This is a genomic window from Limosilactobacillus mucosae DSM 13345, from assembly GCF_001436025.1.
GTDB lineage: Bacteria > Bacillota > Bacilli > Lactobacillales > Lactobacillaceae > Limosilactobacillus > Limosilactobacillus mucosae.
Genome location: NZ_AZEQ01000002.1, coordinates 115343 through 172121, shown reverse-complemented (window position 1 = coordinate 172121; position 56779 = coordinate 115343). Strand labels below are relative to the sequence as shown.

64 protein-coding genes, 11 tRNA genes and 1 riboswitch (2 of these 76 cut by a window edge) are annotated in these 56779 nt (G+C 47.0%); of the genes, 5 read left to right on the top strand and 70 right to left on the bottom strand.

All coding sequences use genetic code 11. From position 1 onward, the window contains the following. The 39 genes from pcrA to rpsJ all read right to left on the bottom strand — a co-directional run. On the bottom strand, window positions 1-1358 hold the 5' portion of the coding sequence (gene pcrA / locus FC47_RS01780; protein ID WP_056967663.1) for a DNA helicase PcrA. 883 nt of this gene lie to the left of the window's left edge; only the first 1358 of its 2241 coding nucleotides appear in the window; its start codon is at window positions 1356-1358; its stop codon lies beyond the left edge, outside the window. 130 nt (window positions 1359-1488) lie between these two features. After that, a complete protein-coding gene (locus FC47_RS01775) occupies window positions 1489-2658 on the bottom strand; it encodes an ATP-grasp domain-containing protein (protein ID WP_048345796.1) in 1170 nt (389 codons plus the stop codon). 20 nt (window positions 2659-2678) lie between these two features. After that, window positions 2679-3251 (bottom strand): xanthine phosphoribosyltransferase, encoded by a 573-nt coding sequence (locus FC47_RS01770; protein WP_033934636.1) that lies wholly within the window; start codon window positions 3249-3251, stop codon window positions 2679-2681. An 18-nt stretch (window positions 3252-3269) separates the two neighbouring features. Next, a complete protein-coding gene (locus FC47_RS01765) occupies window positions 3270-3893 on the bottom strand; it encodes a glycoside hydrolase family 73 protein (protein ID WP_006500589.1) in 624 nt (207 codons plus the stop codon). 223 nt (window positions 3894-4116) lie between these two features. After that, entirely contained in the window at window positions 4117-4512 is a 396-nt protein-coding gene (gene rpsI / locus FC47_RS01760; protein WP_006500590.1) for a 30S ribosomal protein S9, read from the bottom strand. 13 nt (window positions 4513-4525) lie between these two features. After that, a complete protein-coding gene (rplM, locus tag FC47_RS01755) occupies window positions 4526-4969 on the bottom strand; it encodes a 50S ribosomal protein L13 (protein WP_039946059.1) in 444 nt (147 codons plus the stop codon). A gap of 84 nt (window positions 4970-5053) precedes the next feature. Further along, on the bottom strand, window positions 5054-5848 hold the full coding sequence (gene truA, locus FC47_RS01750) for a tRNA pseudouridine(38-40) synthase TruA (protein WP_006500592.1): 795 nt from the start codon (window positions 5846-5848) through the stop codon (window positions 5054-5056). A gap of 18 nt (window positions 5849-5866) precedes the next feature. Next, a complete protein-coding gene (locus tag FC47_RS01745; RefSeq protein WP_056967640.1) occupies window positions 5867-6688 on the bottom strand; it encodes an energy-coupling factor transporter transmembrane component T family protein in 822 nt (273 codons plus the stop codon). Then, window positions 6681-7556 (bottom strand): energy-coupling factor transporter ATPase, encoded by an 876-nt coding sequence (locus tag FC47_RS01740; RefSeq protein ID WP_081036715.1) that lies wholly within the window; start codon window positions 7554-7556, stop codon window positions 6681-6683. Before FC47_RS01740 ends, FC47_RS01745 begins: the two co-directional genes overlap by 8 nt. Next, window positions 7535-8359 (bottom strand): energy-coupling factor transporter ATPase, encoded by an 825-nt coding sequence (locus tag FC47_RS01735; protein WP_056967638.1) that lies wholly within the window; start codon window positions 8357-8359, stop codon window positions 7535-7537. Before FC47_RS01735 ends, FC47_RS01740 begins: the two co-directional genes overlap by 22 nt. A 213-nt stretch (window positions 8360-8572) precedes the next feature. Continuing rightward, a complete protein-coding gene (gene rplQ, locus FC47_RS01730) occupies window positions 8573-8956 on the bottom strand; it encodes a 50S ribosomal protein L17 (protein WP_033934643.1) in 384 nt (127 codons plus the stop codon). Between the two features lie 30 nt (window positions 8957-8986). Then, window positions 8987-9931, bottom strand: a complete 945-nt coding sequence (locus FC47_RS01725; protein ID WP_006500597.1) for a DNA-directed RNA polymerase subunit alpha — start codon at window positions 9929-9931, stop codon at window positions 8987-8989. 82 nt (window positions 9932-10013) lie between these two features. Beyond that, entirely contained in the window at window positions 10014-10403 is a 390-nt protein-coding gene (gene rpsK / locus FC47_RS01720; RefSeq protein WP_006500598.1) for a 30S ribosomal protein S11, read from the bottom strand. A 30-nt stretch (window positions 10404-10433) separates the two neighbouring features. Next, window positions 10434-10799, bottom strand: coding sequence for a 30S ribosomal protein S13 (gene rpsM / locus FC47_RS01715; protein ID WP_006500599.1), 366 nt, complete (start codon window positions 10797-10799; stop codon window positions 10434-10436). A 29-nt stretch (window positions 10800-10828) separates the two neighbouring features. After that, complete coding sequence (gene rpmJ, locus FC47_RS01710; RefSeq protein ID WP_006500600.1) at window positions 10829-10945, bottom strand: 50S ribosomal protein L36; 117 nt, start codon at window positions 10943-10945, stop codon at window positions 10829-10831. 39 nt (window positions 10946-10984) lie between these two features. Further along, window positions 10985-11203 carry a translation initiation factor IF-1 gene (gene infA, locus FC47_RS01705; protein WP_006500601.1) on the bottom strand — a complete coding sequence of 73 codons (219 nt, stop codon included), beginning with the start codon at window positions 11201-11203 and terminating at the stop codon, window positions 10985-10987. A 137-nt stretch (window positions 11204-11340) separates the two neighbouring features. Next, window positions 11341-11991, bottom strand: coding sequence for an adenylate kinase (locus tag FC47_RS01700; protein ID WP_278499236.1), 651 nt, complete (start codon window positions 11989-11991; stop codon window positions 11341-11343). Window positions 11992-12018: 27 nt separating this feature from the next. Further along, on the bottom strand, window positions 12019-13317 hold the full coding sequence (secY, locus tag FC47_RS01695) for a preprotein translocase subunit SecY (protein ID WP_033934645.1): 1299 nt from the start codon (window positions 13315-13317) through the stop codon (window positions 12019-12021). Next, complete coding sequence (gene rplO, locus FC47_RS01690) at window positions 13318-13752, bottom strand: 50S ribosomal protein L15 (protein ID WP_006500604.1); 435 nt, start codon at window positions 13750-13752, stop codon at window positions 13318-13320. It lies immediately after the preceding gene. A gap of 32 nt (window positions 13753-13784) precedes the next feature. Continuing rightward, entirely contained in the window at window positions 13785-13967 is a 183-nt protein-coding gene (gene rpmD / locus FC47_RS01685; protein WP_006500605.1) for a 50S ribosomal protein L30, read from the bottom strand. A gap of 14 nt (window positions 13968-13981) precedes the next feature. Next, window positions 13982-14491: a 30S ribosomal protein S5 gene (rpsE, locus tag FC47_RS01680; protein WP_033934646.1), complete on the bottom strand. Its 510-nt coding sequence runs from the start codon at window positions 14489-14491 to the stop codon at window positions 13982-13984. A 21-nt stretch (window positions 14492-14512) separates the two neighbouring features. Next, window positions 14513-14878 (bottom strand): 50S ribosomal protein L18, encoded by a 366-nt coding sequence (gene rplR / locus FC47_RS01675; RefSeq protein WP_033934647.1) that lies wholly within the window; start codon window positions 14876-14878, stop codon window positions 14513-14515. Between the two features lie 57 nt (window positions 14879-14935). Then, window positions 14936-15472, bottom strand: a complete 537-nt coding sequence (rplF, locus tag FC47_RS01670) for a 50S ribosomal protein L6 (protein ID WP_033934648.1) — start codon at window positions 15470-15472, stop codon at window positions 14936-14938. Window positions 15473-15500: 28 nt separating this feature from the next. Continuing rightward, complete coding sequence (gene rpsH, locus FC47_RS01665) at window positions 15501-15899, bottom strand: 30S ribosomal protein S8 (RefSeq protein WP_033934649.1); 399 nt, start codon at window positions 15897-15899, stop codon at window positions 15501-15503. Between the two features lie 30 nt (window positions 15900-15929). Further along, complete coding sequence (locus FC47_RS10370) at window positions 15930-16115, bottom strand: type Z 30S ribosomal protein S14 (protein WP_074504970.1); 186 nt, start codon at window positions 16113-16115, stop codon at window positions 15930-15932. Between the two features lie 17 nt (window positions 16116-16132). Beyond that, window positions 16133-16675 carry a 50S ribosomal protein L5 gene (rplE, locus tag FC47_RS01660; protein WP_006500610.1) on the bottom strand — a complete coding sequence of 181 codons (543 nt, stop codon included), beginning with the start codon at window positions 16673-16675 and terminating at the stop codon, window positions 16133-16135. A gap of 28 nt (window positions 16676-16703) precedes the next feature. Further along, window positions 16704-17012 carry a 50S ribosomal protein L24 gene (gene rplX, locus FC47_RS01655; protein WP_006500611.1) on the bottom strand — a complete coding sequence of 103 codons (309 nt, stop codon included), beginning with the start codon at window positions 17010-17012 and terminating at the stop codon, window positions 16704-16706. A gap of 31 nt (window positions 17013-17043) precedes the next feature. After that, the gene (rplN, locus tag FC47_RS01650; RefSeq protein ID WP_006500612.1) at window positions 17044-17412 is read right to left on the bottom strand and encodes a 50S ribosomal protein L14; all 369 of its coding nucleotides are present in this window, start codon (window positions 17410-17412) and stop codon (window positions 17044-17046) included. A 66-nt stretch (window positions 17413-17478) separates the two neighbouring features. Next, window positions 17479-17739, bottom strand: coding sequence for a 30S ribosomal protein S17 (gene rpsQ / locus FC47_RS01645; RefSeq protein ID WP_006500613.1), 261 nt, complete (start codon window positions 17737-17739; stop codon window positions 17479-17481). A gap of 24 nt (window positions 17740-17763) precedes the next feature. After that, a complete protein-coding gene (gene rpmC, locus FC47_RS01640; RefSeq protein ID WP_006500614.1) occupies window positions 17764-17970 on the bottom strand; it encodes a 50S ribosomal protein L29 in 207 nt (68 codons plus the stop codon). Continuing rightward, window positions 17960-18391: a 50S ribosomal protein L16 gene (rplP, locus tag FC47_RS01635; RefSeq protein WP_033934650.1), complete on the bottom strand. Its 432-nt coding sequence runs from the start codon at window positions 18389-18391 to the stop codon at window positions 17960-17962. Before rplP ends, rpmC begins: the two co-directional genes overlap by 11 nt. A 16-nt stretch (window positions 18392-18407) precedes the next feature. Further along, window positions 18408-19061 (bottom strand): 30S ribosomal protein S3, encoded by a 654-nt coding sequence (gene rpsC, locus FC47_RS01630; protein WP_006500616.1) that lies wholly within the window; start codon window positions 19059-19061, stop codon window positions 18408-18410. 11 nt (window positions 19062-19072) lie between these two features. Further along, window positions 19073-19420 carry a 50S ribosomal protein L22 gene (gene rplV / locus FC47_RS01625; RefSeq protein ID WP_006500617.1) on the bottom strand — a complete coding sequence of 116 codons (348 nt, stop codon included), beginning with the start codon at window positions 19418-19420 and terminating at the stop codon, window positions 19073-19075. Window positions 19421-19436: 16 nt separating this feature from the next. Continuing rightward, window positions 19437-19718, bottom strand: a complete 282-nt coding sequence (gene rpsS, locus FC47_RS01620) for a 30S ribosomal protein S19 (protein WP_033934651.1) — start codon at window positions 19716-19718, stop codon at window positions 19437-19439. 40 nt (window positions 19719-19758) lie between these two features. Continuing rightward, window positions 19759-20607 (bottom strand): 50S ribosomal protein L2, encoded by an 849-nt coding sequence (gene rplB / locus FC47_RS01615; protein ID WP_033934652.1) that lies wholly within the window; start codon window positions 20605-20607, stop codon window positions 19759-19761. Window positions 20608-20630: 23 nt separating this feature from the next. Beyond that, the gene (gene rplW / locus FC47_RS01610; RefSeq protein ID WP_006500620.1) at window positions 20631-20924 is read right to left on the bottom strand and encodes a 50S ribosomal protein L23; all 294 of its coding nucleotides are present in this window, start codon (window positions 20922-20924) and stop codon (window positions 20631-20633) included. Continuing rightward, window positions 20924-21547, bottom strand: a complete 624-nt coding sequence (gene rplD, locus FC47_RS01605; protein WP_033934653.1) for a 50S ribosomal protein L4 — start codon at window positions 21545-21547, stop codon at window positions 20924-20926. Before rplD ends, rplW begins: the two co-directional genes overlap by 1 nt. 22 nt (window positions 21548-21569) lie before the next feature. Further along, on the bottom strand, window positions 21570-22229 hold the full coding sequence (gene rplC / locus FC47_RS01600) for a 50S ribosomal protein L3 (protein WP_006500623.1): 660 nt from the start codon (window positions 22227-22229) through the stop codon (window positions 21570-21572). Window positions 22230-22265: 36 nt separating this feature from the next. Further along, a complete protein-coding gene (gene rpsJ / locus FC47_RS01595; RefSeq protein ID WP_033934655.1) occupies window positions 22266-22574 on the bottom strand; it encodes a 30S ribosomal protein S10 in 309 nt (102 codons plus the stop codon). Between the two features lie 41 nt (window positions 22575-22615). On the opposite strand from rpsJ, the gene FC47_RS10545 reads away from it, so the two are divergent. Then, the gene (locus FC47_RS10545; protein WP_147648979.1) at window positions 22616-22969 is read left to right on the top strand and encodes a hypothetical protein; all 354 of its coding nucleotides are present in this window, start codon (window positions 22616-22618) and stop codon (window positions 22967-22969) included. A 129-nt stretch (window positions 22970-23098) separates the two neighbouring features. On the opposite strand, the gene fusA is transcribed toward FC47_RS10545, so the two are convergent. From fusA to rpsL, 3 genes are all read right to left on the bottom strand, one after another. Next, on the bottom strand, window positions 23099-25183 hold the full coding sequence (fusA, locus tag FC47_RS01590) for an elongation factor G (protein WP_033934656.1): 2085 nt from the start codon (window positions 25181-25183) through the stop codon (window positions 23099-23101). 136 nt (window positions 25184-25319) lie between these two features. Next, a complete protein-coding gene (gene rpsG, locus FC47_RS01585) occupies window positions 25320-25790 on the bottom strand; it encodes a 30S ribosomal protein S7 (protein ID WP_006500626.1) in 471 nt (156 codons plus the stop codon). 19 nt (window positions 25791-25809) lie between these two features. Then, window positions 25810-26223 carry a 30S ribosomal protein S12 gene (rpsL, locus tag FC47_RS01580; protein WP_006500627.1) on the bottom strand — a complete coding sequence of 138 codons (414 nt, stop codon included), beginning with the start codon at window positions 26221-26223 and terminating at the stop codon, window positions 25810-25812. A gap of 263 nt (window positions 26224-26486) precedes the next feature. On the opposite strand from rpsL, the gene FC47_RS01575 reads away from it, so the two are divergent. Further along, window positions 26487-27170: a prepilin peptidase gene (locus FC47_RS01575; protein ID WP_056967636.1), complete on the top strand. Its 684-nt coding sequence runs from the start codon at window positions 26487-26489 to the stop codon at window positions 27168-27170. A gap of 26 nt (window positions 27171-27196) precedes the next feature. Here FC47_RS01575 and FC47_RS01570 read toward each other — a convergent pair whose 3' ends face one another. The 7 genes from FC47_RS01570 to adhP form a co-directional block, all read right to left on the bottom strand. Further along, entirely contained in the window at window positions 27197-28363 is a 1167-nt protein-coding gene (locus FC47_RS01570) for a hypothetical protein (protein WP_006500629.1), read from the bottom strand. A 96-nt stretch (window positions 28364-28459) separates the two neighbouring features. Continuing rightward, window positions 28460-32098, bottom strand: coding sequence for a DNA-directed RNA polymerase subunit beta' (gene rpoC / locus FC47_RS01565; RefSeq protein ID WP_056967634.1), 3639 nt, complete (start codon window positions 32096-32098; stop codon window positions 28460-28462). Window positions 32099-32130: 32 nt separating this feature from the next. Continuing rightward, a complete protein-coding gene (gene rpoB / locus FC47_RS01560) occupies window positions 32131-35691 on the bottom strand; it encodes a DNA-directed RNA polymerase subunit beta (protein WP_034539412.1) in 3561 nt (1186 codons plus the stop codon). Between the two features lie 226 nt (window positions 35692-35917). After that, window positions 35918-36526, bottom strand: a complete 609-nt coding sequence (locus tag FC47_RS01555; protein ID WP_056967633.1) for a TetR/AcrR family transcriptional regulator — start codon at window positions 36524-36526, stop codon at window positions 35918-35920. 189 nt (window positions 36527-36715) lie between these two features. Beyond that, on the bottom strand, window positions 36716-39214 hold the full coding sequence (locus FC47_RS01550) for an ATP-dependent Clp protease ATP-binding subunit (protein ID WP_056967631.1): 2499 nt from the start codon (window positions 39212-39214) through the stop codon (window positions 36716-36718). A 22-nt stretch (window positions 39215-39236) separates the two neighbouring features. Then, on the bottom strand, window positions 39237-39704 hold the full coding sequence (locus FC47_RS01545) for a CtsR family transcriptional regulator (RefSeq protein ID WP_006500635.1): 468 nt from the start codon (window positions 39702-39704) through the stop codon (window positions 39237-39239). Between the two features lie 162 nt (window positions 39705-39866). Then, a complete protein-coding gene (adhP, locus tag FC47_RS01540; protein WP_006500636.1) occupies window positions 39867-40889 on the bottom strand; it encodes an alcohol dehydrogenase AdhP in 1023 nt (340 codons plus the stop codon). 378 nt (window positions 40890-41267) lie between these two features. Here adhP and FC47_RS01535 point away from each other — a divergent pair, with 378 nt between their 5' ends. Next, window positions 41268-42854, top strand: a complete 1587-nt coding sequence (locus FC47_RS01535) for an amidohydrolase (protein ID WP_056967629.1) — start codon at window positions 41268-41270, stop codon at window positions 42852-42854. Window positions 42855-43022: 168 nt separating this feature from the next. On the opposite strand, the gene FC47_RS01530 is transcribed toward FC47_RS01535, so the two are convergent. The 9 genes from FC47_RS01530 to FC47_RS01490 form a co-directional block, all read right to left on the bottom strand. After that, a tRNA-Gly gene (locus tag FC47_RS01530) sits at window positions 43023-43094 on the bottom strand. A 6-nt stretch (window positions 43095-43100) separates the two neighbouring features. Further along, window positions 43101-43174 (bottom strand) — tRNA-Arg (locus FC47_RS01525). A 19-nt stretch (window positions 43175-43193) separates the two neighbouring features. Next, window positions 43194-43265: transfer RNA gene (locus FC47_RS01520), tRNA-Gly, on the bottom strand. An 18-nt stretch (window positions 43266-43283) separates the two neighbouring features. After that, window positions 43284-43357 (bottom strand) — tRNA-Pro (locus tag FC47_RS01515). A gap of 5 nt (window positions 43358-43362) precedes the next feature. Further along, window positions 43363-43436, bottom strand: a tRNA-Arg gene (locus tag FC47_RS01510). A 17-nt stretch (window positions 43437-43453) separates the two neighbouring features. After that, window positions 43454-43525 (bottom strand) — tRNA-Gly (locus tag FC47_RS01505). Between the two features lie 18 nt (window positions 43526-43543). After that, window positions 43544-43617, bottom strand: a tRNA-Pro gene (locus FC47_RS01500). Window positions 43618-43622: 5 nt separating this feature from the next. After that, window positions 43623-43696 (bottom strand) — tRNA-Arg (locus FC47_RS01495). Between the two features lie 17 nt (window positions 43697-43713). After that, window positions 43714-43785: transfer RNA gene (locus tag FC47_RS01490), tRNA-Gly, on the bottom strand. Between the two features lie 224 nt (window positions 43786-44009). Here FC47_RS01490 and FC47_RS01485 point away from each other — a divergent pair. Beyond that, window positions 44010-45830, top strand: a complete 1821-nt coding sequence (locus tag FC47_RS01485; RefSeq protein ID WP_056967627.1) for a heavy metal translocating P-type ATPase — start codon at window positions 44010-44012, stop codon at window positions 45828-45830. A gap of 67 nt (window positions 45831-45897) precedes the next feature. Here the strand turns inward: FC47_RS01485 and FC47_RS01480 are convergent, their stop codons facing one another. The 8 genes from FC47_RS01480 to FC47_RS01445 form a co-directional block, all read right to left on the bottom strand. Further along, complete coding sequence (locus FC47_RS01480) at window positions 45898-46566, bottom strand: potassium channel family protein (RefSeq protein WP_006500641.1); 669 nt, start codon at window positions 46564-46566, stop codon at window positions 45898-45900. Further along, a complete protein-coding gene (locus tag FC47_RS01475; RefSeq protein ID WP_006500642.1) occupies window positions 46559-47902 on the bottom strand; it encodes a TrkH family potassium uptake protein in 1344 nt (447 codons plus the stop codon). Before FC47_RS01475 ends, FC47_RS01480 begins: the two co-directional genes overlap by 8 nt. Window positions 47903-48016: 114 nt before the next feature. Continuing rightward, window positions 48017-48098: transfer RNA gene (locus FC47_RS01470), tRNA-Leu, on the bottom strand. Between the two features lie 18 nt (window positions 48099-48116). Then, window positions 48117-48189: transfer RNA gene (locus FC47_RS01465), tRNA-Val, on the bottom strand. A gap of 64 nt (window positions 48190-48253) precedes the next feature. Next, window positions 48254-48895: a deoxynucleoside kinase gene (locus FC47_RS01460; protein ID WP_033934667.1), complete on the bottom strand. Its 642-nt coding sequence runs from the start codon at window positions 48893-48895 to the stop codon at window positions 48254-48256. Between the two features lie 254 nt (window positions 48896-49149). Continuing rightward, entirely contained in the window at window positions 49150-50646 is a 1497-nt protein-coding gene (locus FC47_RS01455; protein ID WP_056967625.1) for an amino acid permease, read from the bottom strand. A gap of 106 nt (window positions 50647-50752) precedes the next feature. Next, window positions 50753-50927: riboswitch (Lysine riboswitch) on the bottom strand. Window positions 50928-50977: 50 nt separating this feature from the next. Continuing rightward, window positions 50978-52501 (bottom strand): amino acid permease, encoded by a 1524-nt coding sequence (locus FC47_RS01450; RefSeq protein ID WP_045025299.1) that lies wholly within the window; start codon window positions 52499-52501, stop codon window positions 50978-50980. 216 nt (window positions 52502-52717) lie between these two features. Continuing rightward, window positions 52718-53221, bottom strand: a complete 504-nt coding sequence (locus FC47_RS01445; protein WP_053069133.1) for a GNAT family N-acetyltransferase — start codon at window positions 53219-53221, stop codon at window positions 52718-52720. 43 nt (window positions 53222-53264) lie between these two features. Between FC47_RS01445 and FC47_RS01440 the strand changes: the two genes are divergently transcribed. Beyond that, window positions 53265-54077: a lp_1002 family arylesterase gene (locus tag FC47_RS01440; RefSeq protein ID WP_056967623.1), complete on the top strand. Its 813-nt coding sequence runs from the start codon at window positions 53265-53267 to the stop codon at window positions 54075-54077. A gap of 62 nt (window positions 54078-54139) precedes the next feature. Here FC47_RS01440 and FC47_RS01435 read toward each other — a convergent pair whose 3' ends face one another. The 4 genes from FC47_RS01435 to FC47_RS01420 form a co-directional block, all read right to left on the bottom strand. After that, entirely contained in the window at window positions 54140-54817 is a 678-nt protein-coding gene (locus FC47_RS01435; RefSeq protein WP_033934670.1) for a phosphatase PAP2 family protein, read from the bottom strand. Window positions 54818-54884: 67 nt separating this feature from the next. After that, window positions 54885-55346, bottom strand: a complete 462-nt coding sequence (locus tag FC47_RS01430) for a threonine/serine exporter family protein (protein ID WP_006500650.1) — start codon at window positions 55344-55346, stop codon at window positions 54885-54887. Between the two features lie 12 nt (window positions 55347-55358). Then, the gene (locus tag FC47_RS01425; protein WP_048345842.1) at window positions 55359-56111 is read right to left on the bottom strand and encodes a threonine/serine exporter family protein; all 753 of its coding nucleotides are present in this window, start codon (window positions 56109-56111) and stop codon (window positions 55359-55361) included. A gap of 107 nt (window positions 56112-56218) precedes the next feature. Then, window positions 56219-56779: the 3' portion of a metal-dependent transcriptional regulator gene (locus FC47_RS01420; protein WP_033934673.1), read on the bottom strand. 105 nt of this gene lie beyond the right edge of the window; 561 of the gene's 666 nt are visible here — the last part of the coding sequence; its start codon lies off the right edge, out of view — the gene reads right to left on this strand; its stop codon occupies window positions 56219-56221.

Sequence of the window (56779 nt, the reverse complement as noted above, 5' to 3'; positions counted from 1 at the left end):
TTAGCTCGAATCCGCGCGCTGATCGCATTGGCCAGAGTGACGTTTTGGGCGGCTTCTAATAGCGACCAGCCATTTTCATTGGCAAACTGCCGCAATTTGTCGATACTGCCTGGGCCAATCCCACGTTTAGGCGTATTGACGACCCGCTCAAAGCTCATGGCATCGCGAGGGTTGACAATCAAGGTCAGATAAGCCAGAATGTCACGAATTTCTTTACGATCATAGAACTTATGGCCACCAACCATGGTATATGGCACGGTTGACTTCATAAACGTTTCTTCGATCATCCGTGACTGGGCGTTGGTCCGGTATAAAACGGCAAAATCGTTATAGTGGTAGCCGTGCTCTTTAATCTCGGCTTGAATCTTGCTGACGACAAACTGGGACTCATCATGTTCATTTTGGGCCCGATAATAAGAAATCTTGTCGCCAGTACCGTTTTCCGTCCACAGATTCTTTTCCTTACGAACCAGGTTGTTGGCAATCACTTCGTTGGCTGCTTTTAGAATCGTCTGAGTTGAGCGGTAGTTTTGTTCCAGCATGACGGTGTGTGCTTCTGGATAATCGCGTTCAAAATTCAGAATGTTGTTCATGTTGGCACCCCGCCAGCCGTAGATTGACTGGTCCGCATCCCCGACTACGCACAGATTCTTGTATTTAGCCGCCAGCAGCGTAACCAGTTGATACTGTGCGTCATTGGTGTCTTGATACTCGTCAACGTGAATATAGTGGAACTTATTTTGATAATATTCCAGCGTTTCTGGATCCTTTTCAAACAGCTCAATAGTTTTCATGATCAAATCATCAAAATCCAGCGCCTGACTGTCTTCCAGTTCCTTTTGATAAAGCACGTAAGCCTTGGCCACGATTTGATTGAGCGGATTATTGGCATGACTGTTAAGCGCTGCATAGTCTGTTGCCGTCTGCATTGCGTTTTTGGCGTTAGAAATTGCACTCAGGATTGCCCGTGGATCATATTTTTTAGTATCAACGTTCAGCTCGCTGCAGATCCGCTTCATCAAGGTTCGCTGCTCGCTGGTGTCGGCAATCGTAAAGGCACGGTTATAGCCCAGCTTGTCAATATCACGCCGCAGGATTCGCACACACAGCGCATGAAAAGTCGAAACCCAGATATCACGAGCGCTTTCGCCTAACAGCTTGCCCACCCGCTCCTGCATTTCACGGGCGGCCTTGTTAGTAAAAGTAATTGCCAAGATATTCCAAGGGTTGACCCCCTGCTCTTCAATTAAGTAGGCTACTCGATGCGTCAGAACTCGGGTTTTACCTGAACCGGCTCCAGCCATGACCAAAAGCGGCCCTTCCGTAGTTAAAACGGCTTCTGCCTGCTTATCATTCATTCCTTGCAGTAATTGACTTGTCACGCCGTATTTCCATCCTCTCTTAAAATTATCGTAGACTTTATTATAGCAAATTCCCGCGGCTCATTAAAAAACGAGCAACGATTGCTCAGCGCTGCTCGCATAAAAGTTATTGCTGATCAGGAGCCGGGTTGGAATCAGTTGATGCTTTTTCATTCCAAACCTCGGTATCCTCGATTTGATGCTGTAGTTCTTCCAGGCTAGACTTACCGACTGCCCAGACGAATCCAGCTACTGCTTGCGGATCCTCCCGCACTTCGGTAAAGAAACGATAGTGCCAGTTGTCTTTTAACAGCCATTGCCGCTGCAGGGCTGCGCGTTGTGCTACCCGTGCCAGCATCATCACGGTCGGCTGCAGCGTCTGAACCTCAAAAAGCGGCATTCCGGCAATTGCCCGCAAAAGCTGCTCAGTTTGCGAAACATTAGTGGCATAGTCAAAAACACTGCCATAAGTCGACAGCCCCGGCTCAATTCCATGGACATACAGATTACCAGTTGCCGTTACGTAGAAGTCGACACGAAAGACGCCACGGTACTGCAGGTTTTCAGCTACACTGGTTACGATCCGTTCCATTTCCCGGGAAATATCCGCGCTCAGATTAGCTGGCGTCTTGACTCCCAGCAGTTGCTCATCGGAATTCAGCATCAGTTCAATCGCAGGAAACACCTGAACGTTTTCGCCATCGGTAGCTGCCAGCATCGTATATTCAGCAGTGTGATCAATCCAGGATTCCAAAAGATAGGTTCCCGCATTGATAAAATCAGCTGCACGGGTAATATCAGACTGTTTAACGATTCTCATCGACTGTTCGCCAATCCCTCTTTGAATTGGTTTTAAGATTGCTGGATAGCCGATTGAGTCAATGGACTGATAGACGTCATCCAAGCTGATTACCGTAACGTATGGTGCTACATTAACGTTGATCTGGTCCAAAAATGCCCGCTCCATCAAACGGTCCTGAACGATTTCCAACGCGTTGACTCCTTGTGGCAGATAGGCATCACGGCTTAGATAGCGCAAGACGCTGGAGTCGATCAAGTCGTTGGCATAGATAATAGCATCACACGTCTGGGCAAACATCGTCAGTTTTTCCTGGTTATTGTAGGCCCCACTGATCGTAAAATCTGCCTGTTTGGTTAAACTGGGCTGTGCATGATCGACATAAACGCCAACGTTAAAGCCAGCCCGCTTAGCAGCAGTAATCAGGGTGCTGCCGTTGCGGTCCAAGCCGATAATGCCCAGCGTCGCTCCTGGATATAATGCATTTGTACTGCTCATTAGCCCACCCCCATTAGCAGTTAGTCTTCAAATTCAGCTTTGCCATTGGCTAATGAGCTGACCTTAGCCAATGATTCGATGCGCAGTCCCTGTTTCCGCAGTTCCTGACCGCCTTTTTGGAACGTCTTTTCAATTACGATGCCAGCACCGGCAACTTCAACGCCTGCTGCTTGAGCAATCTGGAGCATTCCTTCCAGTGCCTGACCATTTGCCAAAAAGTCGTCAATCAGCAAAACCTTGTCAGTTGGGCTGACGTATTTTTTGGAGATTGAGATCTGATTGGTCGTTTCCTTAGTGTATGAATAAACGCTGGCCGTATACAGATCATCTTTTAAAGTCAGACTTTTATGCTTACGGGCAAAAATCACCGGAACATTCATTGCCAGCCCAGTCATTACGGCCGGTGCAATTCCAGAAGACTCAACCGTCCAAATCTTGGTAACGCCCGCATCCTTATAAAGCTTGGCAAATTCTTCACCCATGTGTTTCATTAGGACTGGATCAACCTGATGATTCAAAAAGGCATCAACTTTTAAAACATTGCCAGGCAAAACCGTACCATACTCTTTAATTTTTTCCTGCAGTTCTTTCATGGAGTCCTCCTTAACGGCTTATTTATCATAATTGTACAACTTATAGGTCTGAATTACTGAAATTAATTTTTGGGCGTAATCCGGATCGGTTGCATAATGGGCCTCTTGCAGCGCCTTAGCAGCTTCTTTGTAGTCGGAAGCTTGGGTAACGGCTTGATAATTTTGACTGTTGTAGTCCGTCCCATTAATCATCAGCTTGGTGTGATCCTTGATTGACTCGCTCCAGCTGGAATAAACCTTAAAACGGCCCTTAGTCGTGATCCATTTACCATTTACGTATTCTTTGGTCGTCAGAACCTGGGAGTTTTCGCCGGTTCCTTTGATGCCAAACAGGTTGTGGTATTTAGCCGCCAACTTGCTGCTGCCCCAGTCGGATTCCAGGATTGCCTGGGCAATGGTAATTGAAGCTGGAACGTTGTATTTTTTCTGCATTGCCTGAGCTTCAGGAGCAACCTGCTTGATAAACAGACGCTTGGCATTTTGTTGACGTTCGATAATCTGCTGCTGTTGGTAGCGTTGGTAGAAATGATGACCAACGTAGGCACCCAAAAAGAGCACGATGACCGTTAAAATACCAATCAGCCAGCGATGTTGAAACAGCTTTTTTGAGTGCCGCGTTTTTGAGCGGCGTTTCTTTGCCACAAATAATTCCCCCTGTTTGTTTAACGTAATTTAAAGTTCTATTTTGCATTTTACCAGACTAAAATCATTTAAAAAACTGTGAAATGCTAAATTTGCAAAAATATAAAAAAAGCACCAGCTGGATGCTGATGCTTGATTTTTTTGATCGCAAATGATTTGTGAACCATATGTGACCATTCCAAATCTCTGAAGTGTTGATATTAAGCCGTTTCCGGTAAAAATATTAACGCTTGGAGAATTGTGAAGCCTTACGAGCCTTCTTCAGACCTGGCTTCTTCCGTTCCTTCATCCGAGGGTCACGAGTCAACAGACCGGCCTTCTTCAGAGCATCCCGGAAATCTGGGTCGACGCTCAGCAGGGCACGAGCAATCCCGTGACGAACTGCGCCGGCTTGACCAGAGAAGCCACCACCGCGAACGTTGACCAGAACGTCGTATTGACCTTCCGTCTTCGTTGCAGCAAATGGTTGGTTGACGATAGCACGCAGGTTGGCAAACGGAATGTATTCTTCGATTGCCTTGCCGTTCATCGTAATGTTACCAGAACCTGGTACCAGACGAACCCGTGCGGTAGCATCCTTGCGGCGACCAGTACCACTGTATTGAACTTGTTGAGCCAATTCCGTTCCCTCCTTAGATTAAGTTCGTGATGTCAAGCACTTCTGGTTGTTGAGCAGCGTGCTTGTGATCTTCACCAGCATAAACATGCAGCTTCATACCCATCTTGCGACCAAGAGGGGTGTGTGGCAGCATGCCCTTGATGGAATCTTCCACCAGCTTTTCTGGTTCGTTGGCGCGACGTTCGCCCGCCGTCTTTTGCTTCAGACCACCAGGGTAGTCAGAGTGACGGTAGTAGATCTTGTCAGCAGCCTTCTTACCAGTCAACTTAACTTCGGCAGCGTTGATAACGATGACATTGTCACCAGTGTCAACGTGTGGGGTGTAGGTTGGCTTGTTCTTGCCCTTCAGAATGGAAGCAACAACGGATGCCAGACGACCCAGGGAGATACCCTTGGCGTCGACAATGTACCATTTGCGGTCAACTTCACCAGGTTTTGCCATGTATGTCGTTCTCACGATTAAGTCCTCCAATTTTTGTCTTTCTTTTACAAATAATTGTGTACCGAGTAATTAGATGGAAAAGAAATACCATTCGTTATTTTACTTGATAGATTCCGATTCGTCAATGGTTTTGTTATTCTGATCACCATAATCAACGCTGACCAGATAAAGGCCGCTGGCTGGCGCTGTCATGCGGGCCTGATTGCGATCCTTAGCAGCCAAAACCCTGATAACGTCATCGACCGGTCGTTGATTGCTGCCGATCTCTAATAAAAAGGCCACCATAATGCGAACCTGATTATATAAGAAGCCATTCCCGACAAAGTCAAAGACGATCTCATTATTGGCCTCATCACGATGCACATCTGCCTGATAGATCGTTCTGACATTGCTTAAAGCCTGACTTCCTGATGCCACGAAACTGGTAAAATCATGCTCGCCAACCAGATCTTGTGCAGCTTTTTGCATTTTAGCCACGTCGACCGGATATTTGAAATGAGCCGTATAGTTGCGTTTAAACGGATTAACGAAATCGCTCTGATCAACTCGATAGCGATAATGCTTTGAATGGGCATTAAAGCGAGCGTGAAAGTCCGGGCTGACCAATTCGGCTTTTTTAACAATGATATCCAGCGGCAAAAGACTGTTTAAGGCTTTACGCATTGAATCATTCCCCAGCTTGTATGGACAGTCAAAATGCGCCACTTGATTGAGCGCATGTACCCCCGCATCCGTACGACCGGAACCAATTACGGACAATGGCGGTTCTGGATTCTTGGCAATCTTGTTGACGGCATTTTTCAAGGTCTGCTCAACCGTACGTTTATTAGGCTGAATCTGAAAACCGGAAAAATTGGTTCCATCGTAAGCAAAAGTTATTTTGTAGCGATACACTTGATAATTCCTTTCAAATTAAAATAGCATTCCTGCTGACATCAGCCGCGTCGCCAGGAGAATAATGGTGGCTAATGTCAGGCCAATCATCGCCAGCGTGTCATTTCGATGCCAATGCAGCACCCGATATTTGGTCCGTGGCGCATCTGGATCATAGCCCCGGGCCTCCATTGCAGTTGCCAGCTCTTCAGCTCGTTTAAATGAGCCGACAAACAATGGAATCAAAAGGGGCTCCAGTCGTCTGGCACGCTCAATCAAACTGCCTTCGTCAAAGTTGACGCCTCTTGATTTCTGGGCATTCATCACTTTGGTTGTTTCATCCATGATGGTTGGGATAAAGCGCAAAACGATCATCAGCATGACGGCAATCTGATTAACTGGCACGTGCAGATAACGCAACGGCTTCATAAATGCTTCCATGGCCGCCGCTAATTGAAGCGTTGGCGTAGTGGCAGTCAAAACAGTTGAGATGGTGATGATCAGAATAAACCGCGCCAAAATAATTGCCGACTGATAAAAGCCGCCACTGGTAATTGCCAACCAGCCCCACTGCCAATAAACGTGCCCACCGCTGCTGAACAGCAGTTGAATCGCCACTGTAAACAAAATGATCCAAAATAACGGCTTAATGCCGCGCCAATAAAGCTTCAACGGCAGTCTGCTCAATGCAATCAAGGCCCCCAGCACGATAAACAGCCACAAATATCCCAGCCAGTTGCTTGCCAAAAAGACAATCACCACGTACCAAAAACAGCTGAAAAGCTTAACGCGCGGATCAAGATGATGCAGCCACGAGCTTCCAGGTACGTACGCGCCCAGTATTACCTTGGCATTACCCATTTGCTCGTCCCCCTTGCTTAAGTCTAATCGTTAATTGATCCGCCAGTTTTTCAATCGTCAGCGGTACGCTATCCGCTAAGAACAGGCCATGACTTTGCAGCTGTTGAGCAAACGCAACGCTGGCTGGTGGCATGATGCCAGCTTCATTAAGCAGAGCTGCATTGCTGAACAGTTCATGCGGCGTCATAAAAGCAGCTTTTTGCCCATGGTTCATTACCAAAACATGATCGGCAAAACGAGCTGCCTGTTCCATCTGGTGTGTAATCATCAAAATGGTCGTACCTTTTTGATGAAGCTCATCAACCAGATCTAGCAAGTCGGTACTGGCTTGAGGGTCTAACCCTGCAGTCGGCTCATCCAAGATCAAGACGCTTGGATGCATGGCCAAAACACCAGCAATTGCCACTCGCCGCATTTGCCCGCCCGAAAGTTCAAACGGTGATCGTTCATTGATGTCACTGGGCAGTTTTAAAGCTTCTAAAGCTGTCAGTGCCTGTTCTTTAGCTTGAGCAGGTGAAACACCCAGATTCAGCGGACCAAACATAACGTCTTTTAAAACCGTTTCAGCAAACAGTTGGCTTTCGGGAAACTGAAACACATAGCCGACCCCTTGCCGCAGTCTTGCCAACGCCTTCTTGTCAGCCCGATTGTCAATTACGACCTCGCCTACGCGCAGCTGGCCATGCGTTGGCACCAATAATCCATCCAGCATGGCCATCAGCGTTGACTTGCCGCTACCAGTATGCCCGACAATTGCCGTAAAACTGCCAGTTTCAAGCTTTAAGGAAAAATCCTTGATTGCCCAGGCAGCCATTGGCGTATCGGCTTGGTAGATATAATCAACGTTTAAGAATTCAATTGCTGACATAGCCACTCCACCATCCGTTCTGAATCTAAATATTGTGCTGGCACATTGATCCCCCGTTTTTTCAACAGCAGCTGAAGTTGTTGAGCAAACGGCAATGCCAGATGCAGATCAGCCAGTTTAGCCGGATCTTGCAGTAAAGTCGTTGTTTCGCCCTGCATTGCGACCTTGCCATGATCCAAGACCACTGTGTAATCGCTAAGAGAAAGCTCCACTGGGTCATGCGTGATTGAAATTACAGTCATATCACGCTCAGCAATCAATTTTTTCAACAGTTTCAACAAGTCATGCCGCCCTTTTGGATCCAGCATGCTGGTAGCTTCATCTAAAATGATGACTCGTGGACCGATTGCTAAAATCCCAGCCAAAGCAACCCGCTGCTTTTGCCCACCAGAAAGCATTGCTGGCTCACTGTCAGCAAAGTCCTGCATTCCAACGGCCTTTAGAGATTCATCAATGCGAGCCTGCATCTGGTCATGTGGTATCTGATGGTTCTCAAGACCAAATGCAACATCATCGGCAACTGTAGTCCCAACAAACTGATTGTCAGGATTTTGAAACACCAAACCAATTTGCTGTCGCAGCTGCTGAAGATTTTTTTCATCTACCAACAGCTCATCAATCTTAATCGTACCGCTGCTTGGTATTAAAAGCCCATCAATCAGTCGTGCCAGAGTACTTTTGCCGCTGCCGTTATGTCCGATCACTGCCGTCCATTTTTTCATGGGCAGCTGTAAGGTTACATCATTTAACGCCGCCTGTGTGCGATCCGGATATTTAAACGAAAGGTGTTGAATATCAATCAATCACGTCACCCATTTCTTTTTGAACTCATTATCTTATTTTAACAGTGAAGCAGCTAATTTAAAAATATACAAAAAAATCACTTACAACTGGGGTGCACGAAGACATAAACGTCCCGCATTCGAGCTAGACTAGGAATTATGATTCCACCATCGTAGCGCTCTATACCACCAGCTGTAGTGATTCTTTATTACGTATTGAATTGACGAAAATGATTAGTCGACAAATTCCAGAACAACCATTTGTGCACCGTCACCACGGCGAGGCATGGTCTTCAGAATCCGCGTGTAACCACCCTTACGGTCGGCAAACTTTGGTGCCAGCTCTTCAAACAAGTATTGCAGAGCTGATTGTACGCGAACGTTGTCGCCATCTTCCTTAACGTCAGCAACGACATTGCGCAGGAAAGCAGCTGCTTGACGACGAGAAGCCAAGTCGCCACGCTTTGCCAGCGTAATCATCTTATCAGCAGTCTTGCGAACTTCCTTAGCGCGAGCTTCGGTAGTCTTGATGCTGCCGTTGACGATCAGGTCAGTGGTCAAATCACGTAATAAAGCCTTACGTTGTGAACTAGTACGTCCTAATTTACGGTAACTCATGAAGTGGTTCCCTCCTTTTAATTGTTTTAATTAGTCTTCTTGGCGGAAGCCTACGCCCAAGTCGGCCAGCTTCAGCTTGATTTCTTCTAAGGACTTTTGACCCAGGTTGCGGACCTTCATCATATCAGCTTCAGTCCGTTCAGTCAGGTCCTTAACAGTTTGAATATCAGCACGCTTCAAGCAGTTGTAAGAACGAACCGACAGATCCAGTTCTTCAATCGTCTTGTCGAGTACCTTTTCTTGGTGAGTTTCTTCGCGTTCAACCATCACTTTGGCATCTTTTGCTTCTTCAGTCAGGTTGACAAACATCTCCAAGTGTTCAGTCAAGATCTTGGCAGCAAGACTAATAGCAGCCGTTGGGGTCAATGAACCATCCGTCCAGACATCCAACGTCAACTTGTCAAAGTCGTTGCTTTGGCCGACCCGCGTGTTTTCTACGGTGTAGTTGACCCGTTCGATAGGGGTGTAGATGGAGTCAATTGGCAAAGTTCCAATTTCAAGACCGCTCAAACGCAGCTTGTTTTGATCGGCTGGTACATAGCCACGACCCTTATCAGCCGTCATCATGATGTGCAGTTCAGCCCCATCGGCGACCGTTGCAATATGCAAGTCAGGGTTCAAGATCGTAACGTCGCCATCGCCTTGGATGTCACCGGCAGTTACTTCTGCAGGACCCTTGACATCCAATTCCAAATCTTTGGCATCTTCAGATTCAATCTTCAAAGAAACCTTCTTGAGATTCAAGATGATCTGCGTAACGTCTTCCGTAACGCCTTGAACGGTACTGAACTCATGAAGCACACCGTCGATTTGGATACTGGTAATTGCGGCACCTGGCAGAGAAGCCATCATTACACGACGAAGAGAATTCCCCAGAGTGGTCCCATAGCCACGCTCTAGTGGTTCGACAACAAACTTACCGTAGTTGTCAGTTTCTTCGACTTTGTGAATGTTTGGTTTTTCAAATTCGATCATTCTACTCTGTTTCCCCTTTCAAAACGTGGTCCGTAGATTGTTTAAAAGCACCTGGCCAATGATAATTTCGCCGTTGATGCGATTAGACACGACGACGCTTTGGAGGACGAGAACCATTGTGTGGCACTGGAGTTACGTCCCGGATGGCAGTAACTTCAAGACCAGTTGCTTGCAGAGCACGGATAGCTGATTCACGACCCGAACCAGGGCCCTTAACTTCAACTTCAACCGTCTTCATACCGTGTTCCATTGCTTGCTTGGCAGCAGCTTCAGAAGCCATTTGAGCAGCAAATGGCGTAGACTTACGAGAGCCCTTGAAGCCCAGCACACCGGCTGAGGACCAAGCAACGGCATTGCCTTGCACATCAGTGATCATGATCAACGTGTTGTTGAAAGTTGAGTGAATGTGTGCAACACCAGTTTCAACATTCTTTTTTGCACGACGCTTGCGTGAACCTTTTTTGGTTGCCATAAAACTAACTAACCTCCTTTATAGTATTGATTACTTCTTCTTGTTGGCGATAGCGACAGCCTTGCCCTTGCGAGTCCGTGCGTTGTTCTTAGTGTGTTGACCACGAACTGGCAGACCACGACGGTGACGCATGCCACGGTAAGAGCCGATTTCTTGCAGACGCTTGATGTTCAGGGAAACTTCACGACGAAGGTCACCTTCAACCTTGAGTTGGTCTACTTGACCACGGATCTTTTCTTCTTGTTCTGGCGTCAGGTCCTTGACACGAATGTCTTCAGAAACACCGGCAGCAGCCAGAACCTTCTTAGCAGTCGTGTTACCAATACCATAAATGTAAGTTAAGCCGATTACGATTCGCTTGTCACGAGGTAAGTCGACACCTGCGATACGAGCCATTGAGTTACACCTCCAATTCTAAAATATAATTACTTGCCTTGACGTTGTTTGTGCTTTGGGTTAGGGCAAATTACCATTACCCGACCATTGCGCTTGACGATCTTGCACTTTTCGCACATCCGCTTTACTGATGGTCGTACTTTCATTGTAAATAATCCTCCTAAAAATGATTTTAGACTAAAGACTTATTTGAAGCGGAAAGTAATCCGGCCTTTGGTCAGATCATATGGGGACATTTCAACCTTTACACGATCACCAGGCAGGATCTTGATGTAGTGCATCCGGATCTTGCCTGAGACATGTGCCAGGATCTCAACCCCATTTTCCAATTCAACTTTAAACATTGCGTTAGGCAGGGTTTCGGTAACCTTACCTTCGACTTCGATAACATCGGCCTTTGCCACTGAACGGTTCCTCCTTGCCGGTAAAATTACGTAAAAACGGTGGAAAGCGGCAGGCGCCTTCCACTGCAAGCTAGATAAACCTTGCGTAGTATACCATAGAGTACACAATTACGCAAGGATTCAACTAACAATGAGTCTTAAAGGCTAGTCAGAACTTCCTTAACGGCTTGATAAACCTTATCGATGTCTTGTTCACCATCGATCTCATGGAGAATCCCCATTTGCTTGTAAAAGTCGATCAGTGGCGTGTTCAGTTTAATGTTGACGTCTAACCGGTTCTTAACGGTTGCGGGCTTATCATCATCACGTTGGTAGAAGTCGTGGGAACCACAGACATCACAAGTACCTTCAACCTTTGGCGGGTTGGAAAGCGTGTTGTAGGTCGTACCACACTTCCGGCAAATGATTCGGCTGCTCAGACGCTTAACCAGCACTTCAGGGTTAACATCAATGTCGATTACTGCATCCAACTTACGGCCATCATCAGCCAACATCTTGTTGAGGGCTTCGGCTTGCGCCAAGTTGCGAGGGAAGCCATCCAACATGAAACCTTGTTTGGTGTCATCTTGAGCCAAACGTTCCTTCACAATGCCATTCGTAACTTCGTCAGGGACCAATTCGCCTTTATCGATATATTTCTTGGCTTCCAGACCCATTGGCGTTTCGTTCTTGATTGCTGCCCGGAAGATATCACCGGTTGAAATATGTGGGATATCAAAGTCCTTGACGATTTCTTGGGCTTGCGTACCTTTACCGGCACCAGGCAGACCCATCAAAACGAGGTTCATCGTACTCATTTGCCAATTCCTCCTATTTTATTCGCGGATAAATCCAATATACTCACGCTTCATCGTTAAACTACGCATCTGCCGAACAACGTCCAAGGCAATTTGAACGACAATCAACAAACTGGTACCACCTAAACCAATTGATTGGCTAAGGTTCCAGATGTTGCTGGCCAGCAGTGGAATCAATGAAATCAATCCCAAGAATAACGATCCAACCGTCGACAAACGCATCAACAGTCCTGAAACAAAGTCCTGCGTGCCTTTGCCCGGCCAAACGCCAGAGATGTAGCTGCCTTGCTTTTGCAAGTTTTCCGCGAGTTTTTCTGGATTAACTTGAACAAAGGCGTAGAAAAAGGTAAATACAACAATCAAAAATACATACAGCGCAATGCCTGGACCAGACTGCATATTAAAAATCGTTGTCATAACCTGATACCAGGTATCTTGACTATGATTTTGCTGAAAGGCCATTAAGATCGTTTGCGGCGTCGAGATAAACGAGCCGGCAAAGATCACCGGAATCACCCCAGAAACGTTGATCTTTAATGGAAGATAACTGTTTGACGGCGAAGTAGTTGTTCGCCGCGTGTATTGAATCGGCAAACGCCGTTCAGCCTGTTGAAACCAGGTAACGAACGTCACGATTGCCAATATCGCAACCACAACTAGGGCAATAAAGCCAATTCCCATCCAGAGGTTTGCGCCAGATTCACCAGTGATCTGATCGTTCCATAACTGCTTGATCCCACTTGGCATTTCAGCGATGATCCCAGCAAAGATCAGCATTGAAACACCATTACCGAGACCGCGCTCGGTAATCATGTCCCCTAACCAAGTAGCAAACATGGTTCCGGCAGTTAAGATCAGACCAATCGTGATATAGGTTTCCACCCCCGGATTGTTAACCAGTTTAATCGTGCTTAATGCGTTAAAGCCCGCGGTGATCCCAATCGATTGGATAAAACCAAGAACGATCGTTAACCATCGCGTAGCCTGATTAAGCTTCCGTCGACCAACTTCCCCTTGTTTGCTCCATTCGACAAACTTAGGAACGATATCCATTTGAAGAAGTTGGACTACGATTTGAGCCGTGATGTACGGGGAAACCCCCATCGCAAATAATGAGTAGTTATCCAAACCGCCACCACTGAAAGTGTTCAAGATTGATGCCAAGCCGGTACTAGAGATCTGCTCTAAGGCAGCAGCATTTACACCGGGTACTGTAATAGAGGCACCTAACCGGTAAACAATCAGTACAAACAAGGTGAATAGAATCTTCTTACGAATATCCTTAACCTTGAATGCATTTTTGACGGTTGTGAACAATTACATCACCTCAGTTTTACCACCAGCAGCTTCAATTGCCTTAACAGCTGAAGCAGAAAACTTGTTGGCTTTAACGGTCAGCTTCTTGGTCAACTTACCATTGCCCAGAATCTTAACACCGCTCTTAACGTTCTTGATCACGCCGTTTTCCAGCAGAACAGCTGGCGTAACTTCGGCACCATCATCAAAACGGTTCAGCGTCGTCAGGTTTACAATAGCGTATTCCTTACGGTTGATGTTGCTGAAACCACGCTTTGGCATTTGACGGTACAGAGGCATTTGGCCCCCTTCAAAGCCCAGACGAGTCTTACCATGAGCCTTTTGACCCTTAGTACCACGACCAGAAGTGAAACCGTGACCAGATGACAGACCACGGCCCTTACGCAGACGCTTGAAACGGGAACCAGCAGCTGGCTTCAATTCGTTTAATTTCATTAGGTAGGCACCTCCTTATTGTAGATTTTTAATTACTTGACTTCTTCAATGGAAACCAAGTGAGCAACCTTAAAGATTGCACCACGCGTTGCCGCGTTGTCTGGCAGGACATTGGAGCTGCCGATCTTGCCCAGACCCAATGCCTTAACCGTACGACGTTGAGTTGGCTTACGGTGGGCAACACTGTGGATCAAAGTAACTTTAACTTTAGCCATGATCTATGTCCTCCTTATTCTGCCAGGTGATCAACGGAGACGCCACGAAGTTGAGAAACTTCTTCGGCACTCTTCAGAGCCTTCAGACCTTCAAACGTTGCGCGAACAACGTTGATTGGCGTGTTGGAGCCCAAACGCTTGGAAGTAACGTCGGCAACGCCGGCCAGTTCCATAACGTTACGAACTGCACCACCGGCAGCAACCCCAGAACCTTCAACGGCTGGCTTGAGCATGATCTTGCCACCACCGAAAGTACCAATAACTTCGTGAGGAATGGTCGTACCAACGATTGGAACTTCAATCAGGTTCTTTTGAGCAGCTGCAGAAGCCTTACGGATAGCTTCTGGAACTTCTTGAGCCTTACCAGTACCAAAACCAACGTGACCCTTCTTGTCGCCGACAATTACCAAAGCGGCAAAGCGCAGACGACGACCACCCTTAACAACCTTGGTAACCCGGTTGATCGAAACGACTTGATCTTCCAGATCCAGCTTGGATGGGTCAATGTAAGATTGTGATGCCATACAGGTTATTCCTCCTTTTCCTTAGAATTGCAGACCGTTTTCACGAGCTGCTTCAGCCAGGGCTTGTACACGACCATGGTACAGGTAACCACCACGGTCAAAAACAACGCTGCTGATGTTCTTTTCTACACCGCGCTTAGCGATCAGAGCACCAACACCGGCAGCTTGTTCCGTCTTAGTGTTGCCACTGACTTCACTGTCGAGAGTTGAGGCACTTGCGAGCGTCACACCCTTTACGTCATCAATCAATTGAGCGTAAATGTTTTTGTTAGAACGGTAAACACTTAAACGTGGGCGCTCTGCAGTACCAGAGATCTTACCGCGAACGCGCATGTGACGGCGTTGACGGATCTTGTTCTTATCTGGTTTAGAAATCACAACTGTCACCTCTTGATTCTTTTAATTTTGATTTTAAATTATTTATGCAGCTAAGCTGCTAGACGATTACTTACCAGTCTTACCTTCCTTACGCAGGATGTATTCATTTTCGTAACGAATACCCTTACCCTTGTAAGGCTCTGGTGAACGAACGGCACGAACTTCGGCAGCAAATTGGCCAACGTGTTCTTTGTTGATACCGCTGATTTCAATCGTCGTGTTGTCTGGAACGTTAACTTCCAGATCTTCTGGCTTTTCCATTTCAACTGGGTTGGAGTAACCAACAGTCAGGATCAGCTTGCTACCCTTGGCTTGAGCACGGTAACCAACACCGACCAGCTTCAGAGTCTTCTTAAACCCGTTAACGACACCTTCGATCATGTTGTTAACATTGGCACGCGTAGTACCGTGGACCATCTTAGCCTTCTTGTCGTCATTTTCCCGTTCAAACGTTACTTCGCTGTCAGTAACGTTCATCTTGATCAATGGGGAGATTTCGCGACTCAGAGTACCCTTAGGCCCCTTAACAGTTACGACGTTGCCTGATTGAGAAACCTCTACGCCTTGTGGCAGTTCGATTGCCTTGTAACCAATACGACTCATGTGTACACCTCCGATCTTATTTTATTAATTACCAAATGTAGGCGATAACTTCGCCACCGATTTTCTTAGCACGGGCAACCTTGTCAGTCACAACCCCTTCAGAAGTTGAGATGATGGCAATACCCAAACCATTGAGAACCTTTGGCACAGCGTCAGCCTTAACGTAAGAACGCAGGCCAGGCTTTGAAATCCGCTTCAGACCAGAAATGACACGTTCGCCATCCTTGCCGTACTTCAGGAATACGCGGATGATGCCTTGCTTGTTGTCTTCAACGTATTCAACATCGCGAATGAAACCTTCTTGCTTCAAGATTTCAGCGATGTCCTTCTTCATCTTTGATGCAGGTACTTCTACAGAATCGTGGTGTGCCATGTTGGCATTGCGAATCCGAGTCAGAAAATCTGCAATTGGATCACTCATAGACATCGATATTTTCCTCCTTTGTCGGTGATTTGTTTACCAGCTAGCCTTCTTCATACCAGGAATTTGTCCTTCATGGGCAAGTTGACGCAAGCAAATCCGGCATAGGTGGAACTTACGGTAAACGGAGTGCGGACGGCCACAACGAACACAACGCGTGTAAGCACGCGTGGAGTACTTGGCTGGGCGGTTGCACTTAGCGATCATTGATTTTTTAGCCAATTTGTGGACCTCCTTAATTACTTAGCGAATGGCATGCCCATTTGAGCAAGCAATTCATGACCTTCTTCATCAGAGTTGGCAGTCGTAACGATAACAATGTCCAGACCGCGAACGTGGTTAACCTTGTCGTAGTCGATTTCTGGGAAGATCAGTTGTTCGCGAACACCCAACGTGTAGTTACCGTGGCCATCAAATGACTTGTTTGATACACCATGGAAGTCACGAACACGTGGCAGTGAAACGTTGATCAGCTTGTCCAGGAAGTCGTACATACGAGTACCGCGCAGCGTAACCTTGGCACCGATGGACATACCTTCACGCAGACGGAAGCCGGCGATGGACTTCTTAGCCTTAGTGATCAGTGGCTTTTGACCAGCAATCAGACCCAGTTCTTCAACAGCTTCATCCAACAGCTTGGAGTTTTGAGTAGCGTCACCGACACCCATGTTCAAAACGATCTTGTCGATCTTAGGAACAGCCATTACAGAAGTGTAGTTGAACTTGTCAGTCAAAGCTGGACGTACTTCACTTTCGTACTTTGCTTTTAAACGGTTTTCCATGAGCAATAATTCCTCCTTCCCCTAATTTTTAGTCGATCGTCTTACCAGACTTCTTGGCAACACGAACTTTTTTACCGTCAACGACCTTGAAACCAACACGAGTAGGTTCGTTGGTAGATGGGTCAATCAGCATAACGTTAGATGCTTGGATTGGTGCTTCTGCATCAATAATCCCACCGTTTGGGTTAGCGTTGTTTGGCTTTTGATGTTTCTTGATTTGGTTAACGCCTTCAACGATCACACGGTTTTCCTTGACCAGGACCTTCTTGATGGTACCTTCCTTGCCCTTGTCCTTACCGGCGATGACGCGAACCTTGTCACCTGTCTTTAAAAACATGTGGTGTGCACCTCCTTATTTTCGGTTAATCTTACAGAACTTCTGGAGCCAGGGAGATGATCTTCATAAAGTCATCATCACGCAGCTCACGAGCGATTGGGCCAAAAATACGGGTACCCTTAGGGCTCTTGTCGTTGTTGATCAGGACAGCAGCGTTTTCGTCAAACTTGATGTATGAACCGTCCTTACGGTGCAGACCATGCTTCGTCCGTACAACGACGGCCTTTACAACGTCACCCTTTTTGACAACGCCACCTGGTGTTGCTTGTTTTACAGTAGCGACAATAATGTCACCAATATTACCGGTCTTAACACGGGAACCACCCAAGATCTTGATTACCAAGATTTCGCGGGCACCTGAGTTGTCAGCGACCTTCAACCGACTTTCCTGTTGAATCACTGTTAGTGTCCTCCTTCCATCAGTAAGTAAGAATAATTAAGAATACGAAATCATCACAAAGCGGGATTAATCAGCTTTCTTAACGATCTTAACCAGACGGAAACGCTTCTTAGCAGACAGAGGCCGAGTTTCCATGATTTCAACCGTATCGCCGGACTTTGCTTCGTTGTTTTCATCGTGAGCGTAGTACTTCTTTGAGTACCGTACACGCTTGCCGTAAACTGGGGCACTCTTGTAAGTGTCGATTACGACAGTGATGGTCTTGTCCATCTTGTCGGAAACAACGCGGCCTTGGTAGACCTTACGTGCATTACGTTCATCACTCATGCGCTAATCCTCCTTTTCGTATTCTTATTTGTTTAATTCTTGTTGACGAAGAACTGTCTTAACCCGTGCAATGTTCTTGCGAACGCTCTTAAGGCTTGCAGTGTTTTCCAACTGGCCGGTTGCTAATTGGAAACGTAAGTTAAACAATTGTTCCTTCAATTCCTTTTCACGGTCAAGCAATTGCTCAGTGGTTAATCCATTCAGTTCTTGAACATAATCTTTAGTCTTCATTAGATTGTCCACCTTCCTCACGCTTTACGATCTTAGTGCGAACTGGCATCTTGCTGCCGGCCAAGCGCAGGGCTTCGCGGGCAACGTCTTCAGGCACGCCGGCAACTTCGTACAGAATCTTGCCGCGCTTAACTGGGGCTACCCAGCCTTCAGGAGCACCCTTACCATTACCCATCCGGACACCAACACCTTTGCTAGTGTAGGAAAGGTGAGGGAAAATCTTGATCCAGACCTTACCACCACGCTTCATGTGACGCGTAATAGCAATACGGCCGGCTTCGATTTGACGGTTGGAGATCCAGTGGGAATCCAAAGCCTTCAGACCAAATTCACCAAACGTTACGTTCTTGCCACCCTTGGCTTCACCACGCATGTGGCCACGTTGAACCTTGCGGTGTTTTACTCGCTTAGGTACTAGCATGTTTTATTTCCCCTCCTTACTTAGTGTTTTTGTTTGCTTGCTTCTCTGGCAAAACTTCGCCACGGTAGATCCAGGTCTTGATACCCAGTGCACCGTACGTAGTCCGTGCTTCATCCCATGAGTAGTCGATGTCGGCACGCAGAGTGTGCAGTGGAACAGTGCCTTCGGAATATGATTCAATCCGAGACATGTCGGCACCGTTCAGACGACCAGCAACTTGAATCTTGATACCCTTAGCACCGGCACGCATAGCACGTTGGATGGCACCACGCATAGCACGACGGAAAGCAACACGTGCTTCAAGTTGTTCAGCAACGCTTACACCTACCAGGTGTGCGTCTAAGTCTGGCTTCTTAATTTCAACCACGTTAATGTGGACGCGCTTGCCAGTCAAGGCGTTAAGTTCCTTGCGGAGTGCTTCAACTTCAGAACCACCCTTACCGATAACCATACCTGGCTTGGCAGTGTGAATTGAAACGTTTACGCGGTTAGCAGCCCGTTCAATTTCGATAGTTGAAACAGAGGCGTCAGCAAGTCGCTTTTCAATGTACTTACGGATCCGAAGGTCTTCGCTCAAGTAAGCAGCGTAGTCTTTTTCGGCGTACCACTTAGCAGTCCAGTCGCGAATGACCCCAACACGGAAACCATTAGGATTAATCTTTTGACCCACTATTATCCCTCCTACTTTTCAGTTACAACAACCGTAATGTGGCTGGTCCGCTTGTTGATTGGAGAAGCTGAACCTTTGGCACGTGGACGGAACCGCTTCAGGGTTGGTCCTTCGTTGGCAAAGGCTTCGCTAACTACCAATGAAGCCCGATCCAAGTCAAAGTTGTTTTCGGCGTTAGCAACTGCAGATTTTAATACTTTTTCGACGTCTGAAGCAGCACCATTGGGAGTGAACTTCAGAATAGCAAATGCTTCGGCAACGCTCTTGTTGCGAATGGTGTCAAGAACCAGACGAACCTTGCGAGCGGAAACCCGGACCATCTTGGCCGTTGCCTTAGCTGACGTAATGTTTTCAGCCATTGATCAAATTTCCTCCTTACTTCTTGCCCGTCTTCTTGTCATCACCGGCGTGACCACGGAAAGTCCGCGTTGGTACGAATTCACCCAGCTTGTGGCCTACCATGTCTTCTTGTACGTAAACTGGCACGTGCTTGCGACCATCGTAAACGGCGAAAGTGTAACCAATGAAGCTTGGGTAAATCGTGGAACGGCGTGACCAGGTCTTAATAACCGTCTTCTTTTCGTTATCCTTTTGTGCGTCAACCTTCTTCAACAGAGAAGCGTCGGCGAAAGGTCCCTTCTTTAAACTACGACCCATTGTTGTACCTCCTCTCGGGTAATTAGCTATTTGTTACTCATTAACGAGTGTGTGGACCACGCTTGCGACCACGAACGATGAACTTGTTCGAACGTGCCTTGTGTGAGCGAGTCTTCTTACCAACAGTCTTCTTACCCCATGGAGACAGAGGAGATGGCAAACCAACTGGAGCCTTACCTTCACCACCACCATGTGGGTGATCGTTAGGGTTCATTACAGAACCACGAACGTGTGGACGTTGACCTGCGTAACGAGTACGACCAGCCTTACCTTTGATGATCAGGGCATGTTCGTCGTTGCCGACAACACCGATCGTAGCACGGCAAGCAGCCAGAATCATCCGAACTTCCCCAGAAGCCAGACGAACCAGAACGTACTTGTCACTTTCCTTACCAAGCAGTTGTGCAGAAGCACCGGCAGAACGAGCAATTTGACCACCCTTGCCTGGCTTCAGTTCGATGTTGTGAATAACAGTACCAACTGGAATGTTCTTCAATGGCAGTGCGTTACCAACCTTGATGTCGGCATCTGGACCGGATTGAACTTGCATACCAACCTTCAGGCCCTTAGGAGCCAAGATGTATGACTTAACACCATCTGCGTAAACCAGTAGAGCGATGTTAGCAGTACGGTTTGGATCGTATTCGATAGCCTTAACGGTTGCAGGAACGTTGTCCTTGATCCGCTTGAAGTCGATGATCCGGTATTGACGCTTCGTACCGCCACCACGGTGACGAACAGTCATATGACCGTAGTTGTTACGACCAGCGGTGTGCTTTAATGGTGCCAGCAAAGACTTTTCCGGGGTCGTCTTCGTGATTTCAGCGAAGTCGAATCCGGTCATATTACGGCGACCATTAGTGGTACCCTTGTATTTGCGAATTCCCACTGTGTTTTCCTCCTATCTAGAATTTATTCGTTGTCGTCACCGAACAGCTTGATTTCTTTAGAATCAGCTGACAGAGTAACGATGGCCTTGCGACGGCGCTTAGTGTAGCCAACGTAACGGCCTTGACGCTTCTTCTTGCCCTTCAGGTTCATGATGTTAACCTTAACGACCTTAACGTCAAAGATTTCTTCTACGGCGTTCTTAACTTGCGTCTTAGTAGCGCGCAAGTCAACGTCAAACGTGTAGCGCTTTTCGTCCATCACTGCAGTTGATGCTTCAGTGATAACTGGGCGCAAAATGATATCGCGTGCTTCCATTATGCGAGCACCTCCTCTACTTGAGAAAGGGCTGACTTCGTGATGACAATCTTTTGACTGTCAACGACGTTCAGAATGTTAACGCCAGCTGGAGTTACGACCGTGGTGTTAACCAGGTTGCGACCAGACAGAGCGGCGTTCTTGTCTTCGTCAGAAACAACGACCAGGACCTTTTCAGAAACCTTCAGGTTGTTCATAACGCCGGCAAATTCCTTCGTCTTTGGTGCGTCGAAGTTGATGGATTCAACTACAACAAACTTTTCATCAGCAACCTTTTGGGACAGAGCTGACTTGATAGCCAGTTGACGAACCTTGCGTGGCAGGTTGAAGTTGTATGAACGTGGAGTAGGTCCGAAGACGATACCACCACCACGGAATTGTGGTGCACGGATGGAGCCTTGACGAGCACGACCCGTACCCTTTTGACGCCATGGCTTCTTACCACCACCGCGAACTGCGGAGCGGTTCTTAACGGCGTGCGTACCTTGACGCATGGATGCGCGTTGACGCAGGATGGCTTCGTATTCAGCGTTTTCGTTTGGTTCAATACCAAAGATGTCTGCGTTCAATTCGATGGTGCCGTTTTGGCTACCGTCTTGCTTAAATAATGCAACGCTTGTCATTTACTTTCTTCCTCCCTTCTGATTAGTTGTGTTGCTTGCTCAGGCTCTTCTTAGTGTTAGCCTTCACAGAGTTCTTAATCGTAACGTAGGACTTGTTAGCGCCTGGAACGTTACCCTTGATCAGCAGTACGTTGTTTTCCAGATCAACCTTTACAACCTTCAAGTGTTGCATGGTAACAGTGTTGCCACCCATGCGACCTGGCAATGCCTTACCCTTGAATACGTGGTTGATGATGGCACCCAACGAACCTGGACGACGGTGGTAACGAGAACCGTGAGCCATAGGACCACGACGTTGGCCGTCCTTGTGGATGTTACCTTGGTAACCATGACCCTTAGTGATACCCGTTACATCAACAGTTTCGCCTTCCGCGAAAATGTCTGCCTTAACTTCGTCACCGACTTTAATGTCGTCCCCCAGTTCAGCGTCGCGGATTTCACCGATGAAGCGCTTAGGGGTCGTGTTTGCTTTTGCTGCATGACCTTGTTCGGGCTTGTTGCTTAAGATTTCGCGCTTGTCGTCAAAACCAAGTTGAACAGCACTGTAGCCGTCGTTTTCAACCGTCTTAACTTGCATAACAACGTTTGGCGTTACGTCGATTACCGTAACTGGAACCAATTCACCGTTGTCAGCGAAAACTTGCGTCATCCCGACCTTCTTGCCTAAGATTCCTTTGGTCATGAGTACACCTCCAATTTATTTGTTATTATTTTTTAATTACAGTTTAATTTCAATGTCAACGCCACTTGGCAGATCAAGCTTCATCAAGGAGTCAACCGTCTTAGGGGTTGGGTCGATGATGTCGATCAGGCGCTTGTGGGTACGCATTTCAAATTGTTCCCGAGACTTCTTGAACTTGTGTGGTGAACGAATCACCGTGTACAGAGTCCGTTCAGTTGGCAACGGAATTGGGCCTGAAACTTGAGCACCGGTCCGCTTAGCGGTGTTAACGATCTTGTCTGCAGATTCGTCAAGTACGCGGTGTTCGTAAGCCTTTAAACGAATGCGAATCTTTTGTTTTGCCATTTTATTCCCTCCTTCGTCAGATTTAAAATTTGACTAGCTCCGTGGAAATTACCGCCACGCCCTATGGCAAAGCGGCCGGGTGTGTCGCAACCTTCCACATCACAGCTTTCACTGTTTGGCTGAACCCCGGGGCCTTTAAAATCCCCGTTTCTAAGCTCAAGCACTTATCCATAATACTAAAGAATTGCCGTCGTATCAAGGTTTTTTTTGAATTAATTCTTGATGATTTAATTTGTAACATTCCTGAAAATTTTTTGACGCAGATGCGGCGCAAAAAAATCAGTCGAAATGTTTTTAAATTAACGGCAGCCAGTGAACGACTGAATGGCAACAGTCTGCCGAGTATTATCCCACGTCTTTTTAAGCTTGTCGAGTCTTTTCTCAAAAAAAGCTGAATATTTTTTATAAATCAATCTTCAATTTTGCTGATGCAAATCTGGTACGATCTATTTTTTATATAGTAGAAAATAAAAAAGCTCGCCTGCATAACAGCAGACGAGCTTTGAAGCAAAGAACAAGATTAACTATTCTTTGCCGTTTTTCTTGATGATGTCTTCTTGCACGCTCTTTGGAACAGCAGAGTAGTGATCAAACGTCATCGTGAAGGTACCACGACCTTGCGTAGCAGAACGCAGAGCCGTTGCGTAACCAAACATTTCAGACAGTGGAACGAAGGAGTGGATTTCTTGAGCATTGCCACGTTCTTCCATACCATCGATCGTACCACGACGAGCAGTTACTTGACCCATAACGTCACCCATGTTGTCTTGAGGAACAACAATGTCAACCTTCATGATTGGTTCAAGAATAACTGGGTTAGCCTTCTTAGCAGCGTTCTTCAATGCCAGAGAAGCAGCAACCTTAAATGCGGCTTCAGAAGAGTCGACTTCGTGGTAGCTACCATCGTAGAGCTTAGCCTTCAAGTCAACCAGTGGGTAACCGGCCAGGACACCATTTTGCATAGCTTCCTTCAGACCTTGTTCAACGGCTGGAATGTATTCACGAGGAACGACACCACCGACAATGGCATCTTCGAATTCGAAACCGGCACCTTCTTCAAGCGGCGTAAATTCGATCCAAACGTCACCGTATTGACCCTTACCACCGGATTGACGAACGAACTTACCTTGTGCAGAGGCAGCCGTCGTAAATGCTTCACGGTAGGAAACTTGTGGCTTACCAACAGTAACTTCGGCGTGGAATTCACGACGCAGACGTTCAACGATGATGTCCAGGTGCAGCTCACCCATCCCGGCGATCAGAGTTTCACCAGTTTCAGGGTTAGTTTCAGCCTTGAAGGTAGGGTCTTCTTCAGCCAGCTTTTGCAGACCTTTGTCCATCTTGTCTTGGTCAGCCTTAGACTTAGGTTCAACAGAAACTTGGATAACTGGTTCTGGGAAGTCCATCGATTCCAGTTGCAATGGGTGATCTGGATCAGTCAGGGAGTCACCGGTGGTGGTGTTCTTCAGACCGATAGCAGCTGCAATGTCCCCAGAGAACACTTCTGGAATTTCGTGTTGTTGGTTGGAGTGCATTTGCAGCAGACGACCAACACGTTCACGCTTGCCCTTGGTTGCGTTCAGAACGTAGGAACCTGATTGCAGAGAACCAGTGTAGACACGCAGGAACGTCAAACGACCAACGAATGGGTCAGTAGCGATCTTAAATGCCAAAGCGGCAAATGGCTTGTCGTCACCGGCAGTCAATTCAACCTTTTCACCATTTTCATCAGTTGCTTCGAATGGCTTAACATCCAGTGGAGATGGCAGGTAGTCGATAACAGCGTCCAGCATCATTTGGATACCCTTATCCTTGTAGGCCGAACCTGCCAGAACTGGGAACAGCTCTTCAGACAGAGTAGCCTTACGGATAGCAGCTTTGATTTCTTCAACAGAAAGTTCTTCACCGCCAAGGTACTTTTCCATGATGTTGTCATCAACGTCAGCCAGCGTTTCCAACAGTGCATCGTGACGAGATTCAGCTTCGTCCTTCAGGTCAGCAGGGATTTCAACAGTATCCCAGTTCTTACCTTCAGCATCTTCATCATAAACGTAGGCAACCATCTTAACCAAGTCGATAACACCGATGAAGTCATCTTCAGCACCAATTGGCATTTGAATTGGCAGTGGCGTAACGTTCAGACGGTCCTTGATCGTTTGAACAGAGTAGTCAAAGTCGGCACCCATCTTGTCCATCTTGTTGGCAAAGACGATTCGAGGAACATCGAAGTCGTCAGCTTGACGCCAAACAGTTTCGGTTTGTGGTTCAACACCGGCTTGAGCGTCCAAAACCGTTACGGCACCATCAAGAACACGCAGCGAACGTTCAACTTCGACAGTGAAGTCAACGTGACCTGGGGTGTCGATGATGTTGATACGGTAGTCTTTCCAAACGGCCGTAGTGGCAGCGGACGTGATCGTGATACCGCGTTCCTTTTCTTCATCCATCCAGTCCATTTGGGAAGCACCATCATGGGTTTCACCAATCTTGTGAATCTTACCAGTGTAGTAAAGAATCCGTTCAGTGGCCGTGGTCTTACCAGCATCGATGTGGGCCATGATCCCAATGTTACGGGTCTTTTCAAGAGGGTATTCACGTTTGTTAGCCATCTTAAAAGTTTTCTCCTTCCAGTTAAAAAAATCAATTTAAATTAGTTTTAGAAAAAGGGGTGACGTTCGATTAAATATCTGCGTCACCCCTCACATCATAGTCGACAGCTAAGCAGCTATCAACAATTGATGAAGCTTACCACCGGTAGTGAGCAAAAGCACGGTTGGCTTCGGCCATGCGGTGAGTATCTTCCTTCTTCTTGATTGAAGCACCAGTGTTGTTGGATGCATCAATGATTTCGCCTGCCAGACGTTCAACCATGGTGTGTTCACCACGAAGACGAGCGTATTGAACAATCCAACGCAGGCCCAGCGTTACTCGACGTTCTGGACGAACTTCGATTGGAACTTGGTAGTTGGAACCACCGATACGGCGTGCCTTAACTTCCAGAACTGGTTCAACGTTGTCCATAGCTTGTTGGAAAACTTCTACTGGATCGTTGCCAGTTTGTTCCTTGATGCGGTCAAAAGCAGCGTACAGAATCTTAGTAGCAGTACCCCGCTTACCGTCGATCATCAGGTGGTTGATCAGACTAGTAACCAGCTTTGAGTTGTAAATTGGATCTGGCAATACTTCTGGCTTTACAACATGTCCTTTACGTGGCATTGATTTACCCCTCCTTTAATTATTTCTTAGGCTTCTTGGCACCGTACTTGGAACGACCTTGCATACGGCCTTCCACACCGGCAGTATCAAGAGTACCACGGATGATGTGGTAACGAACCCCAGGAAGGTCCTTTACACGACCACCACGGATCAAAACAACTGAGTGTTCTTGAAGGTTGTGGCCAACACCTGGAATGTAGGCAGTAACTTCGATCAGGTTAGACAGACGAACACGAGCGTACTTCCGCAAAGCAGAGTTAGGCTTCTTAGGCGTCATCGTACCGACACGAGTTGCAACCCCACGCTTTTGTGGAGATGGTGCAGCGATTTCTTCCTTCTTGAAACTGTTGTAAACGTAACCCAGAGCAGGTGACTTTGACTTGCCCTTGTGGCTCTTACGGCCCTTACGTACCAATTGGTTAATGGTTGGCATGTAGTTATACCCCTTTCTTGTTTTTAAGTCCACACATCCAGGTGATTCTTTTTTGAGTATAAAAAAATCCCCGAATGCTATTCTTTTATGTGCCTTCGCCGACGCATGTCATCTGCCCCAACGACAGACACAATCCGTTGCTAAAAAAAGCACCTTAAATACCCTATCATGCATCCTCTAAAATGTCAACGGACAGTCGATTTTTCTTTTAGTGCTAAATTCAACTTTTTGCATATAGCAATATTAGAAAGGGGAAACTTAAAATGATTGTCTTAAAATTGTTGGCTACTGTCTGGGGCGCTTGTCTGGCTTCTTTCATCAATACGATTATCTGGCGTCTGCTTAATCAGATCTCACTGTTTGATCCCCAAAGATCCTATTGTAATAGTTGCCACCAGCAGCTAACCTGGTGGCAGCTGATTCCGGTCATCGGCTGGCTGATTCAAAAAGGTCGGTGTCATTTTTGTCATGCATCTATCGGCTGTTACTCAACATTTAGTCAGCTCATAAATGGCTGGCTTTGGTATGAACTGTTTATCCTTGATCCTAAAATCATAACGGCATTATTGATACTGTCAACCAGCCTGCTGGTGTGTTCAGCAACCGATTATTTTGCCCAGTGGATCTGGCCAATCTGGCTAATTGGTCTGTTTAGTCTATTTTGGCTTTTAAATCAAAGATGGCAATGGCTGCGTTTGTCGGCGGCCATTGCCATCTTAGTCGGTTTATTGATTATGAGTTTTTTGACCAGTAACGGCATCGGCATTGGCGATATCGAGTTGATCTTTATCCTGCAGCTCTGTACTTCAATAAAATTTGTTGCCACTACCGTTTTAATTGCAGCTGGGCTGGGAATATTAAGCCTTCATTCTCGGTATCAGGCTTTGCCTTTTGTTCCCTACTTAAGCCTCGGTATCGTTATCACTCTGATATTAACACCGAGCTAGATCAACTTTGAATCTAATCATTGTCGCTATTGATAATCGTCATTTTTTTCGATTCGAACCGGAAAAATCTGATCACCAATCCGAGCAAGATACTCCAGGTTTTGAAAAAGTAAAAGCAGCCACGAAAACGATAGACCGAATTCCAACAGTTCAAAGGCAGTTAAAGAAAGATAGCTGGTAGCTTTAAATACCAACCAATCAAGTGCCATGATGCCGCCAATAATATAGGAAATCTTTAAAAACTGTCTGGACAACCCTGGCATCAGCCACCTTAACAGGCCGATAATCAAAATCATAATATAAACCAGCCACATTGAGATCCGATCATGCAAGACGTGATATTGCGGATCATTTGGAAAACAGCCGATCCCGCCTAAACATGCTGCCTCAGCATACAGAAGAATTCGCAGGACCTTAACACCACGATCAGGATACTTTTTCTGCAGATTAAAGAACAAGTAATCAACTAAAGTCGCCATCAATAGGGCTGAAAAAATCAAGGTAATGTTAAATCGCCAATAGGTAGCATTCTGCTGCGTCCCCAAGTAGCTGAAATTATAGTGCCACCAGTCACGATTTGAATTGGTCAGCATTGAGAACAGCATTCCACCAATAATCATAATCATCATTGAATTGGTAATAATCGCTTCGGAAATCGTCATTGCCAGATTAAGCATTCCATAGGTGATTGCCGTAACAAATAAAAAGACGAATAAAGTTGAAGTGTAGATGTCAAAACTGGCACCTGCAAACATTTTCTCCGCGAGCCAAAAAACAATCATGATCGAAATTGCCAAAATCGTTCCAAAAGCAATCAGCAGCGTCGGCAGATTTCGCCAATGCAGCTCCATCGCTGGCCCACTGCGATGTCTTTTTTGTCTGATAAACGCAGTCGCAAAAGCCACGACGCCGCTAAACGTCCCAAGATAAAGTGATGCAAAGCCAATTGACCAGTTACCAGTTAATGAAATAACCCAATGATGATTGGACCAGCTAAGGCAGAAAAAGATAACTGCTGCCAGCACCGCGGGGATCAGATACCAACGCATCATAATCTGAGGCAGCATTTCAACAGTGCGACTCGGCCGAATTGTCAATGTCTTATTGTCAACCATCAATACTAAAGAGGTATTTTTCTCCAGCTCTAGATTTTCTACTGCTTTGGCTGGTAAATCAATTCGATATTTTTTCATAGCAAATTCCCAAAAATAACAATGGGGCCCAGCATTTGGAATCAAACCAAATACTAGGCCCCACGAATAGCACTATTTAATCACAAAAGCTTTAGCCTACTTTTGCTTTTTCATTTCGGCTTCGATATCGCTGGTTGATTTCATTGGTGCATCGGCAGCTACATCAACTTCTTTTGGCTTGATGTTGCGGTAGTTGCTCATACCAGTACCAGCAGGAATCAGCTTCCCGATAATAACGTTTTCCTTCAAACCAACCAGTGGATCGTTCTTGCCACGAATAGCAGCATCCGTCAAGACACGAGTTGTTTCTTGGAAGGAGGCTGCTGACAGGAAACTGTTGGTCTCCAAGGCAGCCTTAGTAATTCCCAAGATAACCGGACGTGACGTTGCCGGAATGTTGCCGGCAACCAGCGTATCACGGTTGGCATCGCGGAATTGACTGATATCCATCAATTCACCTGGCAAAAGATCAGTATCACCAGGATCCATGACACGAACCTTGCGCATCATTTGACGAATCATGATTTCAACGTGCTTGTCGAGCAGATCAATACCCTGCATCCGGTAAACCTTTTGAACTTCAGCCAACAGGTAGGTTTCCGTAGACAGAACGTCGCGAACGCGGATCAGTTCCTTAGGATCAATCGAACCTTCATTCAATTGCATCCCACGGTGAATGTAGTCGCCTTCTTCAACCTTAAGACGAGCCGTGATTGGCAGCGTGTAAGTCCGCGTGTCGTTCTCACCAGCAATCGTAACGTCTTTGGTTCGTTCAGCTGGGTTTTCTTCGATTGATTGAACTTCACCGGTAACTTCAGAAATCGTTGCCTTACCTTTAGGATTCCGTGCTTCCACGATTTCTTGCACACGAGGAAGACCTTGCGTGATATCGTCGTTGCCAGCAACCCCACCAGTGTGGAAGTTCCGCAGCGTCAATTGAGTACCTGGTTCACCGATTGATTGAGCAGCAACCGTACCAACGGCTTCACCGGCCTCAACCTTGTCGCCAGTAGCAGCGTTACGACCGTAGCAGCGTTCGCAGACACCGTGTTCAGTGTTGCAAGTGAAGGCTGAGCGGATTGTTACCTTCTTAACTCCAGCATCAACGATCTTTTGAGCCATCTCTTCGTCAACCAAGACGTTCTTATCACAGATCTTCTCGCCAGTTTCTGGATCAAAGACGGACTTCATCGTGTAGCGACCCAGAATCCGATCGTAAAGCGGCTCGATCATTTCATTGCCTTCAGTAATTGCGGCAACATCCAGACCGCGATCAGTACCACAGTCTTTTTCACGAACGACCACGTCTTGGGCAACATCAACCAGACGACGAGTCAAGTAACCTGAGTTGGCAGTCTTAAGGGCCGTATCAGTCATACCTTTACGAGCGCCGTGAGATGACAAGAACATTTCCAGAACTGAAAGACCTTCACGGAAGTTTGAAAGGACTGGCAGTTCCATGATCTTACCGTTAGGAGCGGCCATCAGACCACGCATCCCGGCCAGCTGAGTAAAGTTGGAGATGTTACCACGAGCACCCGAGTCAGACATCATGTTGATTGGGTTGTGAATATCCATGTGTTCAATCAGCTTGTTTTGAACTTCATCTTTAGCATCATTCCAAATGCCGATAACTCGTTCATAACGTTCATCATCAGTAATCAGACCACGACGGAACTGCTTGGTAACCAAAGCAACCTGCTTATGAGCATTTTCGATGATTGCCGGCTTTTCCTTCAAGTCGGTAATATCGGCAATCCCCACGGTAACACCAGAAATCGTGGATTCGTAGTAACCCAGATCCTTGATGCGGTCAAGGAATTGCGAGGTCTTGGTAACCTTGTACTTCTTGTAGACTTCGGCAATGATATCGGACAAGAAGCCCTTCTTAAATGGCGGAACCAATGGTGCATTTTCCAAGTAGGCGTGAATATCTTCACCCTTATCCAAGAAGTACTTGTCAGGAACACCATTCAGCAGATTGTCATTGGTTGGCTCATTGATGTAGTAGTAGTCTTCTGGCATGATGCCGTTGAAGATCAGCTTACCAACACTGGTAACCATGATCTGATTGCGCTGTTCATCAGTAAATGGCTTCTTTGGCATTGAAGAAACCTGAACCCCAACCCGCGTCTGCAGGGCAACAAAGCCATCCTTGTAGGCCATGTAGGCTTCATTTGCATCCTTGAAGATCATGCCTTCGCCTTCACGAGCCTTATCTTCGGTCGTCATGTAGTAGTTACCGATAACCATATCTTGAGAAGGTGCCACGATTGGTTCACCGTCACGAGGCGACAGGATATGGTGAGCAGCAAGCATCAGCAGACGGGCTTCAGCTTGTGCCTCATCAGACAGCGGAACGTGAATAGCCATTTGGTCACCGTCAAAGTCGGCGTTGTAGGCAGCACAAACCAGTGGGTGCAACCGCATTGCCTTACCAGATACCAATACCGGTTCAAAGGCTTGAATACCCAAACGGTGCAGAGTAGGTGCCCGGTTAAGCAGAACTGGGTGTTCACTGATAACGTCTTCCAAGACATCGAAGACCTTGTTGTCACGCTTATCGATCAAGCGTTTAGCAGCCTTGACGTTGGTAGCCAGGCCCCGCTTGGTCAATTCATGCATGATAAATGGCTTGAACAGTTCCATTGCCATTGGTACCGGCAGCCCCATCTGGTTCATCTTCAGGTTAGGACCAACATCGATAACTGAACGACCAGAGTAGTCAACACGCTTACCCAGCAGGTTTTGACGGAAACGCCCTTGCTTACCTTTCAGCAGGTGCGACAGCGACTTCAATGGACGGTTACCAGGACCAGCAACCGGACGACCACGACGACCGTTATCGATCAGGGCATCAACGGCTTCCTGCAGCATCCGTTTTTCGTTTTGAACAATGATGCCAGGCGCGTTCAATTCCAACAGCCGCTTCAGACGATTGTTACGGTTGATAACCCGCCGGTACAGATCATTCAAATCAGAAGTTGCAAAACGGCCACCTTCCAGTTGTACCATTGGCCGCAAATCAGGTGGCATAACTGGAATAACGTCCATAACCATCCATTCTGGCTTGTTGCCAGACTTTAAGAAGGCTTCCAGAATGTCCAAACGACGAACGGCGCGCGTCCGCTTTTGGCCAGTAGCTTCTTTCAAGACGGCTTTTAATTCGGTTGCTTCCTTTTCCAGGTCAACGTCAGCCAACAGTTTTTGAATGGCTTCAGCACCCATTTCAGCAGTAAAACGATCGTCGTATTCTTCCTTCTTTTCACGATATTCCGCTTCAGAGAGCAATTGTTTCTTTTCCAGTGGCGTATCACCGGCATCTAAAACAACGTAAGAAGCAAAGTAGATAACTTCTTCCAGGGCACGTGGGCTCATGTCCAAGACCAGGCCCATTCGACTAGGGATACCCTTGAAGTACCAAATGTGAGAAACAGGGGCGGCCAGCTCAATGTGCCCCATCCGTTCGCGACGTACCTTAGAGCTGGTAACCTCAACTCCACAGCGGTCACAAACGCGGCCCTTGAAACGAATCCGCTTGTATTTGCCACAAGCACATTCGTAATCCTTGGTTGGACCAAAGATTCGTTCGTCAAACAGACCGTCTTTTTCCGGCTTCAGCGTCCGGTAGTTGATCGTTTCCGGCTTTTTAACTTCCCCGTACGACCAGCTGCGGATCTTTTGTGGTGAGGCCAGACCGATCTGCATGCTTTCAAATTTATTGACGTCAATCAAAGGATGATCCTCCTTATTTCAATTCAGGCAAACTAGTCTTGTTTTGCTTCGTCTTTGACTTCTTCGTGCTTGTCGCTGCCATCGCGAGCCAGCTTGCGGATGTCGGCCACGCCTTCATCCATGTTCTTGAGTTGAACTTCCTCGTTTTGACTGTCAAGCACCTTCATATCCAGGCCAAGGGATTGCAGTTCCTTAACCAGCACGCGGAAGGATTCAGGAACACCTGGCTTTGGAATTGGGTCACCATTGATGATGGCTTCATAGGTGTTGACACGACCAACAACGTCATCAGACTTGTAAGTCAAGATTTCTTGCAGCGTGTAGGCAGCACCATAGGCTTCGAGGGCCCAGACTTCCATTTCACCGAAACGCTGACCACCAAATTGTGCCTTACCACCCAATGGCTGTTGCGTAACCAGTGAGTAAGGTCCAATTGAACGAGCGTGAATCTTGTCGTCAACCATGTGTGCCAGCTTCAGATAGTGCATGACACCAACGGAAACTCGTTGTTCAAATGGTTCACCCGTGCGGCCATCATAAAGAATCGTCTTGCCATCAGATGGCAGTCCGGCTTCCTTAACTGCTTCCCAAACATCTTCATCGGTTGCCCCATCAAAGACTGGCGTAGCAATGTGGATACCAAGCTTGCGAGCAGCCATCCCCAGGTGCAGTTCGATAACCTGACCAATGTTCATACGGGAAGGCACACCCATTGGACTCAGCATGATATCGATTGGCGTACCATCTGGCATGTATGGCATGTCTTCTTCCGGTACCACGATTGAAACCGTACCCTTGTTACCGTGACGGCCGGCCATCTTGTCACCGACTTGGATCTTACGCTTTTGAGCAATGTAGACCCGAACCATCTTGTTGACACCAGGAGCCAGCTCATCACCGTTTTCACGCGTAAATACCTTAACGTCTTGAACGATACCGCCACCGCCGTGTGGTACCCGCAGCGACGTATCACGAACCTCACGCGACTTTTCACCAAAGATGGCGTGCAGCAGCCGTTCTTCAGCTGACAGCTCAGTCATTCCCTTTGGCGTAACCTTACCAACCAGAATGTCACCGTCGTTAACCTCAGCACCAACACGAATAACACCGGTTTCGTCCAGGTTCTTCAAGGCATCGGCACCAACGTTAGGGATCTCGCTGGTCATTTCTTCAGGTCCGAGCTTGGTTTCACGAGCTTCAGATTCATATGACTCGATATGAATTGAAGTGTAGACGTCTTCTTTAATCAAGCGTTCATTGATGGCAATGGCATCTTCAAAGTTGTAGCCTTGCCAAGTCATAAAGGCAATCAATGGGTTTTGACCCAGCGCCAGTTCACCTTGTTCCATTGATGGACCATCAGCCAAAACGTCATCAGCATCGATATGTTCACCGACCTTGACGATTGGACGCTGGTTGTAGTTCTTACCACCGTTGGAACGACGGAATTTCATCAGCTTGTAGGTGTCAAGCGTGCCGTCTTCTTCACGAACGCGAATTTCACGAGCATCGACGTATTCAACCGTACCAGCCTTCTTGGCAACCAAGGCAACCCCAGAGTCATGAGCGGCTTTGTATTCAATCCCAGTACCAATCAGCGGTGCATGAGGGTTGATCAAAGGAACCGCCTGACGCTGCATGTTAGCACCCATCAAGGCACGGTTGGAGTCATCGTTTTCCAAGAAAGGAATACATGCTGAGGCAACGGAAACAACCTGCTTAGGCGAGATATCCATGTAGTCGACATTTTCAGGAGTCGTTTCAACATAGTCATCCTTATGCCGGCACATAATTTCTTCATCAGCAAATGAGCCGTCATCATTAAGCTTGGTGTTGGCCTGAGCAATGATGTAGTTATCTTCTTCATCGGCAGTCAGATAGTCAATCTTGTCGGTAACCTTGTGCGTATCCCATGAAACACGGTGGTATGGCGTTTCGATGAAGCCATATTCATTGATCCGAGCATAGGATGACAGTGAGTTGATCAGACCGATGTTAGGACCTTCAGGCGTTTCAATTGGGCACATCCGGCCGTAGTGAGTATAGTGAACGTCACGAACTTCATAGCCGGCCCGGTCACGAGTCAAACCACCAGGACCAAGGGCAGACAGACGCCGCTTGTGGGAAAGTTCGCCCAGTGGGTTGGTTTGGTCCATGAACTGAGAAAGCTGTGAAGAACCAAAGAATTCCTTAATTGAGGCAACTACTGGTCGAATGTTGATCAGCTGCTGTGGCGTAACCGTGTTAATGTCTTGAATCGACATCCGTTCACGAACCACACGTTCCATCCGAGCCAAGCCGATCCGGAACTGGTTCTGCAGCAGCTCACCTACGGAACGAATCCGCCGGTTACCCAAGTGGTCGATGTCGTCAGTTGTGCCAATGCCTTCTTGCAGGTTGAAGAAGTAGTTGATGGACGCAATGATGTCGGCTGGCTGAATGTGCTTAAGCTCCAAAGGAATGTGACCGTTGGCTACGATAGGCACAACGCGGTCAGGATCGTTCTTGGAGTAAACCAGGATCTTTTGCAGCTTAACCGGTGCCGTAACAACAGCTTCATCAGATGGCGTGTAGGTAACCATCTTGAAGTCATCGTTGTCCAGGGCCGGTTCCAAAGTCTTCAATACTTCTTTGGTAACTACATCACCCTTGTTGGCCAGGATTTCACCAGTTTCCGGATCAGCCAGCGTTTCGGCCAGCGTTTGACCCAACAACCGATACTTCATCATCAGTTTCTTGTTGGTCTTGTAACGGCCAACTGGTGCCATATCGTAGCGCTTTGGATCAAAGAAGCGAGCCGTCAGCAGATTCCGTGCTGAGTCAGCCGTCTTAGGCTCACCTGGACGCAAGCGTTCGTAGATGTCCTTTAAGGCTTCTTCAACTCGTGAGTCTTCAGGGTTCTTGTGCACGTCTTTATCAATCGTAGCAGACAGGCCTTCACTGTTGCCACCCAGCATGTCAATGATCTCATCGTCAGAGCCAAAGCCCAGCGCACGCACCATTTCAGTCAAAGGCAGCTTCCGTGTCCGGTCAACCCGTACGTAAGAGATGCCCTTCGCATCGGTTTCGTATTCCAGCCAGGCACCACGGTTTGGAATAAAAGTAGCACCATAGCTTGGCCGGCCATTTTTGTCATCTTCTTCATTGTAGTAAACGCCAGGTGAACGAACCAGTTGAGAAACGATTACTCGTTCCGCACCATTGATAATAAAGGTACCTTGGTCCGTCATCAGTGGGAAGTCGCCGAAGAACACGTCTTGGGACTTGATTTCGCCAGTTTCGTGGTTCGTCAAGCGCAGGGTAACGTGCAGCGGTGCAGAGTAGTTTGCATCGTGTTCCCGGGCTTCATCAACCGTATACTTAGGTTCAAGCAGTTGGTAGTCGACGAATTCCAGCGACAGTTTGCCTTGGAAGTCATCGATTGGCATGATGTCGTTAAACATTTCCCGCAGACCTTTTTCCATAAACCAGTTATAGGAATCGGTCTGGATTTCAATCAAGTTAGGCAGGTCCAGTACTTCCTTGATACGGGAGTAACTGCGACGCGTACGGTGCTTACCGTATTTTACTAAATGTCCGGCCAAACTATTCACCTCTCAAATTTGTTGGGCAAGTTCATTCAAATTTGTAATATTACATTTTGATTACAAATCATCAAAATTCCTGCTTTTGGGCAAAAAAAATCCAAAAACAGCTGGGTGCTGTCTTTGGTTTTTATAAAGAATCCCATGGACAAGAGATCACGGAACTCAAATGAACTCGCAATTACATACACCAGTTATCATACGCGTTTACGAATTCATTGTCAATATTTAGTTTTTATTTTTCACTGGCCGTTGCCGGAACCGTCAGGCCGCGCAAAATGCAGCTCAAAATCAGTTTGGTACGCTGCTCCTCAGTGATGGCATGGCCGCCAATTGGTTGAAATGATTTAAAGATCGGCGACAGATCAGCAATAAACAACTCCGCCGCTTCTTTAGGCAACAGATCCGGCCGCAGATGCACTTCAGGAAGTTTAAAGAAATCAGCAATCGGTTCAAGGTAATCCATCGTAAACAGCATGTCCAGTTTGCGCTGAGCACTTTCGGAAAGCTCTCTTTTGGCTTCTTGATACTGATCGTAGACGTTGAGCGGATGATGCTTTCTCAATACTTCAGTAATTCCATACAGTCGTTCTTCTGGATCGATCTGCTGCTTGCGCATAACCTTGTTGATATCCTGGCGAACCTTACCGCATAGATTGGTCAAAACAGCCAGGTATAAAACTTCCTTATCATTAAAGTGGTGATACAAAGCTGGCTGAGTGATGCCGATCTGCTTGGCAATATCTCTGGTGGAGGCACCAGAAAAGCCTTTTTGCAAAAACAGTGTAGTAGCGGTTTTCAAAATTGCTTGGCGAGTTTTTGCCAATTGTTCTGCTCGTTTCATGTTCTATCGATTCTCCCTTATCGGTTTCCCATATTAGTCAAAAATAATTCTCACACGAAAACCCAGTTCTTGCAAGCTTGGGTTACCAATTCGCCAAAAATAAAAGTCATTAAATCTCATTTCATTAAATGATGATTCAATGACTAATAAAATTTATCTATCAGGTTATTTATCGAAACCAACAGAATTTTAAGGCAGCGCAATCAATTCAGGCTTGGCATCCCCGCGCTTGTCCTTTAGCGTAATCTTGCCCTGATGCGAACCAATCACGACTTCATCACCAGTTTGGACTGCCCCGGCCAGCAATGCCTCGCTCAATGGATCCTCAACCAGATTCTGCAGTGAGCGCCGCAATGGTCGTGCTCCATATTCAGGATCATAGCCGGCTTTGGCAATCACATCAATTGCACCTGGCGTAAAGCGTACCTTGATATCACGTTCAGCCATCCGTTGTTTTACCTTGTCAGCCAGGAGCTTAACGATCTGATGCAGCTCTTTTTGATTCAAAGAGTGGAAGATGATCGTTTCATCAATCCGATTTAGAAATTCTGGCCGGAAGTGCAGTTTCAGCTGCTGCTTGATGGCGGCTGACATGGCCTGATAATCCGCCGTCATGTCGGCAGCCCCAAAGCCAACCGTTTTTTCATCCTGCAGCTGGGTAGCTCCAAGATTAGAAGTCATAATCAAGATCGTATTGCGGAAATCAACGCGCCGACCTTTTGAATCCGTCAGATAGCCATCGTCCAGTACCTGCAGCAACAAGTTGAATACGTCGGGGTGCGCTTTCTCGGCTTCATCAAGCAGCACGACGCTATATGGATGCTGACGAACCTTTTCCGTCAGCTGACCGCCCTCATCATAGCCGACATAGCCAGGAGCCGCCCCAATCAAGCGACTGACGCTGTATTTTTCCATATACTCAGACATATCAACACGGATCATATTGTTTTCCGAGCCAAACATTGCTTCAGCCAGGGCCTTAGCCAGTTCAGTCTTCCCGACACCGGTTGGCCCTAGAAACATAAATGAGCCAATTGGCCGATTAGGATCCTTAAGACCACTGCGCGCTCGACGAATTGAACGAGCAATTGCCGAAACCGCCTCATCCTGACCAATCACGCGTTGATGCAGGACTCGTTCCAGATTGATCAGCCGGTCGCTTTCCGTCTTCTGCAGCTGGGTCAGCGGCACCCCCGTCCACTCAGCCACCACTTTAGCAATGTCTTCGCCGGTAACGTGCAGCTGATACTGATCAGCCTGCTTTTGTCGCTGCTCTTCTTCTTGCGCCAGCCGCGCCTTAATGGTCAGTTCAGCCTGCCTGAGCTGGGCCGCGCGATCAAAGTCCTGCTGTTCAATGGCCCGTTCTTTTTCCTCGCCTAATTTGCGTAGCTGAGCCTGTTCGTTTGCCAGTGGTGAGGACTGTTCTTCAGCTTCGATGCGCACCATGGCCGCTGCCTCGTCCATCAAATCAATGGCCTTATCTGGCAGAAAACGGCTCGTCAAATAGCGCGTTGACAGCTTAACGGCAGCTTCCAAGGCTTCATCATCGATTTTGACGTGATGATGCTCTTCATATTTGGGCCGTAATCCTTTTAGAATCGCCAGCGCATCCTCAGCAGTCGGCTCTTCAACTTGAACCGTTGCAAAGCGCCGTTCCAAAGCTGCGTCTGATTCAATGTATTTTTGATACTCATCCAGTGTCGTTGCGCCAATCGTCTGCAGTTCACCACGGGCCAGTGCTGGCTTTAAGATATTTGAGGCATCAATTGCCCCTTCTGCACCACCAGCTCCAACCAGAGTGTGCAGCTCATCGATAAAAAGAATCACATGGCCGTCATGATAGATTTCATTGATGATTTTTTTCAAGCGGTCCTCAAACTCACCGCGATACTTGGTGCCCGCAACCAGCGACCCCATATCCAGCATCATCAGTCGCTTATCAGCCAGTTCTTCAGGAACCCGACCAGCTACGATCCGTTCGGCCAGTCCTTCTGCGATCGCGGTTTTGCCGACCCCTGGCTCACCAATCAGCACCGGATTGTTTTTAGTCCGACGACTGAGGATCTGAACTACCCGCTTGATTTCACGATCGCGGCCAACTACAGGATCCATGCCATCACTGCGCGCAATCTGTGTCAGATCACGAGCCAGCTTGTCTAACGTTGGCGTTCCCTGAACCTCACCATCGCTGCCATCATTTTCACCAGGACGTCGCCGTGGTGCCCGCCGCTGCTGATTTTCAGCAATTCCTAGGCGCCGCAGCAAAATCCGACGCGCCTGTTTGGGATTAACGTCCAGATTGCTTAAGATTCGTGATGATAGAATTGCATCATCACTCAGCAGGGCTAACAGCAGATGCTCGGTGCCAATTTGAGGGGCCTGCAGACGCTGGGCCATCTGCTTAGCCAACAATAAAATACTGCGCAGCTTGGGCGAATCAGGCAGATAGGTATCGCGATCAGCCTCTTGCATCGTACCATAACCGGTTAGGCTTTCGATTTCTTCGCGAATATCATCGCTGGTGACGTTAAACTGATTCAAGACACGGCCCGCAATACTATTAGAAACCATGCTCAACGCCAGCAGCAGATGCTCGGTACCCACGGCCTGATGCTTAAAGTAGTGTGCCTGTTCTTGAGCAATCTGCAAAACATTTTGCGCGCTTCGGGTGTATGAATTATTGTCCATTAAATCACCGTCTCTTTCTCTCTTAGCTTTCAAAACGCAGCCGGTTCAACAGTGAAGTCAAAACCCGGGCCCGCAGCTGATTTTCTTTAACTCGACTATCCAGTTTCAAGGTTTGTTTGGCGACCATCACCATCATTAAATCGCCTTCTCGCCGTGTAATAACTTTTTCTTCATATAAAGTTCGAATCACGTCAAAGGCATCTCGTTCACTGATTGAGTCGCCAATTGCATTGATCAGCATGTCCAAGACATCGACATCATCCAATAGATTGATGCGTTCAATGCGGATATAGCCGCCACCGCCACGTTTACTTTGAACCAGGTAGCCATTTTGCAGGGTGAAGCGAGTTTTAATTACATAATTGATCTGTGATGGTACCACATCGAAATGGTTGGCCACTTCTGAACGACGTATCTCGATCTGCTCTGAGTTGCCAAGAATCTCTTTAAGATAGGCTTCAATAATATCTGAAATACTGCGGTCTTCCAAAATTTCGCCCCCTCTTTCTTTATCTGACTAATGTTGACCTTCATTTTATCATATATAACCATAAAATTCCGATTTTAAATTAAAAAAACTCATCGCTGCAAAAACAACGATGAGCCTTAAATTTTAGATTGCTAAGATCAGCTTGCCTTAGCCGTTATTCAATTATTTGTTGTGTACAAAGTCAACGACGTTCCGGCCAACCACTTTGTTGTCCTTAAGTTCTTGAATCATGTCGTTGATTTCTTCCAGCTTGCGGGTCTTGACGATTGGGTGAACCTTGCCTTCAGCACCGAATTGGAAACATTCAGCCAGGTCTTGACGAGTACCAACCAGTGAACCAGCAACAACGATCCCATCCAGAACCGTCTTGGCGATGTTCAGCTGCATGTCACCCTTTGGCAGAGCAACGGCAACCAGCTTGCCATCTGGACGCAGGGAACCAACAGCTTGGTCAAAGGCAGCTGGCGTAACGGCCGTAACAACAGCTGCATGAACGCCGCCAACCTTTTCTTGGATCTGTTCGTCAACATTGCCGTCATGACGGTTGATCAGAACTTCAGCGCCTTCCTTCTTGGCAGCTTCCAGTTTGTCAGGGTTACCATCAACGGCAACAACGTGAGCACCAAATACGTTGTGGGCAAATTGAATCCCCAGGTTACCCAGACCACCAGCACCAACGATTGATACCCATTGACCTGGCTTGATGCCGGAAACCTTCAGTGCCTTGTACATCGTAACGCCGGCACAGGTCAGAGAAGTTGCCTCAACTGGGTCCAGGCCTTCTGGTACTTTAACTGCATAGTCAGCAGGAACGATGCATTGTTGAGCCATAGCGCCATCAGCAGTGTAGCCAGCGTTCAAAACGTTGCGGCAAAGCGTTTCACGACCCGTCAGACAGTACTCACAATGGCCACAGCCCTTAAAGAACCAAGCAATTGATACTCGGTCGCCAACTTTCAGGCTGGTAACGCCAGGAGCAACCTTAGATACGCGGCCAACACCTTCGTGACCAATAATCGTACCAGGCTTCTTGCCAAAATCGCCGGCAGCAACGTGCAGGTCAGTGTGGCAAAGACCACAGTATTCCATGTCGACCAGCGCTTCACCTGGCTTCAGATCACGCAGCGTAACGTCCTTAACGTCAACGAAGCCATCACAATTTTCACGAATAACAGCAGCTTTCATAGAGCAAAATCTCCTTTGCAATCATTAGATTTCCTTTACAGCCCCTATCTTAGCAGATTCATATCGATTTGGAAAGTGAACGTTTGCACATTTATCCTAGACCACTGAATTTAAAAAACGGTTTCCTACCGATGTAAAGGGCTTCACAGCCATCTAAAGCACTTTCAAAATTATTTTTAGCTTGTGCAGATTTAAACTTATCAAAAATAAGTGAAGGCTTTCATTGTTTGGATAGCTCACGCCTGATTAAAATGCTAATTTTGATTTTTTAGATAGTAATGAATATAATGTTCAGTTTTATTTTTCCAAGGTTGTCTCAGTACGGTTGGCGGATTATCATAATGTTACCGCTACCAAAATATCACGGAGGAATTAACTATGGAACAAACTTTTGTCAACGGCAAGGTATTCGTCGGTACCAGCGAAACTGATTTTGTCTCTGCCTTTAAAGTTAAAGATGGCCGCATCAGCTGGATTGGTCAGACTGAACAGGTTGACGATCCCCAAGCGATTGATCTGCATCAGCAAACGGTTTTGCCTGGACTGATCGATTGCCATACCCATCCCAAATATATCGCGGATGCTCTCCACGGGACGGCCTGTACGCCCCCTAACGTCAACAGCATTCAAGAAATGATCGCCGCCCTCAAGGCATCCCCGCAGTATGGTCAAGGCCCGGATGTCTGGATCGAGGGCTGGGGCTTTGACGAAACCAAGCTGGCAGAACATCGCGCGCCAACCGTTGACGATCTGGACCAGGTTACTACTGAGCAGCCGATCTTTATCTACCGTTCCGACTGTCATTCATCAGTTGGCAACTCAAAAGCCTTGGCACTGGCCGGTATCGATCAAAACACCCCAGATCCAAAAGGCGGCCATATCGAACGTTTTCCAGATGGTCGTCCCACTGGCTTTATGCGTGAGGTAGCCGCCAGTCAGCTGCTGATTCGAGCCAAGTCGGCGCAAAGCTATGAAAATGACGTGCAAAACATGGTCAACAGCTCCGATCATTACCTTGAAAACGGCATCGTTGCAATTGGCGAAATGATGGGTCGGCTCAATCCCTACCCTACGCTGCGCCTTTATCAGGATGCCGTCAAGCAGGGCTTTAAGCCACGAGCCTCCATCTATTATGTCTATGATGAGCTGAAGCCTGGTCAAGACCTTGATCCAGTGGGCGATGATCAGCTGCGGGTAGCCGGCATCAAGATTTTCATGGACGGCAGTATTTCTGGCGAGACCGCTGACAACTCATTGCCTTATCCCTCTGGCAAACGTGGTGTTTTGCTTACTGACCAGACCAAGCTGAAGACGGCCATCGAATTTGCCAAAAAACATCAGCTGCAGACCGCCATTCACGCAATGGGTGATGCGGCAATTCAGCTGGTTTTAGATACGACCTGTGATTTAGATCCTTGGCTGGATGATATGCCTTCAATCCGTATCGAACACGCTTCGCTGCTTAGCGACCAGATGCTTGATCAGATCAATCACGCCAAAATGTGGTACGGTCTCTCCACCCAGCCAATCTTTTTCTTTGCAGAAGATGAATCCTATCGCAGCTATTTGACGCCGGAACAGTTCAAACTGGCCTACCGTGTTAAATCAATGCTTAAATCAAAGGCACTGACGACTTTAAGCTCTGATGCGCCATGCACTCCCTGGGCCGAGCCTGACAGTCCTTTCTACAGTATCTATGCAGCCGTAACGCGCCAAGCTGCCAATAATGACGTTGTAAACATTGAAGAAGCCATTACCGTTCCGCAGGCCATCTTAGGATATACCAAATGGGCAGCAGAAATTGGCGGGTTTACACATAACGGAACGCTAGAGGTTGGTAAATCAGCTGACTTTGTAATTTTAAACAAAGATATCTTCAGCGCCGCAAAAGATGAACTGGCAACCGTAAATGCAAACGAAACCTGGTTTAAGGGCCAGCGCGTCTACCAAAAGTCATCGAAATAAGCATTCAAATTGATTATAATCAGTCTGACCGTCACCAATCCATTTGATTGATGACGGTCAGTTTTTATTTATTCATAAATTAAACAATCAGATCCGGTCAGTACCAAAATGGTGATGACCGGATCTTTTTTAACAAAAAAACCGATGAAAAATCATCGGCATACAAAAAGCGGAAGACGGGATTCGAACCCGCGACCCCCACCATGGCAAGGTGATGTTCTACCACTGAACTACTTCCGCAAGAAATGCACCCAGAAGGAGTCGAACCTTCAACCTTCTGATTCGTAGTCAGACACTCTATCCAATTGCGCTATGGGTGCATAATAAATATTCAAATCAAGCGGAAGACGGGATTCGAACCCGCGACCCCCACCATGGCAAGGTGATGTTCTACCACTGAACTACTTCCGCATAATGTTTATTTATGAATCGGGAATACAAGATTTGAACTTGCGACCTCTTCGTCCCGAACGAAGCGCTCTACCAAGCTGAGCTAATTCCCGATAAATGCACCCAGAAGGAGTCGAACCTTCAACCTTCTGATTCGTAGTCAGACACTCTATCCAATTGCGCTATGGGTGCATGAAATAATGGAATCAAGCGGAAGACGGGATTCGAACCCGCGACCCCCACCATGGCAAGGTGATGTTCTACCACTGAACTACTTCCGCATAATGTTTATTTATGAATCGGGAATACAAGATTTGAACTTGCGACCTCTTCGTCCCGAACGAAGCGCTCTACCAAGCTGAGCTAATTCCCGATTAATGCACCCAGAAGGAGTCGAACCTTCAACCTTCTGATTCGTAGTCAGACACTCTATCCAATTGCGCTATGGGTGCATGAAATAATGGAATCAAGCGGAAGACGGGATTCGAACCCGCGACCCCCACCATGGCAAGGTGATGTTCTACCACTGAACTACTTCCGCAAATGTTTATTTAAATTCGCTGATAACGTATCAACAGTTATATATATTACCGATAAAAACGTTTAATGTCAATACTAATTTTATATTTTCGTCAATTATTCCGATATTTATTAATTTTGACCTGAATGAAACCAACTTGGCAGATTGCCTCAAGCTGACATCTGGAAGCGGTTGCCGAATAGCGTTATAATTAAGACAAAATTTGGGGAAAGGAGCTGAAAATTATGAAAAAATTTTCGCATCGGCAAAAATTGTTCATGATTTTAGCTGTCGCCTTAGTAGCCGTGCTCCTGCAATACGCTTTTAAGCAGGCACTGGCTGCCCAGATTCTGGTAACCATCGTGGGAGCCGGTATCGCGCTTTCAATGCTGATTGAGATGATCCATACTCTTAAAAGCGGTCGCTATGGCGTTGACCTGCTGGCAATCATCGCCGTTGTCTCCACTCTAAGCGTCGGTGAGTATTGGGCCGCTATGGTGATTTTAGTAATGCTGGTCGGTGGCGACGCTTTGGAAGACTATGCCTCTCGTAAGGCCAACTCTGAGCTTAAGGCACTGCTTGACAACTCGCCGCAGTCTGCACACCGGCTGATGAACGATCGGATTGAAGACGTTCATGTCGACCAGGTTAAGGTTGGCGATACGATCGTCGTTAAGCCTGGCGAGCTGGTACCAATTGATGGCGAAATCATTAAAGGCAATACGCAGGTCAACGAATCATCGCTGACCGGTGAATCAAAGCCAATCGATAAGCAGGTTGGTGATCAGGTAATGTCAGGCTCGCTGAACGGCGATCAGGCAATCGTCATTAAAGCAGTCAAATTAGCGCGTGACAGTCAGTATCAAAAACTGGTGGCCCTGGTTAAAGAGGCGGAGAACACCCCGGCTCACTTTGTCCGTTTGGCAGACCGCTATGCCGTTCCCTTTACTGCGGCTGCCCTTGTAATTGGTGGCATCGCTTGGATCGTCAGCAAAGATCCCAGTCGTTTCGCTCAAGTAATGGTTGTCGCTTCACCATGTCCACTGATTTTAGCGGCGCCAGTTGCCATCGTTTCGGGGATGAGTCGGGCCTCACGCAGCGGGATCATCGTTAAGACTGGCAGCGTCCTGGAAAAAATGGCGCATCCGAAAACCATGGCCTTTGACAAAACCGGTACGATTACCAGCGGCCAACTGACCGTTGATCATCTTGAACCGGCCAAGGGAATCGACATTAAGGAACTGCTGCACTTTGCTGCCAGTGCCGAGGAACAGTCGCCACATATCCTTGCCCGTTCAACCGTCGCCTATGCGCAAGCACACCAGATTCCGCTTGGTTCTGCCAGTGAATTAAAAGAGGTTGTCGGCAACGGGATCTTAGCAATCGTTGATGGTCGACAAGTCAAGGTCGGCAAGCTGATCTTTGCTGATCCAGATACGACCCAAAAGCCGCTGTCTCAGACTGCAATCTATGTCAGCGTGGATGATCAGTATTGGGGTTGCGTGATTTTTCAAGATCAGATTCGTCCTGAAGCGCCACGTACTATGGAGCAGCTGCGTCAGCTGGGCGTCGAGCACCTGGTTATGCTGACTGGCGATCAAAAAGCCATTGCGCAGCACGTTGCTAAACTGGTCGGCATCCATGAGGTAAAAGCTGACCTATTGCCCGAACAAAAGATTGCGGCCTTAAAAAACGTTCCGGAAAATCGCCGTCCTGTCGTAATGGTTGGTGATGGCGTCAATGATGCACCCGCATTGGCAACTGCCGATGTCGGAATCGCCATGGGTGCTCATGGATCAACGGCAGCCAGTGAGTCTGCCGATCTGGTAATCGTTAAAGACGACCTGCACCGGGTTGCCATTGCCGTTACGATCTCACAAGAAACCATGCGCATTGCTCAACAGGCCGTCTTGATCGGTATCGGTATCTGTACGGTTTTAATGCTGATTGCCGCATTTGGCATCATCCCTGCATTTATCGGGGCAATGCTGCAGGAAGTAATTGATACCGTCTCGATTCTTTGGGCATTAAGAGCTCGTCACGGGACGTCTGATATTGATGACTGACCCAACTTAAAACAGCGTTGTGTTGGACACTAAAGTCTGCACAACGCTGTTTTTATGATTAGATTATTTATTCATTAGCGATTACCGAACTGAGCTTTTGAATCGATCCGACATCCCCAACAACTGAGATATGATCGCCATAATGAAGCATATCGTCGGCTTGTGGCAGCTTGTTAACCTGCTCTCCGCTGACAATGGCAATCACATTGACTTGATAAGTATCGCGCAGATTAAGCTCTTTTAGCGTATGCTCACAAAAATCTGGACTCTTAACCTCGATTTCGGCCAGCGTCAGTTCATGATTCAAGATCAAATAGTTGGCAATATTTAAATGCAACTGATGAAACACCATTCGTCTGGCCATGTCACGTTCCGGACGCACGACATAGTCAGCCCCAATTTTTTCCAGCACCCGGGCATGATTTTCGTTTTCTGCCTTACAGATAATGTTTTTAGCGCCCAACTCTTTAACGATCAGGGTTGCCATGATACTGGCCTGAATATTACCCACCGAAATATAGACATTGTCAAAACTCCCTAGATCTAGCTCGCGCATCGCTTCTTCATCTTGAGCATCGGCAATGACTGCTCGCGTTACCATATTGGCATATTCATTGACGACATCTTCATTCTTATCAATGGCCAAAATATCTTGATGCGCCTCGGCTAAAGTTTCACAGACCGAGCTGCCAAACTGACCGATACCAATTACTGCATAGTTGTTTTTATTAGCCAATCAAAACCCCTTCTTCCGGATAGCGATAGTTCTTTTGCTTTGGATGAGCATTTAAAACCGTAAACATTACGGTATAGATGCCAACTCGACCGATAAACATCAATGCCATAATGATCAGTTGGCCAAACAGATTCAAATGCGGCGTAACCCCCATGCTGATACCCGTCGTCCCAAAAGCAGCCATAACTTCAAAAATAATATCTTCCAAAGTAAAATTGGCTGGCAAATGCTGTGTCAGACACAACAGCAGGATTGCCGCGGCAAGAATTGCAAAGGCAACAAAAACCAGCGTCAGCGCCCGAAAAATATTTTCTTCTTTAAAGCGGCGTCTGCCAAAAACCGTATCGCGCTGACCTTTTAAAGTGGCAATACTCTGCAGCGTCAACAGCCCAACCGTAGTCGTTTTGATCCCACCAGCCGTTGATCCTGGTGTCCCCCCAATAAACATCAAGATTACCGTTACCGCGATGCCGGCCGGTGAAAGATTTTGATAGGAAAAAGTCGTCAGCCCGGCTGTCCGTGGCGTAATAGCCATAAAAACAGTATTGATGAAACGATGCTCAACTGACATATGTGGAAACTGAACAGCTAGATTATTTTCAGTCAAAAGATAGCTCATCAATGATAACAGCAGGATAATAGCGCCAGTCGACAGTGCCAGTGAGGTATGCAGCGACAACCGATGCTTTTTTCGATAAAGCAATAGATCACGCCAAACCAAAAAACCAAATGAGCCAGCAATAATCAAAACCGCTATGATAAACAAGACATAAGTATCATCGGCAAATGACGCCAGACTGTTGCCAAACAGATCAAAACCGGCATTACAAAAAGCTGAGATCGAGTGAAAGATACTGTACCATAGCCCCTTGATCAAACCAAACCGGCGGCCAAAATCAGGCCACAGCAGCAAAGCGCCTAAAGCTTGAATGATCAGTGACAGACCAACGATTAGATTGACAATAGTAATCTGTGCTGGCGACTGCAGGTTCAATGATTCTTGGGCTAACAGACGTGCTGAAAGCCTGATCTTTTGACGCGCAAACAAAAACATCATGATTGCAAACGTCATAAAACCCAGTCCGCCAATCTCAATCAAAGCCGTAATTACCAGCTGACCAAACAAAGACCAGTGAGTCGCCGTATCAACCAGCGTCAGTCCAGTCACGCAGGTTGCACTGGTCGCGGTAAAAAATGCCGTCATAAATGATGGATCCTCGCCAGGCTTGATTGCAATCGGCAGCATTAAAAGCAGCGTACCGATTGCAATCACGATCAAGAACCCAAACGTCAAGGCTTTTGAGAATGAAAGGCGATAACGACCAAACGTGATCATTTTTATGGCTTCCTTTCCCGATTAAAACTTCTAAGAACAACTATATCAGCGATCAAACGCAAAATAAATCAAAAAACGACTGTACCTTGCTTCAGGACAGCCGTTTAATAATAATGCGGATGAAGGGACTCGAACCCTTACATCATAAGATACAAGAACCTAAATCTTGCGCGTCTGCCAATTCCGCCACATCCGCAAGTAAAGCATTAAAAAATGGAGGATACAGGGCTCGAACCTGTGACCCTCTGCTTGTAAGGCAGATGCTCTCCCAACTGAGCTAATCCTCCGTATCAGATATGAAAATCAACAGTTTAATTATACATATCTGAATAAACTATGTCAAGAACTCAACTACTTTAGGTTCAGTTCCGTCAACTTATCATCAACCAATTGCAAAACCTGATCAGCTGCGTGGGAATCTTCGACAAAATCATATTTGTCTCCATCAATCAGCATTTTAGGACTTTCATCATAGCTGGCATACCAGTCAACATAGCGCTGATTTAATTCGCGATAGTATTCATAAAGACTTGGGTCATTTTCAATCTGTTCAAACGAACGGCCGCGTTTCTTGATTCGCTTCAGCATCGTTTCAAATGAGACCTGAATACTGATCAAAAGACTTGGTGCTTTAGTATGTGCCTGCTGAGGCAATTCTTCCATCATATTGCCCAAAAGCGAGGAATAGATGTCAGCTTCAGTCTGTGTAGCTCGCCCCAAATCGGCATTCAGCCGAAAAAGCAGGGCATCTTCAAAAATTGAGCGGTCTAAAACGTTCAGATCATTATCAAATGAATTCTTGATCTCGGCCAAGCGCTTATTTAAAAAGTAAATCTGCAGCAAAAAGCCGTATTTCTTAGGATCTTGATAAAACAGCGGCAGGATTTCATTGTCATCAACCGATTCATAGAAAGCCTGACTGCCCAAATGATCAGCCAGCATCCGCGTTAAACTGGTTTTTCCCGCACCAATAGTTCCTGCTAGTACAATCATTGCTTTTCCCCTTTTTCCATTTTCTAAAAAGACACGAGCTATATTGTATCATCTTTGATCCACCACCGTGAGTAAAATGTTTTTCATTTATCAGTCAACATCATAAAGTCTCAACTAATCAACGAGCCGTCCTTTTTTTAATATTTTGCTGCTCAGCACTAAATGGCTTTTGGCTGATCGCATTTTTACAGTCTGCATCATCATCAACAGCACCCACAATAAAATCCCCGCCAAAACCGGCGAGGATTCGATGATTATTCAGCTTCTTTTTCCGATTCAGAAACGAATGACTCACTATTGTTGCTCCGTGACAGATCAACGTCCTTGAGCGGAATCAAGTGCGTCTTGTAACGAACCTTATAGTAGATGAATAAAATCAAGAACAATGGTACAGCCATGTAGGTGATGGCGATATTTGACCAATCCATCTTGATAAAGGCATCAATGTTTTGACCACACATTACGATGACACACAAGATCAAGGCAAAGATTGGGCCAAACGGAAACAGCGTAGCATGATACTTTAATTCGCCAACCTGATGTCCCTGCGCAATAAAGGCCCGCCGGAAGCGCAGATGCGAAACGGCAATTCCCAGCCAAGCAATAAAACCGCACAGACCAGATGCCCCAATCAGGTAATTATATGCTTCGGGACCGATAAACTGTGTCAAATAAGCCAGACACGAGACAACCATGGTGCCCAACAATGCATAGATTGGAATCCCACGTTTGTTGACATAGCCAAAGATCTTCCAGGCATAGCCTTCCCGCGCCTGTGAGAACAGCATCCGCGTCGAGGCGTACAGGCCAGAGTTGGCTGCCGAAATCACGGCCGTTAAGATAACCGCGTTCATGACACTGGCCGCTGCTGCCATCCCTGCCCGCTTAAAGACAATCGTAAATGGACTCATCGTAATGTTCTGCACGTTTGAATTCAACAAGTTTTTGTTGGTATATGGCAGAACGCAGGCAATGACAAAGATTGCAAAAATGTAGAACAGCAAAATCCGCCAAAAAGTTGAATGAATAGCCTTGGAAACCGATTCTTCCGGCGTAGCAGCTTCACCAGCCGTAATTCCAATCAATTCAGTACCTTGGAATGAGAACCCAGCCACTAAGAACACACTCAAAATCCCTGACCAGCCATGAACGAACGGTGCGTCCTTGTAGTGGAAATTCTTCATGCCAACCGGTCCTTGACCACCCATGATTCCAAAGATGATGCAGACCCCAACGACCAAAAAGATGACGACCGTTACGACCTTGATCAAAGATAACCAATATTCCGTTTCACCATATGAACGAACTGAAAGATAATTGATCAGAAAAATCGCAAGCAAGACAAACGTACTAAACAGCCAGCTTGGAAAATGCGGCAGCCAATATTGGAAAACCAGCCCCGCCGTCGTTACGTCAACTGGAATCGTAATGGCCCAGTTAAACCAATAATTCCAACCCATGGCAAAACCTAATGCCGGATCAACAAACTTTGTTGAATAGGTGGCAAAAGAACCCGAGACTGGAATATAGGTGGCCATCTCACCCAGACTGGTCATCAAGAAATAAACCATGATCCCCATGATGGCATAAGCTGCTAAAGCACCACCCGGGCCGGCCGTTGAGATTGCCGAACCGCTGGCAATAAACAGTCCCGTCCCAATCGTACCGCCAAGAGCAATCATTGACAGATGGCGCGTTTTCAATGTCCGTTGAATATGACCCTCACTGCCTTCATGACTGTTTTCGCTCATGAAAAAATCCTCCTCAAATTTATTGGCGAGAAAGGCAAACAAAAAGAGCCGGCAAGCCAGGACTTCCCTGCTTGTCGACTCAACTTAACTTCGTAATTGTTGAATCAATCATGGAAGCGCCCCGCAGAAGCTTCTGCGACAGTCCGTAATTTATTTAACTACGGCCCAACGCGTAAAGCCTTCAGTCGATACGCGTTTCGGCGAGCATCCCTTTCAGCCAGGCATTGATTCTGAAGCATCCAGCCTGGTCTACTGATGAGACTCGCACCTCTTCTCTTTTACACATTATTTGATTATAACTCACTTTTGATTTTAAGCAAGTTTTAATTTTCTACTTGATTTCTTTACCATCAGCAGTAATGTACTTCTCACCACGCGAGCTGCGCGATAAATCGGCTTCCTGCAGCGAAAGCAGGTGCGTCTTATAGCGGAACTTGTAGTAGCAGAACAGGATCAAGAAGATCGGCACTGCCATGTAGGTAATCAAGATGTTGTCCCAATCTAAGTGAATGAATGCTGGAATGTTTTGACCAACAATCACAATCATACAGAAGACAAAAGCAAAAATTGGACCAAATGGGAACATGGTCGCATGATACTTCAGCTCGCTCAACTGATGTCCCTGTGCAACAAAGGCCCGCCGGAACCGGTAGTGAGCCATTGCAATCCCTAGCCAGGCGATAAAGCCAGACAACCCGGATGCATCAATCAGGTAGTTGTAGGCGTTGGCACTGACAAAATGCAGCAGGTAGATCGCCAGCGAGACGGCCATCGTCCCCAGCAGCGCGTAGATTGGAATCCCCCGCTTATTAACGTAGCCAAACCCTCGCCATGCATAGCCTTCCCGTGCTTGCGAGAACAGCATCCGCGTTGAGGCATAAAGTCCTGAGTTGGCTGAAGAGATTACGGCCGTCAAGATAACCGCGTTCATCACACTGGCTGCCGCTGCCAAACCGGCTCGCTTAAAGACAATCGTAAATGGCGACATCGCCACGTCTTGAACGTTGCTGCTCAAAAGGTTTTTGTCGGTATATGGCAAAATGCAGGCCATGACAAAGATTGAAAGAATGTAGAACAGCAAGATCCGCCAGAAGGTTGAATGAATGGCCTTTGGAACGGATTTTTCCGGCGTGGCGGATTCACCAGCCGTAATGCCGACCAGTTCAGTACCCTGAAATGACATCCCGGCTACTAAGAAAACGGTCAGGATGCTGGGAAAGCCACCAACAAACGGTGCTTTTTTGTAATGGAAGTTTTTTAAGCCGATTGGTCCTTGACCACCCATAATTCCAAAAATAATCATAAAACCAACGATCAAGAAGACAATGATCGTCACGACTTTAATAATTGACAGCCAGTATTCAGTCTCACCATATGAGCGCACTGACAGGTAATTGATCAAAAAGATTACCAGCAAAACAAAGCCGCTAAAAATCCATTCAGGAAACTGGGGCCACCAGAATTGAATGATAACTCCAGAGGTAACCGCGTCAACGGCAATCGTAATCACCCAGTTCAGCCAGTAGTTCCAGCCCATGGCAAAACCCAATGCCGGGTCAACAAACTTAGTACAGTAAGTAGCAAACGATCCCGTCAATGGAATATAGGTTGCCATCTCACCCAGGCTGGTCATCAAAAAATAAACCATGATTCCCATCATGCTGTAGGCGACCAAAGCCCCACCAGGCCCAGCCGTTGAGATTGCCGACCCACTGGCAATCATCATCCCGGTACCGATCGATCCGCCTAAAGCAATCATCGACAGGTGCCGCGTCTGCAGCGTCCGTTTCATATGGCCGGAATTACCAGTTATTGTCTGACCTTCCGTACCACCATTCTTTGCCTCTCCACTCATCGTAAATGGATTCCTCCTCTATGACAATTTCGAGCGCCAGTTATACATTTCTCATGGATAAAGTATAAGGTGTGCATACTTAATATGATTAAACATTTTAGCGCAATTTCAGCAAAAAAGCCACATCAATTGGACTATCTGCCCAAATTGGCTTATCTGCGACAACGAAAAAGATTATACAATAAAATAAATATTTAAACAAGTTTATGCATGTAATTATAAAGCTTTAACCATTTTCAAATAACCGTTTTCATTACCGATCTGATCAAATTTAAACTTTTTCAATAAAGATCTCGAACGCAGGTTATTGATGGCCACATACGCCTGCAGCCGCTTAACATCACTATTTTTTGCCAGCGCTTGCAAAAAAACTGCGAGCGCCTCACTCATAATTCCTCTTCCCCAACAATCGCGTCTCAGTAAATATCCCAGCTCCATAGCGTGGACTTGATAGTTTCCATCACTTGCATATATTGGGAATAAGCTGATCAAACCGACCAGCTGCCCAGCTGGATCAGTAATTAATAAAAGCTGCTGCTGCCCAAGCCAGTTATTGACCGCCCAGCCGCGCATCATTTGATCATCTGGCAGCTGCAGTCCGCTTAATCTAACCAGTTCACCATCGTTTAATAGATTCAAGACAGCTTGAAGATCATCTTGGCAGCCCATTTTAATTACGAGACGGGCAGTCTTGATTGGCCAAAGCAATTGTTTGTGCATTATAATTTCACCTACCAGGATCTTTTTTCAGGAGTGTTTTTTAATGGAAATCATTCAAAAAAATTTAAGTACCGCAAGCTATCAAACCAAAGCTATGCTGACTGGCTATCTACAGACGCCCGTTCCCAAGTCGCCGGTGCAGCAGTTCCGTCCACTGATTTTTGTCCCTGGCGGCTCAATGACGCATATTCCAGTCGAACAAACCGAAAAGACCGCGCTCAGTTTTTCAGCTCGCGGCTTTCAGGTTTTCGTGCTGCGCTATACCTTCACCAGCGAGCATCAGCCGGTCTATCCAAATCCACTGATCGACTTGGCATTAGCCGTCGCGCTGCTTAGAAAACAAGCCGCAGCCTGGCATTTAAAAGCCGATCATCTGACGATCATGGGCTTCTCAGCTGGCGGTCATGTTACCGCGCTGTACAATGACTACTGGCATACAAAATGGCTCCGCAGACTCAGCGGCGTTGCCAGCGATCAGCTCCGCCCCAATGCGGTTATCCTAGGCTATCCCGTCATCGATCTTAACCTTGGCTTTCCTAAAGACGCCACAACGCGTGCCAAGTGGGCCGACGATCCAGCTCGTTATAATGCCGCGGCACATGTCAACGATTTAAACGCGCCGACCTTTATGTGGACGACTTTTACCGATCAGGTCGTACCAGTGCAAAATACGCTTAGCTACAGCCAAGCTTTGCTGGCTCATCGGATTCCCCAAGAATTGCACGTTTTTGCGCATGGCCCGCATGGAATGGATATTGCCAATGCCTTGGTTGCCCATCATGATGATGTTGATCAGCCCCACGTTGCCCACTGGGTTGAATTGGCATGCGAGTGGATTGACGATCTATTTAAATAAAATTACCCAGGAAATATAAAATACCCGGTGTCGATTTTAAAAGAGACACTGGGTATTTTGATTCAAAGTTTCGAATTAGCGGTCTTGCGCCAACGTCTTTTTATATCATTGGCAAACGTTAGGTAAAGCGTCTCGGAAATCTGCAGCCAGGCATAGGCCAGCAGCATCGCTCCGACCGTATCAAACGGATAGTGAGCATAAAGATAGATGCGCGAAACGGCTACCAAGAAAACGGCCATGATCAACAGCAACTGGCAGACCACCCGCACTGCAGCATTTTTAATCAATGGCACCACGATCAAAAACAGCACTGCGGCCACCAGAAAGGTCCCCATCACATGTCCACTGGGAAAACTGTAGCCATGGTCGCCGGTCGGGTGCTGCAGGGGCCGATCCCGCTTAGCCAGGTACTTGACGATCTCATCTAAAAGGTCACCGACAATCAGCGTTAGCCAAGCCCAGAGTGCCGGTACCTTATATTTGAAGCCCCAGAGAAAAAAGGTGATGATCAGCATCCAGACAAGGGCCATCTTAGGGCTGCCCAAAAACGAAACGACTACCATTATATGATAGGTTGCATTGGGCGTATGGTTAGGATTTGGTGCCAGCAGCGCCTGGAAAACCGAATCCAAAACCTGCAGGATCATTGAGTTGCTCATTACCATACCAGCGACAATCAAAAACAATACAAAGCTTACCATGAATCGCTTCCAACGATTCGGATCTTGTCCTATCAGCATGTTAAATTTGCTCCTTTGTTGGATCTTGTCATGGCATCAGCCACAATAAATTTAATTATATCACACCCTATCGGTTTCTTAAGTGGTGTTCAGAGAATAACAGTCGATTAATCAGATCACCCAGGCCAAAGCCCAGCGTAATCGCACCAGCAATCACCAAAACCTGATAAAGATATACCAATGCCGCACCATTGCTGCCCAAAACAAAGCTGCGCACCATCTTATAGGCTTGTCCACCAGGAACCAGCGGCACCAGTGCAGGAACGTTAAAGATGATCATCGGCATTTTTTGCCAGCGGGCAACCGCCATACTCAAAACGCCAATCATAATGGCAGCCAATAGATTACTTAAAGCCAGCCCCAGATGCAGCTGATAATAGACTGCCCAGTAAAACGCCCAGCTGGCACCACCGATTGCACCTGCACAATGATAGGCTCGGCGCGGTATGTTCAGTAGAATTCCAAAACAAATTGTTGAAAGGTCAGCCAGCACAAATTCAAAGATTAATCTAACCCAAAAGTTTTCCATGCTCTACCTCGCTTAAACGTATCGCAACACAAAAACGATTGCGCAGCCAATGGCAATTGCCGTCAGCGTAGCTTCAACCGCGCGTGACGTGCCACTGATCAGATCACCAGACATCAGATCACGAGCCGCATTGGTCAAAGGAACCCCTGGAACCAACGGCATCACGCAGCCAATGATAATGTCATTAACATCATAGGCCCAATGCAGCCTAACAAATCCCACGGTCAAAAGCGCAATCACTAAAGAAGCACAAAACTCATTAACAAAACGCGCTTTGGAATGCTTTCCTAAAGTCAGATAGACCTGATAGCTCACCAGGGCAATCACGGCTGCAAACAATGAATCATGGACATTGCCAGTATAAACGATCGTTAATGCCCAGCTAAGCACGCCGGCTGCCACGCACTGAACAAAATCTGAGGTCTGCTGCGGCTGCTGGTCAACTTTTTGCAGTTTTGCATACAGTGTCTCAACATCGATTTCATGAGCAGCAAACTGCCGCGAAAGACTATTGACAGCTGCAACCTTGTTAAGATTCAATTTTCGCTGATGAATATCAATTACCTGAGCGTTTGGCAGGTGTTCGGCGCTGGCAACGATCGCCGTCATCGTTGTAAATGCCTCAAAGTTTTGCAGCTGCGCGCTCAGTGCCATTCGTCGCATCGTGTCATTGACGCGTTCCATGTTTGAGCCGTTTTCGATCAGTAAGCGCCCCGCTAGTAGACACGCGGTAATGGCAAGATTCTTTTTATCCTTGCTTTCCACTTTCAATCATCCATCCTTATTATTGGTGAATTTATCCAGGCAGCAGCTAAAACAACAAAAGGGTTCAATGCATCATGCATTAAACCCGAGCCTTAAGATTTAATTGTCTAGTCCTGCAAAGGCTCTTGATTAACGAAAATATTATGCGAAGCCTTATAGGAAATGCTGAGCTGCTGATCATTATCCAGACATTCAACCAAGATCGGTCCCTCAAATGGTTCGTGTTTGATTACCTTAACCTTGGCATGCAGCTGAAGACCAACCTCATTTAAATAGGTCAGCAGCTCATGATTGTCCAAGAAGCGTTCAATGACGACCGTTTCACCATCCTCTGCATCGGCCAGCAGACGATGACTGACGCTGTCAAACTTGCCATTAGCAGCCGGAATAACGCCACCATGAGGACAGTACTTGGGATGATTCAAAAAGGCATCCAGAGCAGTTGCCAAGCGATCGCTGGTATTATGTTCCAAGATCTCAGCTTCTGGATGAACATCAGTCATGCTGTAGTGCAGATCATCAACTAAAAAAGTCTCCCACAGACGATGCTTTCTGACTAATTCAGCAGCATGCTTGATTCCCTCTGGTGTCAGAGCGATCCCATCATATGGCTCATGAGATACCAAGCCTTCCTCCGTCAGCTTGGTGATCATTTCTGTTACTGAACC

Excerpts from the sequence above, each read along its gene's own strand:
- FC47_RS01775 (WP_048345796.1), bottom strand. The coding sequence starts at position 2,658 with ATGAGCAGTACAAATGCATTATATCCAGGAGCGACGCTGGGCATTATC.
- FC47_RS01770 (WP_033934636.1), bottom strand. The coding sequence starts at position 3,251 with ATGAAAGAACTGCAGGAAAAAATTAAAGAGTATGGTACGGTTTTGCCT.
- FC47_RS01745 (WP_056967640.1), bottom strand. The coding sequence starts at position 6,688 with ATGGGTAATGCCAAGGTAATACTGGGCGCGTACGTACCTGGAAGCTCG.
- FC47_RS01740 (WP_081036715.1), bottom strand. The coding sequence starts at position 7,556 with ATGTCAGCAATTGAATTCTTAAACGTTGATTATATCTACCAAGCCGAT.
- rplQ (WP_033934643.1), bottom strand. The coding sequence starts at position 8,956 with ATGAGTTACCGTAAATTAGGACGTACTAGTTCACAACGTAAGGCTTTA.
- FC47_RS01725 (WP_006500597.1), bottom strand. The coding sequence starts at position 9,931 with ATGATCGAATTTGAAAAACCAAACATTCACAAAGTCGAAGAAACTGAC.
- rpsK (WP_006500598.1), bottom strand. The coding sequence starts at position 10,403 with ATGGCAACCAAAAAAGGTTCACGCAAGCGTCGTGCAAAAAAGAATGTT.
- rpsM (WP_006500599.1), bottom strand. The coding sequence starts at position 10,799 with ATGGCTCGTATCGCAGGTGTCGACTTACCTCGTGACAAGCGAATCGTA.
- rpmJ (WP_006500600.1), bottom strand. The coding sequence starts at position 10,945 with ATGAAAGTACGACCATCAGTAAAGCGGATGTGCGAAAAGTGCAAGATC.
- FC47_RS01700 (WP_278499236.1), bottom strand. The coding sequence starts at position 11,991 with ATGAACCTCGTTTTGATGGGTCTGCCTGGTGCCGGTAAAGGTACGCAA.
- rplO (WP_006500604.1), bottom strand. The coding sequence starts at position 13,752 with ATGAAATTAAACGAATTGAAGCCAGCTGCTGGTTCCCGTTTCAAGCGT.
- rpmD (WP_006500605.1), bottom strand. The coding sequence starts at position 13,967 with ATGGCTAAAGTTAAAGTTACTTTGATCCACAGTGTTGCCCACCGTAAG.
- rpsE (WP_033934646.1), bottom strand. The coding sequence starts at position 14,491 with ATGGCATCACAATCTTACATTGACCCATCCAAGCTGGATCTGGAAGAT.
- rplF (WP_033934648.1), bottom strand. The coding sequence starts at position 15,472 with ATGAGTCGTATTGGTTACAAGGCAATCGAACTGCCACAAGGCGTAGAG.
- rpsH (WP_033934649.1), bottom strand. The coding sequence starts at position 15,899 with ATGTCTATGAGTGATCCAATTGCAGATTTTCTGACTCGGATTCGCAAT.
- rplE (WP_006500610.1), bottom strand. The coding sequence starts at position 16,675 with ATGGAAAACCGTTTAAAAGCAAAGTACGAAAGTGAAGTACGTCCAGCT.
- rplX (WP_006500611.1), bottom strand. The coding sequence starts at position 17,012 with ATGTTTTTAAAGACAGGTGACAAGGTTCGCGTCATCGCCGGTAAGGAC.
- rpsQ (WP_006500613.1), bottom strand. The coding sequence starts at position 17,739 with ATGAGTGATGAACGTAATGCACGTAAGGTCTACCAAGGCCGCGTTGTT.
- rpmC (WP_006500614.1), bottom strand. The coding sequence starts at position 17,970 with ATGAAGACTAAAGATTATGTTCAAGAACTGAATGGATTAACCACTGAG.
- rplP (WP_033934650.1), bottom strand. The coding sequence starts at position 18,391 with ATGCTAGTACCTAAGCGAGTAAAACACCGCAAGGTTCAACGTGGCCAC.
- rplV (WP_006500617.1), bottom strand. The coding sequence starts at position 19,420 with ATGGCTGAAAACATTACGTCAGCTAAGGCAACGGCCAAGATGGTCCGG.
- rpsS (WP_033934651.1), bottom strand. The coding sequence starts at position 19,718 with ATGGGTCGTAGTTTAAAGAAGGGACCTTTCGCCGACGCTTCTCTGTTG.
- rplW (WP_006500620.1), bottom strand. The coding sequence starts at position 20,924 with ATGGAAGCACGCGATATCATTTTGCGCCCAGTTATCACTGAAGCATCA.
- rplD (WP_033934653.1), bottom strand. The coding sequence starts at position 21,547 with ATGACAAGCGTTGCATTATTTAAGCAAGACGGTAGCCAAAACGGCACC.
- rplC (WP_006500623.1), bottom strand. The coding sequence starts at position 22,229 with ATGACCAAAGGAATCTTAGGCAAGAAGGTCGGGATGACGCAAGTTTTC.
- rpsJ (WP_033934655.1), bottom strand. The coding sequence starts at position 22,574 with ATGGCAAAACAAAAGATTCGCATTCGTTTAAAGGCTTACGAACACCGC.
- fusA (WP_033934656.1), bottom strand. The coding sequence starts at position 25,183 with ATGGCTAACAAACGTGAATACCCTCTTGAAAAGACCCGTAACATTGGG.
- rpsG (WP_006500626.1), bottom strand. The coding sequence starts at position 25,790 with ATGCCACGTAAAGGACATGTTGTAAAGCCAGAAGTATTGCCAGATCCA.
- rpsL (WP_006500627.1), bottom strand. The coding sequence starts at position 26,223 with ATGCCAACCATTAACCAATTGGTACGTAAGGGCCGTAAGAGCCACAAG.
- FC47_RS01575 (WP_056967636.1), top strand. The coding sequence starts at position 26,487 with ATGATTGTCTTAAAATTGTTGGCTACTGTCTGGGGCGCTTGTCTGGCT.
- FC47_RS01570 (WP_006500629.1), bottom strand. The coding sequence starts at position 28,363 with ATGAAAAAATATCGAATTGATTTACCAGCCAAAGCAGTAGAAAATCTA.
- FC47_RS01555 (WP_056967633.1), bottom strand. The coding sequence starts at position 36,526 with ATGAAACGAGCAGAACAATTGGCAAAAACTCGCCAAGCAATTTTGAAA.
- FC47_RS01550 (WP_056967631.1), bottom strand. The coding sequence starts at position 39,214 with ATGGACAATAATTCATACACCCGAAGCGCGCAAAATGTTTTGCAGATT.
- adhP (WP_006500636.1), bottom strand. The coding sequence starts at position 40,889 with ATGAAAGCTGCTGTTATTCGTGAAAATTGTGATGGCTTCGTTGACGTT.
- FC47_RS01535 (WP_056967629.1), top strand. The coding sequence starts at position 41,268 with ATGGAACAAACTTTTGTCAACGGCAAGGTATTCGTCGGTACCAGCGAA.
- FC47_RS01485 (WP_056967627.1), top strand. The coding sequence starts at position 44,010 with ATGAAAAAATTTTCGCATCGGCAAAAATTGTTCATGATTTTAGCTGTC.
- FC47_RS01475 (WP_006500642.1), bottom strand. The coding sequence starts at position 47,902 with ATGATCACGTTTGGTCGTTATCGCCTTTCATTCTCAAAAGCCTTGACG.
- FC47_RS01460 (WP_033934667.1), bottom strand. The coding sequence starts at position 48,895 with ATGATTGTACTAGCAGGAACTATTGGTGCGGGAAAAACCAGTTTAACG.
- FC47_RS01455 (WP_056967625.1), bottom strand. The coding sequence starts at position 50,646 with ATGAGCGAAAACAGTCATGAAGGCAGTGAGGGTCATATTCAACGGACA.
- FC47_RS01450 (WP_045025299.1), bottom strand. The coding sequence starts at position 52,501 with ATGAGTGGAGAGGCAAAGAATGGTGGTACGGAAGGTCAGACAATAACT.
- FC47_RS01445 (WP_053069133.1), bottom strand. The coding sequence starts at position 53,221 with ATGCACAAACAATTGCTTTGGCCAATCAAGACTGCCCGTCTCGTAATT.
- FC47_RS01440 (WP_056967623.1), top strand. The coding sequence starts at position 53,265 with ATGGAAATCATTCAAAAAAATTTAAGTACCGCAAGCTATCAAACCAAA.
- FC47_RS01435 (WP_033934670.1), bottom strand. The coding sequence starts at position 54,817 with ATGCTGATAGGACAAGATCCGAATCGTTGGAAGCGATTCATGGTAAGC.
- FC47_RS01430 (WP_006500650.1), bottom strand. The coding sequence starts at position 55,346 with ATGGAAAACTTTTGGGTTAGATTAATCTTTGAATTTGTGCTGGCTGAC.